Source organism: Burkholderia sp. BCC0398 (assembly GCF_902833245.1).
Taxonomy (GTDB): domain Bacteria; phylum Pseudomonadota; class Gammaproteobacteria; order Burkholderiales; family Burkholderiaceae; genus Burkholderia; species Burkholderia sola.
Genome location: NZ_CADFEM010000029.1, coordinates 1 through 41,806, shown reverse-complemented (window position 1 = coordinate 41,806; position 41,806 = coordinate 1). Strand labels below are relative to the sequence as shown.

At 61.3% G+C, this 41,806-nt stretch carries 31 protein-coding genes and 5 pseudogenes; 10 read left to right on the top strand and 26 right to left on the bottom strand.

Annotated elements, in window-relative coordinates:
- Window positions 1–121 precede the first annotated feature (121 nt).
- From HWX76_RS35405 to HWX76_RS35390, 4 genes and pseudogenes are all read left to right on the top strand, one after another.
- On the top strand, window positions 122–1,105 hold the full coding sequence (locus HWX76_RS35405; protein WP_012337285.1) for a phytanoyl-CoA dioxygenase family protein: 984 nt from the start codon (window positions 122–124) through the stop codon (window positions 1,103–1,105).
- A 222-nt stretch (window positions 1,106–1,327) separates the two neighbouring features.
- A pseudogene (locus HWX76_RS35400) lies at window positions 1,328–2,245 on the top strand (NmrA/HSCARG family protein).
- A 40-nt stretch (window positions 2,246–2,285) separates the two neighbouring features.
- Window positions 2,286–3,134, top strand: coding sequence for an alpha/beta hydrolase (locus HWX76_RS35395; protein ID WP_012337283.1), 849 nt, complete (start codon window positions 2,286–2,288; stop codon window positions 3,132–3,134).
- A gap of 8 nt (window positions 3,135–3,142) precedes the next feature.
- Entirely contained in the window at window positions 3,143–4,711 is a 1,569-nt protein-coding gene (locus HWX76_RS35390) for an AMP-binding protein (RefSeq protein ID WP_226248652.1), read from the top strand.
- A 19-nt stretch (window positions 4,712–4,730) separates the two neighbouring features.
- On the opposite strand, the gene HWX76_RS35385 is transcribed toward HWX76_RS35390, so the two are convergent.
- From HWX76_RS35385 to HWX76_RS35370, 4 genes are all read right to left on the bottom strand, one after another.
- Entirely contained in the window at window positions 4,731–5,594 is an 864-nt protein-coding gene (locus HWX76_RS35385) for an enoyl-CoA hydratase-related protein (RefSeq protein ID WP_012337281.1), read from the bottom strand.
- Between the two features lie 9 nt (window positions 5,595–5,603).
- The gene (locus tag HWX76_RS35380; protein WP_012337280.1) at window positions 5,604–6,584 is read right to left on the bottom strand and encodes a spirocyclase AveC family protein; all 981 of its coding nucleotides are present in this window, start codon (window positions 6,582–6,584) and stop codon (window positions 5,604–5,606) included.
- A gap of 474 nt (window positions 6,585–7,058) precedes the next feature.
- The gene (locus HWX76_RS35375) at window positions 7,059–8,597 is read right to left on the bottom strand and encodes an IS3 family transposase (RefSeq protein ID WP_124605594.1); all 1,539 of its coding nucleotides are present in this window, start codon (window positions 8,595–8,597) and stop codon (window positions 7,059–7,061) included.
- Window positions 8,598–8,799: 202 nt separating this feature from the next.
- Window positions 8,800–9,753 (bottom strand): aromatic alcohol reductase, encoded by a 954-nt coding sequence (locus HWX76_RS35370; protein WP_176017066.1) that lies wholly within the window; start codon window positions 9,751–9,753, stop codon window positions 8,800–8,802.
- A gap of 93 nt (window positions 9,754–9,846) precedes the next feature.
- Here HWX76_RS35370 and HWX76_RS35365 point away from each other — a divergent pair, with 93 nt between their 5' ends.
- Entirely contained in the window at window positions 9,847–10,260 is a 414-nt protein-coding gene (locus HWX76_RS35365) for a helix-turn-helix domain-containing protein (protein ID WP_012337277.1), read from the top strand.
- Between the two features lie 105 nt (window positions 10,261–10,365).
- Here HWX76_RS35365 and HWX76_RS35360 read toward each other — a convergent pair whose 3' ends face one another.
- Window positions 10,366–10,764, bottom strand: a complete 399-nt coding sequence (locus tag HWX76_RS35360; RefSeq protein ID WP_012337276.1) for a nuclear transport factor 2 family protein — start codon at window positions 10,762–10,764, stop codon at window positions 10,366–10,368.
- Between the two features lie 81 nt (window positions 10,765–10,845).
- On the opposite strand from HWX76_RS35360, the gene HWX76_RS35355 reads away from it, so the two are divergent.
- Both HWX76_RS35355 and HWX76_RS35350 read left to right on the top strand, forming a co-directional pair.
- The gene (locus tag HWX76_RS35355; RefSeq protein ID WP_012337275.1) at window positions 10,846–11,787 is read left to right on the top strand and encodes a LysR substrate-binding domain-containing protein; all 942 of its coding nucleotides are present in this window, start codon (window positions 10,846–10,848) and stop codon (window positions 11,785–11,787) included.
- 535 nt (window positions 11,788–12,322) lie between these two features.
- Window positions 12,323–12,592, top strand: a pseudogene (locus HWX76_RS35350) (fumarylacetoacetate hydrolase); the annotation flags it as partial.
- Window positions 12,593–12,732: 140 nt separating this feature from the next.
- Here HWX76_RS35350 and HWX76_RS35345 read toward each other — a convergent pair.
- The 19 genes and pseudogenes from HWX76_RS35345 to HWX76_RS35255 form a co-directional block, all read right to left on the bottom strand.
- Entirely contained in the window at window positions 12,733–13,170 is a 438-nt protein-coding gene (locus HWX76_RS35345) for an Lrp/AsnC family transcriptional regulator (RefSeq protein ID WP_012337274.1), read from the bottom strand.
- Window positions 13,167–14,108, bottom strand: coding sequence for a homocysteine S-methyltransferase family protein (locus HWX76_RS35340; protein WP_012337273.1), 942 nt, complete (start codon window positions 14,106–14,108; stop codon window positions 13,167–13,169). Before HWX76_RS35340 ends, HWX76_RS35345 begins: the two co-directional genes overlap by 4 nt.
- Before the next feature lie 104 nt (window positions 14,109–14,212).
- Window positions 14,213–15,382 carry an aminotransferase class I/II-fold pyridoxal phosphate-dependent enzyme gene (locus HWX76_RS35335; protein ID WP_176017065.1) on the bottom strand — a complete coding sequence of 390 codons (1,170 nt, stop codon included), beginning with the start codon at window positions 15,380–15,382 and terminating at the stop codon, window positions 14,213–14,215.
- A 44-nt stretch (window positions 15,383–15,426) separates the two neighbouring features.
- Window positions 15,427–16,122, bottom strand: coding sequence for an ABC transporter permease subunit (locus HWX76_RS35330; protein ID WP_012337271.1), 696 nt, complete (start codon window positions 16,120–16,122; stop codon window positions 15,427–15,429).
- Window positions 16,123–16,135: 13 nt separating this feature from the next.
- Window positions 16,136–16,813, bottom strand: a complete 678-nt coding sequence (locus HWX76_RS35325; RefSeq protein ID WP_176017064.1) for an ABC transporter permease subunit — start codon at window positions 16,811–16,813, stop codon at window positions 16,136–16,138.
- 72 nt (window positions 16,814–16,885) lie between these two features.
- Window positions 16,886–17,665, bottom strand: a complete 780-nt coding sequence (locus tag HWX76_RS35320; RefSeq protein WP_012337269.1) for a transporter substrate-binding domain-containing protein — start codon at window positions 17,663–17,665, stop codon at window positions 16,886–16,888.
- Window positions 17,666–17,696: 31 nt separating this feature from the next.
- A complete protein-coding gene (locus HWX76_RS35315; RefSeq protein WP_012337268.1) occupies window positions 17,697–18,494 on the bottom strand; it encodes an ATP-binding cassette domain-containing protein in 798 nt (265 codons plus the stop codon).
- A gap of 78 nt (window positions 18,495–18,572) precedes the next feature.
- A complete protein-coding gene (locus tag HWX76_RS35310) occupies window positions 18,573–20,003 on the bottom strand; it encodes an aldehyde dehydrogenase family protein (protein ID WP_012337267.1) in 1,431 nt (476 codons plus the stop codon).
- A complete protein-coding gene (locus tag HWX76_RS35305) occupies window positions 20,000–21,079 on the bottom strand; it encodes a homoserine dehydrogenase (RefSeq protein WP_012337266.1) in 1,080 nt (359 codons plus the stop codon). The genes HWX76_RS35310 and HWX76_RS35305 overlap by 4 nt, the downstream gene beginning before the upstream one ends.
- A 151-nt stretch (window positions 21,080–21,230) precedes the next feature.
- Window positions 21,231–21,728 (bottom strand): Lrp/AsnC family transcriptional regulator, encoded by a 498-nt coding sequence (locus HWX76_RS35300; protein ID WP_012337265.1) that lies wholly within the window; start codon window positions 21,726–21,728, stop codon window positions 21,231–21,233.
- Window positions 21,729–21,759: 31 nt separating this feature from the next.
- A complete protein-coding gene (locus HWX76_RS35295; protein ID WP_124671004.1) occupies window positions 21,760–22,440 on the bottom strand; it encodes a hypothetical protein in 681 nt (226 codons plus the stop codon).
- A 506-nt stretch (window positions 22,441–22,946) separates the two neighbouring features.
- Complete coding sequence (locus HWX76_RS35290; protein WP_012366583.1) at window positions 22,947–23,291, bottom strand: multidrug efflux SMR transporter; 345 nt, start codon at window positions 23,289–23,291, stop codon at window positions 22,947–22,949.
- Window positions 23,292–23,338: 47 nt separating this feature from the next.
- On the bottom strand, window positions 23,339–26,146 hold the full coding sequence (locus tag HWX76_RS35285) for an EAL domain-containing protein (RefSeq protein WP_050017727.1): 2,808 nt from the start codon (window positions 26,144–26,146) through the stop codon (window positions 23,339–23,341).
- Between the two features lie 391 nt (window positions 26,147–26,537).
- Window positions 26,538–27,101, bottom strand: a pseudogene (locus HWX76_RS35280) (cache domain-containing protein); the annotation flags it as partial.
- Between the two features lie 512 nt (window positions 27,102–27,613).
- Window positions 27,614–28,318 carry a response regulator transcription factor gene (locus HWX76_RS35275; RefSeq protein ID WP_050017729.1) on the bottom strand — a complete coding sequence of 235 codons (705 nt, stop codon included), beginning with the start codon at window positions 28,316–28,318 and terminating at the stop codon, window positions 27,614–27,616.
- A 100-nt stretch (window positions 28,319–28,418) separates the two neighbouring features.
- Entirely contained in the window at window positions 28,419–28,742 is a 324-nt protein-coding gene (locus HWX76_RS35270) for an H-NS histone family protein (RefSeq protein WP_160300533.1), read from the bottom strand.
- A 466-nt stretch (window positions 28,743–29,208) separates the two neighbouring features.
- Complete coding sequence (locus HWX76_RS35265) at window positions 29,209–29,895, bottom strand: OmpA family protein (RefSeq protein ID WP_050017731.1); 687 nt, start codon at window positions 29,893–29,895, stop codon at window positions 29,209–29,211.
- A gap of 124 nt (window positions 29,896–30,019) precedes the next feature.
- On the bottom strand, window positions 30,020–36,775 hold the full coding sequence (locus tag HWX76_RS35260; protein ID WP_176017067.1) for a YadA-like family protein: 6,756 nt from the start codon (window positions 36,773–36,775) through the stop codon (window positions 30,020–30,022).
- 190 nt (window positions 36,776–36,965) lie between these two features.
- Window positions 36,966–37,979 (bottom strand): EAL domain-containing protein, encoded by a 1,014-nt coding sequence (locus tag HWX76_RS35255; protein ID WP_176017063.1) that lies wholly within the window; start codon window positions 37,977–37,979, stop codon window positions 36,966–36,968.
- 464 nt (window positions 37,980–38,443) lie between these two features.
- On the opposite strand from HWX76_RS35255, the gene HWX76_RS35250 reads away from it, so the two are divergent.
- Complete coding sequence (locus tag HWX76_RS35250; RefSeq protein WP_176017062.1) at window positions 38,444–39,031, top strand: recombinase family protein; 588 nt, start codon at window positions 38,444–38,446, stop codon at window positions 39,029–39,031.
- Window positions 39,032–39,201: 170 nt separating this feature from the next.
- Here the strand turns inward: HWX76_RS35250 and HWX76_RS35245 are convergent.
- Window positions 39,202–39,521, bottom strand: a pseudogene (locus HWX76_RS35245) (transposase); the annotation flags it as partial.
- Between the two features lie 573 nt (window positions 39,522–40,094).
- On the opposite strand from HWX76_RS35245, the gene HWX76_RS35240 reads away from it, so the two are divergent.
- Window positions 40,095–40,649 carry a recombinase family protein gene (locus HWX76_RS35240; RefSeq protein WP_176017061.1) on the top strand — a complete coding sequence of 185 codons (555 nt, stop codon included), beginning with the start codon at window positions 40,095–40,097 and terminating at the stop codon, window positions 40,647–40,649.
- Between the two features lie 373 nt (window positions 40,650–41,022).
- A pseudogene (locus HWX76_RS35235) lies at window positions 41,023–41,286 on the top strand (IS3 family transposase); the annotation flags it as partial.
- Between the two features lie 256 nt (window positions 41,287–41,542).
- Here HWX76_RS35235 and HWX76_RS36555 read toward each other — a convergent pair.
- Window positions 41,543–41,806 (bottom strand): hypothetical protein (locus HWX76_RS36555; protein WP_208458938.1); only part of this gene is annotated, 264 nt, incomplete at its 5' end.

The window sequence follows — 41,806 nt, the reverse complement described above, 5'->3', positions numbered from 1 at the left end:
GGCGACGTTGCGACGTCCTGTTCGCCATGCTGCGCGACGGCACCATTTACCAACCCAAGTCAGCCCCTAACGCTTGACGAAACACATAGGGGCACCCCCCTTATAACAGAGGAGAAAATTTGTGAGCACACCAGTCGTGGATATCGTGGCGACGATGCACGAGTTCAACGTTTCGAACGACCTGCTCGGCAATCATGCGGCGCTGCAAAAACGGTGGGACGACGACGGCTATCTGTTCTTTCGTGACATGCTGGACCACGCGCCGCTGGAGCGCATGCGCGGTCTGTTGGTCGACCACCTCGACCGCCACGGTTTCGTGGACCGTAACGATCGGGCTGTACGATGGACCGGCAAGGAACGCGAAAATTTCAGCTTCTTTCCCGTGAAGGAGATGAATGAGCAGCGCGCCGCGCGAACCGTGATGGACGACCCCGCGATTCGTGCATTCTTTCAGCGGCTCTTCGACGTCCCCCTTTACTGGGTGCCGTTCACCGAATACCGCACATCGCCGCCCGCCATCGACAAAAGCCGCACACGCTTCGACTTCATTCACGAAGATGCGATCTACAGCGACCGCCTCGATTTCATCATTTGCTGGATCCCGCTCAGCGATATTGACGCGCAAGTCGGCGGGCTGGCCGTAGCAGAGGGGCTGCACAAACTTCCGTGCCTGCATCGCAAGGACGGCGACAAGATCATTCCCATCGAGCTCGCGAGCGTGCCCGAAAATGCATGGCGCCGCACGAACTATCGCCTCGGCGACGTCCTGTTGATGAGCCGACGCACGCCGCACTCGGGACTCAGCAATCATTCGGATCGGTTTCGCCTGTCGCTCGACACGCGCATCCTGCCGCATGGCGGTAGTTTCCCCTTCACGCCGCGGCTACCCTTTGTGGGCACGCTGACGTCTATCGCGCCAGATCAGATCGTTGTGCGCGACGCGGATGGCGAACATGTTTTGCGGCTCGATGAAACGAGCTATCTGCGCGGCTTCCAGGGCAATCGCGTGCGCGGCGACGAAATCGCCAGCGTCTATCAACCGGGCTGCGAGGTAATCGTCGCGCATGAAGGCGGCCTCGTTCAAACGCTCAGACCGCAACATTGATCATGCTGCCGGGCGGAAAGGCGAAGTCTCGTCTTTCCGTTTCGTGCTCCTTGACGCGCCGAATTCAGCCCACATATAATTGTGAACATCGTTCCCATATGAGAACAGCATGATTCCATGCGCTTCAACGGCGAGCTGCCACCTTGCCAGTGATTCGGTGCGCGATGGCGCCGAGCCACGATACCACTGATCTACCTCTACGGCTCAACCTCCGGGATACTCATGAGCGATTCATCCGACGCGATACTCGTCATTGGCGCTACTGGCGCGCAAGGCGGGACTACGGCTCGACACCTCCTTGAAGCCGGACGAACGGTACGCTTTCTGACCCGAAATCCGGACTCGCCGGCTGCGCGCGCTCTGGTTGAAATGAATGGCGAGGCCTTCGCAGGCGACCTGAACGATCACGCGTCGCTCGAAAAAGCGCTGGCGGGCGTCCGCGCCGTCTTTTCCGTTCTCCTGCCCGATTTCGATCAGAGCGATAGGGAGCGCCGCCAGGGTTTCGCGCTCGTCAACGCTGCGCGCAAGGCGGGTGTCCCGCAATTCGTTCATACCTCCGTCGCTCAGGCGGGCAACCATTTGACGTTTCCAGGCTGGCACGAAAAGCGCTGGCATCAATAATACTGGGCGGATAAATTCGAAGTCGAAGAAGCAGTTCGCTCCGCGGGTTTCGAATCGTGGACAGTCTTGCAACCGGCATTCATGATGGACAATCTCGCGGAACCAAAAGCGCGCGCAATGTTCCCGCACTTGCGCGACGGCCTGCTGCTCAGTGCGTTGCTACCCGACACACGGCTCGACTGGGTCGCCGCCGACGACGTCGGTACGCTCGCAGCCAATGCGCTCAACGATGCGCAACGCTGGCATGGCGAAACCGTGCCGCTGGCTTCGGAGAAGCTCACGATGTCCGAAGTGGGAGATCGCCTCGGCCAGGTCCTTGGCACGACGATTCGCGTATCGCATGTCTCTCCGGACGAAGCGCGAGCAAAGGGACTCGCGGCGGGCTGGGTGAATGTACAGGAATGGATCAACGAGGTCGGGTATCGCGTCGATATCGATTCGGTGCGCGCAAGAGGGATCCAGCTGACCTCGATGGTGGACTGGATCGATGCAAATCGGGAGCACATTCCACGTGCTTGACGGTTGTGCGACGCAAACATCGAGCAATGGAACAAGCGCAATGAATGCCCGTGCCCTTTCCTGGTTCGATCTCGCAACGAGCCAGCCTCGCCGCTCCCACTTCGCCGAAAGCGACGGGGTTGCGGTGCACTATGTGTCGTGGAACGACGCGGATACCAACAAGCCTCCGCTCCTCTTCGCGCACGGCTTTCTGGGACACGCGCATTGGTGGGACTTCATTGCACCGTTCTTCACCGACCGCTTTCGTGTGTTCGCTCTGGATTTCAGCGGCATGGGTGACAGCGGCCACCGGCGTGAATACAGCGCGGGCGTTTTTGCGCGCGACCTCGTGGCAGTCATGGATTCAATCGGCTCCGGCCCGTGCATCGCGGTCGGCCACAGCTTCGGCGGATCGCGTCTGCTGCACGCATGCGCGACTTTTCCCGATCGTCTGTCGCGTGCCATCGTGCTCGATTCGTTTTTCATGCTGCGTGGCGACAGCTTGCCTGCGGTGGAGCGACGCCCGCCACCGCGCCCCTATCCGGACGCGCATACCGCGGTCAGTCGCTTCCGGCTCATTCCTGAACAGGAATGCGAACCGTGGCTACTCGAACATCTCGCGCGGACATCGCTTCGTCAAACCACCGAAGGCTGGGTGTGGCGCTTCGACCCGAAGCTAAGGGATCTCCAGCCGGTTGAAGGCGAGGAGGACCTGCTGAGCCGCATCGCGGTTCCGGTCTGCTACGTTCACGCCGAGCGCAGCAGCGTGGTCAGCGCGGAGCGCGCGCGCCGCATCGCAGCGGCGATTCCCGGCGCGAAAGGGCCCATCACGATGCCACGCGCGGGCCATCATATGATGCTCGATCAGCCGCTTGAGCTGGTGAGCGTCTTAGGCACATTGCTGGCATGAGACGCAACATGCGCGAATCGACAACTGCGCCGCGCTTGAGCGATTCGCCTCTCTCGGCGCTGATCGCGCGCGGTGTCGCACGGCACGGCGCCACACCGCTTCATTTTCATACCCAGGGCGGCACCTATACGTGCACCACGCAGTCGCTGCTACGCGACGCGCGAGAAGTATGCAAGGCGCTGCGCGCGATCGGCCTGCGTCGAAGCGACGTAATCGCAGTACAGCTGCCCACGCAGCGCGAAACAGTGCTTCTGTATCTGGCCGCGCTTGAAATCGGCGCCGTGCTTGTGCCGATCGTCCACATCTACGGTCCGGCCGAAGTCGGCTTTATCCTTCGACAATCGCGCGCCCGGTTTCTTTGCGTCCCCGATTTCTGGTGCGGCACGGACTACCTCGAGCGCGTAGCCGCACTCGGCGCCCCGCCGGATCTGGAGCGCGTCATCGTCGTCGGCGAGCGTGCGCCATCGAATGGCGTCACGTTCGATACGCTGCAACGACTCGCGGCAACAACGCACGATCGGCTTCCTGCTAAAGAGCCCGTGCCGGATGATGTTTGCCTGCTGCTGTACACCTCGGGGACAACGGCTTCACCCAAAGGTGTTCAGCACACTCATCGCAGCGTCGGCGCGGAGTGGCAGATTCCATTCATCGACGGGCCAGGACCTTACCTCACGCCCTTCCCCGCCGGCCATATCGCGGGCTTCAATTTTCTGCTGCGCCCTTTCGTCACGGGCACCGAGATGGTCTTCATGGACCGATGGGACGCCCCGCTCGCCGCGCAACTGATCGAAGAATATCGCGTGCGCCTATCGGGCGGCACCCCGTTCCATCTTCATGGTCTTCTGGACGCCGCCCGCCGCGACGGCCGCAGCCTGGCGTCGCTCGTTTCTTACAGTTTGGGCGGCACGGGCGTCACGCCCGAGCACGTCGCGCTGGCCGATCGCACCGGGTTTGCGGGAACACGCGCGTATGGGTTGACCGAACACTCGACGGTGAGCGTCGGTTGGGCTGATTCCCCTTTCGACGTCCGGGCCAGTACGGACGGGCATGTTCAGCCCGGCTCCCAGGTGCGCATCGTCGACGAGCTGGATCGCGACGTACCCGCCGGACACGACGGCGAGATTCTCATCAAGGGGCCGGAATTGTTCGTTGGTTACACCGACGCGGCGCTCAATGCAGCGGCATTCACTCGCGACGGATGGTTTCGGACCGGCGACATTGGCCGTCTTGACGACGCCGGTTGCCTGACCCTCACGGACCGAAAAAAGGACATCGTGATTCGCGGCGGAGAGAACATTTCCTCACTCGAAGTCGAGCGCGTACTTGCCACCCATCCCGCAGTGCGTGATGTGGCCGTCGTGGCGCGACCCGACGCTCGATACGGCGAAAGAGTCTGTGCAGTAGTCGTGCTGCACGAACACGCGGCACTCGACCTGAGCGCGGTTCAGTCCCACTTTGCCGCCGCCGGCATGGCAAAACAAAAGACGCCCGAGCACCTCTGCATCGTCGAGGAATTGCCGCGTACGCCATCGGGGAAAGTGCGAAAAGGTGATCTGCGCAAGCAGTTTTCCACGTAGCGACTGTTCCCCCAAACGCTTATCGCGCGCCGCTGTCGTGGCGCGACTCGAAAAAGCAATCTCGTCGCCTCGAAACCTCGTCGGACGAGGCGAGTCGATCGTAAATCGCTCGCGCCGTGGCCAGGCCGGCCTCGAAATCGACCGACTCGGCGGCGGCGGCGATGGCATCCAGGCACTTGCCCCGTACGCCATCGTCACTGGCGAGGCGTGCGCGCGCCTCAGCGATCAAGGAAAGTGGATCGTGATCCGGAAGTGGCAGCCGGCGTATCAATGGCAATGCAGAGTTACCGATGTTCTCCCGGGCCAGTTCAATCGCGAGGCGCAACACTTGCTGCTCATCGCCGTCGACGATTCGATCGAATAGCGCGGTTCCGGCAAACTCGCTGGCGGATACGATTTGCGCGCCGAGAATGAATTCGATCGACTGTGCCAGGCCCAACACTCTGGGCAAACGCTGCGTGCCGGACAAAGGAATCACACCAAGCTTGCACTCGGGCAAACCTATCTGCGCATTGCCCGCTACAAGCCGGTAGTGGCAGACCAGCGCGGTTTCCAGCCCGCCACCAATGGCGAATCCGTGGATCGCCGCGACAACCGGTTTCTCGCTCGCCTCGATAACCGGATGAACATCCAGAGACAGTGCTGGCAACGCGGCAGCAGCGGGCGTGCCGAATTCGCGGATGTCACCGCCCGCACAGAATCCGCGACCGCTGCCATTGAGCACGATTGCGCGAGCCCGCACATCGCGCCGCGCTGCTTCGAACGCGGCGACCAGTCCGCGTCGGACACCGAGGCACAATCCGTTGACCGGCGGATGGCTCATCGTGACGATGGCCACCTCGTCTTCTACGCGATACTCGACGTTGTCGAACCGTCTGCGCATCCCGTTTTGTCACTTATTGACCAGCCAACTCGGCATATCGGCAGGCCACGGATCGGCATACAGCGCGTGCACACCCATCGCTGTCGTGTAGACAAGATTCAATACATTGCAAAACGCAACGAAGGCTAGTACGCGCAACGCGGTGCGAAGCGCTGCATGACCATCCAGGCGATCAACGCCTCGTTCAATCGCCGTGTATCCGTTATTGTCGGCGCTCATCAGAAGAAACGCGGAAGCCACGAACACCGACGGGAACAGCAGGAATTCATAAACCGGAAATTGGTAGTAGTGACCGCCCCAGAAGGAAGCACGCTGAAACGCGCCCGGCCACGCGTCGAATCCCATGAAACGGCTAGCCGCGATATCAAGCATGCCCATCGTCATCCAGATGGCGGCGAAGCCCGCGAGCGTGAGTCGAACGTTGCCGGCGCGATGCCAACGCTTGCGGACTACACGCATTGCCCACAGCGCGACCACTGCCGTACCAGTGAACGTATAGAAATAACTTGGCGCGTCTATCAGAAGGGGCTCGGCAATGCGCGTATGCGACGATTGCCAGAACGGAATGAAACGGCACCAACAGCCAAAATTCAGCGCATAGGCGTTATACGTGAACATCGGCCTGAGGAAGTTCAGCCACGGATCGAGCCAGTATGCCGAGAGCCAACCGATCATCATGAGGCGCACCGCGTCGATGTTGCGGCTCTTGGCGATACCGAAGATGAACCAGATTGCGACCGGAATCAGTATCAGCACGCTGGCCCATTCGTAATGGTCGATCATGGATTTCACGGAATCCGGAACCGGATCCGCACCTAAATCGACGGGGCGGAAGTCCGCGGAACGAATCCATGCCACGTACGCGTAGCCTTGCGCAATTGCGAAAAGCGCACCGAGTGCAGCCCATGCGTACACCCTCTGCCAGGTCGTGCTTTGTCGAACGACAATCTCCGACATGCTTGCCTCCTCCAGATAATTGCCGTCGTTCATATATTAGAATCTCACTCACAAAACTGTACTACGAGGAGAGGACAGGGTCAAGCGCGGCTCGGAATACGCGACGTCAATCGCAGGTTCGGCGCACTGAACCAGCACAAAGGAAGGAGTCCCAGCAGCCGAGCTTTACCCCGATACCGACGAGTCGAAGAACGGCGGCAACGCGTACCGGGAGCAGTGCAAGCCGGAATTCAGGAAGTATGTGAAGTAGGCGGGACGGGGCCGCTTCGACCACGCAGCGGCCGCATTCCATCCGGCCATCGCAAGTCGAATACACCGGCAGAAATGACAATGTTCAAATGCGGTAGGCATCGAAATATCGGTTGACCGCTTTCAGCGCTGCATCGCGGTCCTGAGCAATCAATGCGCGTGCTATGGCAGCATGAGCGCGGCGAACGTAGTTCACCGTGTCCGATCGCTCCTTTTTTGTCGCGCGGTAGGGGGGTGCGGCTAGAATCTTGGACTGGTTTATGCCGCGAGCCCGAGGCGCTCCCGGTATTCGAGCGGACTCAGTGAGCCAAGCGAGATCTTAATCCGCTTGGCGTTGTACCAGCGGATGTAAGAATCGACCGCCTCGATGAACTGCTCGATGCTTGTAGCCTGCCAGGTCCGAGGATAGAACAGTTCCGTTTTCAATCGGCCGAAGAAACCTTCGCATGCCGCATTGTCGGGCGAGCAACCTTTGCGCGACATCGAGCGAATCAGCTTCGCATCGCGCATCCGTGAGAGCCACCCCGGCCAGCGATAGTGCGCACCGCGATCGGAGTGGACCATTGGCTGGTGTTGGCTGTTGGCCACTGTCTCGATCGCTGCGTCGAGCATGGTATTCACAAGCTCGGCGTCCGGACGCGTGCTGATCGACCAACTGACAACGAGCCCATCAAAGCAGTCGATCACGGGCGATAGATACACCTTGCCGGCTGGAATCTGGAATTCCGTAATGTCGGTGAGCCACTTTTTATTCGGCGCCGCCGCCCGGAAATCGCGATTGACGAGGTTTTCTGGCGCGGGACCTATTTCGCCTTGATAGGAGCCGTAGCGACGCCGGCGGGCACTGCCAGCGGTCAAGCCTTCTTGCCTCATCAAGCGTCGCACGACTTTCTCCGATATGAAGACCTGCTGCTTACCAAGTGCCGCGCGTATCCGGCGATAGCCGTAGCAACGGTAATTGAGTTCGAAGATGTCTGTGATGACGTGACGCACGCGAGCATACTTGTCAGCAACAAGCAGTCGTGCACGATGGTAAAAGTAGGAACTGCGGGCAAGACCCAATACGGCGAGCAGTTCTGGCAGTGCATAGATTTGCCTCAGGGCATCAACCAGCGTCGTCTTCTCCCGATTGCTCAGGAGCCGCGGGTCGATGCCCAGGCCTTTTTTTAACAGTTCATTGGCCTTCTTCAGGATGTCGTGTTCGAGTTGCAGCTGCCGTATGTCGCGTCGAAGCGATTCCAGCTGCTGCTCCAGTTCTGCCCGCTCAGGAGCCGATGCCGGATTCTTATGGCGTTTCATGGATGCCGGAGCCTCTCGACCGAGTAGCTTATTTTTCCAGTTGTATAGCGTCGGCCTGCTCACGCCTATCTTTTCCGCGATCACACGTGCACCTTCGTCTCTGGTGCACAGCTCAATGACCGCTGCCTGCCTCAACACTGGCGACGACGGCACATTCCGAGCATTGCTGACAAGACGTTTCCGAATATCGGGGCATAGCTCGTAGACCCACGCGGCCAGCACTGCGCGACACGGATACCCCAGTGCTCTCGTGGTCCCGGCAAAATTGCAGCCATGACTCAAATAATGCTCGACAGCGATTTGCTTCTGTTCGGTGGAGTAACGTGGCCTGGAGCGGCGATAGCCCGCCGGCAAATCGCCAACCTCAACGAACGCACGGTACCACCGTGCCAAGTTCTTGCGCGAAGGATATCCCAGCTCGCGAATAGTTGCCGCTGCGCTCCTGCCGTACTTGATGTAGAGCTGAACCGCTCGAACGCGGTCTTCGTATGAATACATGAACTACCTCCAAGGTAGTCCAAGATTTTGTCCGCACCCCCCTTCCGCCAGCTGCCACATTGCTTTCACACACCGACTTCGCCGACCAGAATTCGGCAGAAGTCAGTACGGAATACCGAGGCCCTCACCCATCGGCCGAGGTCGGCTTAGTGTTCGGGGGAACGGTCCTCGATACGGTTTGCCCGGATGGCCGGATTCGCGCTTACTCGCCGCGGCCCGAAACGAGGTTTGCATTGATCCACGATGCCACGTCGGTGACCGGAATGGCGTGGCGTTGGTTGAACGTCCCACGCTTGTCCCATGCGACACCCCGCCCTTGAGCAAAAGCCGCACGATACTTGCGCATCATATTGTTCGGGTCGCGCGCCAGCTCATCCAGCAAATACTGCTCGCTCCATACCGAACTGCTGAACGGCCGGCCGAGGCCCGCTTGCAGCTTGTCGGCAACCTCCCCGTAAGTCACGGTGTCGCCGGCCAGATACACGATCTCGTTCCGGATACGGGGCTGCGCGAACACGATCGCGGCGGTCAGCGCACCGATATCATCGGGCGTCGTCAGCGTCACTGCGGTGTCGAGGCTACCCAGCGCGTGGACGGCGTCGTTTTGCAAGTCGACGACACCGAAGTCCGGCTCGAACAGGTAGCTCATGAACATGCCGGTCGAGATGATGACCCACTCGGTCTCGTGCTGACTGCGCAGCAACTCGCGCACGTCCAGCTGTGCGTCGAAGATGTCCTGCGGACTGCCGCGGCCGATCACGTCGAAATCGACCCCGAACTGCCATGGAAAGTACCGCGGGATGCGCGCCTGCAACGCAGCCCGCGCCAACTTCATCGGCGTGTCGATTCCGGCTGCATAGCCCGCGCAACCGATTACCGTGTCATATCGCGCGAATACGACGGCGAGCTCATCGATGGAGCTCTTCACGAGATCGCCTACGACGATCTCGATCCCGAGATCTCGAATCTCCGCGATATCATGCCGCTTGGCTGGGGCGCTGGACTCGACGGCGCTGGCGCGCAGCAGCACGCTGATCTTCGCGCCTGTGATGTCCTTCGCTCGACGCGCAAGATTGCGCAGCACCGGTAGGCCGAGTTCGCCGGCACCGAGCACGAGAATGTTTTGAGACATAGCGTTAAGATCTGTCTGGTTCATCGTCTAGCCTGCTGAGGAATGTGTTGCACGCAGTCTAGCGGGACATGGACGTGGATGAAAGAAGGTACATGCGTGATACTGGGAGCCAGATAGTTGGATCGAGACGAACTTCTCCAATATTCGCAGACCGTGTGCGACGGCCTGCGAGACGATGATGACGGGCTGCGGCGGGAGGTGCTCGCACACGCCGGCAGTCGTTGGTCGCTCGGTGTCGTCCACACGCTCGGCGTGTACGGCAGGCTGCGCCATGCCGAAATCGGCGAGCGCATGCACGGGGTGACTCAGCGCATGTTGACGCGTACGTTACGACAACTCGAACGTGACGGCCTGGTGCTCCGTCACGATTTCGAAGAAGTGCCCCCTAGAGTCGAATACGAATTATCCGATACGGGCATGGACCTACTCGTTCGCATGGTCCCGCTGTGGACCTGGATCGTCGAGAATGCGGACCGCTTCCGGGAAGCGAGGCGGAGTTTCGACAGCCAGCACCGCGACGCGAACTCGTAGCTTGCCGATTGTTGATTTGCATTCCCTACGTCCCTGACGGGGAGAAGGATTGGTGCCTCCGAGTGAGCGGCTTGTCGCGGCCGCGCAGGAAATGCCGCGCTTCGATTACGCGTATTTGTCACCCACCGTACTGCGAATCGGATGGGTGTCGTAGACGATGATCATCCGCTCGATGCGCCCGTCGTCGTCGAATTCGAAAACATCGACACACTCGAAACGCACCACGAATCCATCTTTCAGCCCCCAGTCATAGACGAAGTAACCGGTCGCACGTCGAGCCCCCGTCGTGCTGACGCAGATGTCGATGGGCGTTATCTTGCTTGCTCCGGACGCGGCATTGACCTTCGCAAAGAATGGTGCGGCGTTCATCCAGCCGAGAAACGGCGAGAAGACCTGGGCGTCCGGCGTGAACAACGCACAGATCGCCGCGACATCGCCGCGCTCCAGCTCCGCGAGATAGTTGCGAACCTGCCGGGTGTATAGTGCTTCCGACGATGAGACCATCTTTTTTCTCCGATCATTCGTTGACAACGCCGCGCGTTCGGACGGACGCGCATCCGGTATAGGCAAGATAGCGATGCCCCGATGACCGAACAATCGAAAAATCCGCAACCCGGGTATGCAACCTATGCATACCCATTGGTCGACCTGACGCGGCCGCTGCCGCCGCTGACAGCGTTCCAGTCGTTCGTCGCCGCGGCGCAACTCGGGAGCATCAGCAGGGCCGCCGACCATCTGTGTCGAACGCAGGGTGCGGTGAGCCGTCAGGTCCAGCAACTGGAATCGCACTACCGGTGTGCACTTTTCGTGCGCCATGCGTCAGGGTTGACGCTGACGGCGGAAGGAAGCGAACTGTTGACCGTGGCCGTCAGCATACTCACGCAACTCGTTCAGCACGCAGACATTCACGCCAAGGCAGCGCCTGTCGTCACGCTGCGGTTGCCATCCACGTTTGCGCTTCGCTGGTTGCTTCCACGGCTGGCGGACATCAATCACGCGTTGCCCGGAACAGAATTTCGCATCTCCACCTCGGCGAACGACACGCCGGATTTCACGACACCCGACGTCGACGCCATCGTTGTGCGTGGAACCGGGCAGTGGCCGGGTATGGACGCGGTGCCGTTGTTTGCCGAGCGACTCACGCCGATGTGTACCAGCGAAATGGCCGCATCGCTTGGCTCGGCAGCCGACCTTGCTCATGTCACATTGCTCCATCCCGGACACGGCCACGAGGAATGGCGATGCTGGCTGGAAAGCGTTGGGGCACGGCAGATCGACGCGAGCCGTGGGCTCGTTTTCGATACCCTCGAACTGACGCTCTCCGCTGCGGCGGAAGGGCATGGAGTGGCAATCGGCGATCCCCGGATGGCGAGAGACCGCCTGCAGGCGGGGACACTGACGACGCCCTTTGCCGACGTGGCGCAAAAAGGCTTGTCGTACTTTATCGTCTACCCTTCCCAACGAGCCGCACAATCCAAGATTCGTGCCCTCGCTGACGTCTTGTTTCGGCTGGCGCAGGAAGACTGATCGTTATCGGGGAAAACGGTTCTGTACTGCGACTTCGCAGTTGCCAGGTGACGCGATCGCGAACACCGCCAATGCCAGCGTTCAAATCTTTGATGATCACGTTACGCGTCGCCAATCGGGCCGCCGAAGCAGGTCGACATGTTTCGACAGGGCAGAGTCTCATAGCTGAGCGGAACTGACGTTCGGAAGTCTGCCCGAGTGCGAGGTCGAACAATCGCAGGTGTCCGAGAGCAGCCGGACGCAGTCGGCCCCGGACGTCCCGCAACACTGCTTTCCCAGCATAGGTTACTGAGCTTGAGGCAGAGAGCGTCCCGCCTGAACTCAGCGCTTCGACCGGACGAGCGGTGCGTCGACAATCGGTCTAGAAATCAGGACGTTACCGCTGGAACGCTTGGTCCACAACGCGAGTTGACAAATTTAATGCGGGCGTTGGCGAATTGAAAACATTATTTTGGTGAGACCGTCAACAAAGTCGTCAACTCAGGCTCCAGATGCCTTGAAGCATATGGATTCTAGAGTGACAAAATTAATCTGCGCGGACCTCGTCGCACAAACCTGTGGCGCGCATCATCAGTATCCAGACGGTTTCATGCTGTTCCTGGGCACGATGTTCTCACCGATCCAGGATCGCGACGCGCCCGGCGGCGGATTCACGCATCACCTGGGCGATCGCGTCGCCATCTAGACGCCCATGCTCGGCGCACTCGTCAATACCGTGCGGCTTTGCACGGAAATTGCGCCCTGGACCTTCGGCGTGCGCGCCCTGTACGCCGAGCAGGCCACATGCGGCGTGCTCGGCGCCTGAAGCGGCGAGACTCGACGGGCAGCGGGCCGACGGCAAGGCCACGGCCCCGCAGCATCTGTGCGCGGTGGCGAGTCGTGATCGACGCAAGCCGTATCGATGCCAGGGGGCACCGGCCGGCGTTCATCCACGGCGCCGGGCCGTCACCGCTTATGAACGACCGAGTCGAGCACGAAGCTGGTCGTCATGTTCTGCACGCCGTCCAATGCGCTGATGGTCGCCCAGATGTCGCTGATGCGCTCATGCGTAGCCGCCTCTACCTGCACCAGCAAATCGACCTCGCCGCTGAGAACCGCGCAGTCGCGCACCTCGGCGATCCGCTCGAGTGCGGCAAGCACGTCCGCGCCGCGCATCCGGTCCTTGCGATAGACGAGCATCACGGCACGCACGGGTGCGACATCGTCGGGCAACGCGAGCCGCACCGTATAGCCTGCAATGATCTTCAGCGCTTCGAGCCGGTCGATCCGGTGCCGGACCGCCTGCCTGGACAAACCGATCCTGTCGGCCAGCACCGCGAGCGGAATCCGCGCATCGGCACACAATGCGTCGATGATCTTCTGGTCCAGGCCATCGATCTTCATTGGCCGGACCCGGTGTGCCCGGCATTGCGCGCATCGACCGCGTCGCGCAATGCCGCGATGTGGCCGGGGCCGATTCCGCAACACCCTCCGACGATCTGCGCACCGAGCGCAAGCCACTGCTCCGCCCATTTCGCATAGCCGGGCGGATCGATATCGCCGCGCAATACGTCGAGTTCCTCGTTCGCACGCGCATCGGCGCGCTGCGGTGGAAAGGCGTTCGCATACGCGCCGATCATCAACGCCGCTCCCGCTCCCATTCCCGCGAGCGTACGCTGCACTGTCTCGATCGCCGCACCCATCGCCTCCGGCTGGCTGCAGTTGAACAGCAGCGCCCTCGCACGCGCGGACACGGCGGCGTCGATGGCTTCGTCGAGTGCCTGTCCCGATCGCAGTACCGGCCCGGCGCCCGTGTCGGCGCCGACATCGTCGCGCAGCGTGAACGACACCCAGAGCGGCTTCCGATTCGCACCGAGCGCGCGACGGACGGCGTCGATCTCGCCGGTCAGGCTCTGCGTCTCGGCCAGCCACAGGTCGACGTACGGATCGAGTCCATCGACGAGCGTCGCCAGAATCGCATCGGCACGCGCCGCGTCGAACAGGTCGGGCCGATACGAACCGCCGGTCGGCGGAAGCGATCCCGCGACGCGTACCGGCCGCACTGCGCGATCCGCGGCTTGCCGCGCGAGTTGCCCGGCAAGTGCCGCAAGCGCGACACCATCGCGACGGAACCGCTGCTCGCCAATATGGAACGGCACGACCGCATAGCTGTTCGCGGTGATCACGTCGGCGCCCGCCGCGATGAACGCGTCGTGCGCGAGGCCGACGTAATGCGGCGCTTCCATCAGCGCGAGCGCCGACCATTCCGGCTGCCTGAACGGCGCCCCCATCCGCGCCAGCTCGCGCCCCATGCCGCCGTCGAGTACCGTGATGCCATGCATATTCCGTGCTCCGTCGTTGCAACCCGGGCCGCTCGCGCCCGGATCGATTCAAAGGCCGGCGCGGCCCGTCCGATGCGTCGAACGGCCCCGCGCGCCGGTCCGTGTCAGATCTGCTCGAGCGCCTGCGCGATATCGGCTTTCAGGTCGTCGACATGCTCGATGCCGACCGAATAGCGGATGAAGTTGAGCGGGATGTCGGCCGCGCGCATTTGCTCCGCCGACATCGTGCCCGCCCACATGGATGCCGTATGGATCGCGAGCGAATCGACGCCGCCGAGATTGCCGGCATTCAGCGGCAAGCGCAGCGCCTCGACGACGCGCTGCGCTTCGCCATAGCCGCCCCGCACGCCGAACGCGACCACGCCGCCGAAGCCACGCATCTGCCGGCATGCGAGTTCATGTTGCGGATGGCTGCGCAGGCCCGGATAGAACACACGCTCGATCTTCGCGTGCGCCTCGAGGAATTCGGCGAGCGCCTGGGCGTTCGCATTGATCCGCTCGACGCGCATCGGCAGCGTGCGCAGCCCACGCAGCAACAGCCACGCGTCCATCGGCGACAGCACCGAGCCGAGCGTGATGTGCGTATGCCAGATCTGCTCGGCGAGCACGCGGCTCGTGCAAATCACGCCGCCGGTCAGGTCGTGATGGCCGCCGAGATACTTGGTCGCGCTGTGCACGACGATGTCGACACCGAGCCGATGCGGCTGCTGGTTGACCGGCGACGCGAACGTGTTGTCCGCGAGTGTCAGGATGCCGCGCGCCCTCGCGACCTCGGTCACCGCGGCGATGTCGGTCACCAGCAGCAGCGGATTGACCGGCGACTCCAGCACGATCAGCCGCGTGTTCGGCCGGATCGCACGATCGAACGCGGCCGCGTCGGTCTGGTCGACGAATGTCACCTCGACGCCGAACCGGCGCAGCATATCGTCGAGCATTTTCGTCGTGCTCATGTAATGGCGCGTCTGGCCGATCACGTGATCGCCGGCCTTCACGACACTGAGGATCGCGGTCGCGATCGCGCCCATGCCGGACGCGGTGACGAGCGCGGTCTCGGTGCCCTCGAGCTCCGCCATGATCGCCTTCACGCGCTCGTGAACCGGATTGCCGTAGCGCGTGTAGTTGCGCGGATGCTGCGGCACGCTCGACATCTCCGCGAATTCCTCGCTGCCGGCCGCCTTGAACACGGCCGAATAGTGGATCGCCGGCGCGACCGACTTCTCGTCGGTCACGTCGCGGTCCGCAGCCAGAGCCAGCGTTTCAAGCTTGTATCCCATTTCGTCCTCGGATCGTTCGTTGTGTCGCGCTCATGCAGTGCCCGTCAAGCACGCACGCTACCCAGATGGCGATTCAGCCGCCCTTCGACGCGTTTGAGCACGGTCGACAGCACTGCCGTGATACCGACGTACACGATGCCGGCCAGCATCAGCGCGTCGGTCGTATAGGTTTCGATGGAGATGCGCCGCGCGACACCGGTCAGGTCGAGCACGGTGATCGTGCTGGCGAGCGCGGTCGACTTGAGCTGCAGCACGATCTCGTTGCCGAGCGTCGGCGCGACGATGCCGATCGCGCGCGGGACGACCACGAACCAGGTCAGCATGAAGCGGCTCATCCCGAACGCGAGCGCGGCTTCCTTCTCGCCGGCGGGCACGCCGGCTATGCCGCCACGGATGTCCTCCGCCATATAGGCCGCGAGGTTGAGCGTCAGCGCGCACAATGCGCACGAGAACGATCCGCCGACCAGCAGCCACAGCGGCGACGCGCGCACGATCGAGAACTGCGCGAGCCCGTAATACAGCACGAAAATCTGCACCAGCAGCGGCGTGCCGCGAAACACCGACATGAACAGGCGGCTCGGTACCGACAGCCACCGGCGCTCCGACGTACGCGCGACGGCAAGCGGCACCGCGAGTGCGAACGCGAACGTGCAAGACAGCACCAGCAGTTGCAGCGTGATCCATACACCGCGCGCGACGTCCGGGCCGGACTGCGCGATGAGGGAAAGGAAGTCGTTCATCGCATGGCCCTCGTCAGGTGCGTTGTGCGTAACCACGGCCCGCGATGCGCTCGAGCCACGCGAATACGGGGTTTGAAGCGGCGAGAAAGCCGAAGTAGACGATACCGACCGTCACGTAGAAGACGAATGGCTGCTTGGTGAATTGCGCGGCGATGTTGGCCTTGCGCAGCATGTCCTCGAGCCCGACGATCGACACCAGCGAGGTGTCCTTCAGCAGGTTCTGCCACATGTTGTTCAGGCTCGGCAGGCAGAGGCGCCACGCCTGCGGCAGGCGCACATGCCACAGTGTCTGCAGGCGTGACATTCCATACGCGCGCGCCGCCTCGATCTGTCCGGCCGGCACCGCGATGAACGCGCCGCGGAACATCTCCGACGCGTAGGCGCCGAACACCACGGCGAGCGCGATCACGCCGGCGGAAAACGGGCTGATGACGATGGCGCCATCGAATTGCGCGTTGAGCAGATGCGACAGCCCGAAGTAGCAGATCAGCAGGATCAGGAACTCGGGAATGCCGCGCAGGAAATTGGTCAGCGCATAGGTCGCATGCGTAAGCCAGCCCACGCCCGACAGTTTTGCCGATGCACCGGCGATGCCGAGCAGCATGCCGACGCACAGCGCGGCGAGCGCGAGTTCCAGCGTGACGAGCGCACCCGCCGCGATCTGCGCGCCGTAGTTCACCAGAATGTCCATCGTGATATCGCTCCTTGTGAGGCCCGGATCGCGCAGGCCGCCGTGCTGCGGCCGCGCGGTCCCGATGCGCGGCTATTGCGGCGCGATGCTGAACGGGAAATAGCGCTTGTTGGCGGCGGCGAACGTGCCATCCGCCTGCACCTGCGCGATCCCCTTGTCGAACAGCGCCTTCAGCGGCGCGTCGCCCTTGCGTACCGCGATCGCCGTACCGTCGCCGAAGATCTCCGCATCGGCGATCGGCTTGCCGACGAAGTCGAAACCTTCCTTCCTGCCGGCCTTCGTCAGCCAGTCGTACGCGACCGTGTTGTCGGCAAGCACGGCATCGACACGTCCGGCCTCCAGGTCGAGCCAGGCCTCGTCGAGCGTTTGATAGACCTTCACGTTGATCCCCGACTTGCCCGCCGGCAGGCGGCGGCGCAGATAGGATTCGTGGGTCGACGCGGTCTGAACGCCGATCGTCTTGCCGCGCAGCGTGGCCGCGCCATCCGTGATACCCGAGCCCTGCTTCGCGACGAACTGCACCGGTGCCGTCGTGAAGATGCGCGTGAAATCGACCGACTGCTCGCGCTCGGGCGTCTTCGACATCTGCGCGAGCACCGCATCGATCTGCTTCGCCTTGAGCGCCGGAATCAGCGCGTCGAAATCCATCGTCACCCACTGGCACTTGACCTTCATCGTGTCGCACATCTTCTTGCCGATGTCGATCTCCATGCCCTGTAGCTTGCCCGATGCATCCTTGTATTCGAACGGCGCGTAATCGGCGAGCGTGCCGACGCGCACGACCTGCTCGGCATGCGCGACCGATCCGAGCAGTGCCGCGCCCACGCACAGCGACTGAAGCAGCTTCTTCATGGTTTCCCCTCCGGTTGGCATTGAATCCGCATCAGATGATGCTGGACAGAAACTTCTGGAAACGCGGCGATTTCTGGCTCGCGAATACCTCATCGGGACTGCCGTCTTCCTCGATTCGTCCCTGGTGAACGAAGACGACGCGGTTCGCGACTTCGCGTGCAAACCCCATTTCGTGCGTGACGACGAGCATCGTGCGTCCCTCGTCGGCCAGCGAGCGCATCACTTTCAATACTTCGCCGACGAGCTCGGGATCGAGCGCCGACGTCGGTTCGTCGAACAGCATCACGTCGGGATCGGTCGCGAGTGCGCGCGCGATCGCCACGCGCTGCTGCTGGCCGCCCGACAGCTGGTTCGGATAGTGCTCGCACTTGCCGGCGAGCCCGACCCGATCCAGCATCGCGATCGCCTTGTCGCGCGCATCGCGCTTCGACACGCCCAGCACGCGCACCGGCACGAACATCACGTTCTGCAGCACGGTCATGTGCGCCCAGAGATTGAACTGCTGGAACACCATCGCGAGCTTGCGGCGCACGCGCATCACCTGCTGCGCGTCGGCGGCGACCAGCGCGCCGTCGCGGCCCGCCGGCTTCAGCGCGAGCGTTTCGCCGTTCACGCAGATCCGGCCACGGTCGGGCATTTCCAGCAAGTTGATGCACCTGAGGAACGTACTCTTGCCCGACCCGCTGCTGCCGAGGATCGACACGACCTCGTGATTCCGCGCGGTCAGCGAGATGCCCTTCAGCACCTCGACACCGCCGAACGACTTGTGAATATCCTCGACCACCAGCGCGTCCGCCGCCGGTTTGCATGCAGGAATTGCTGCTGGCATCCTCGACTCCTTCTTCGATACGTTGCTCACCACACCGCTCCGGTTCGCGCCGGCCCGCCAGGCGCCGGCGCTTGCGCATCAGCTCGACAGCCGCCGGTTGCGCCTGAAGCACACCACCTTCGGCTGTGTCATTTCCGTCATCGCGAACCGAACGCCTTCGCGGCCCAGCGACCCATGCTTGAATCCGCCGAACGGCATGCCGTCGAAGCGGTAATCGGACGAATCGTTGATCATCACGCCGCCCGCCTGGAGTCGCTCGGCCGCGCCGAGCGCCACCTCCAGCCGGCTGGTGAACACGCCAGCATGCAGGGCGCTCTCCGACGCGTTGGCCGCGTCGAGCGCCTGCTGCAGGTCGGTGAATTTCTCGATCGTCACGACCGGGGCGAACACCTCGTCGGTCCATACGCGCGCGTCGTGCGGCACATCCGCCAACACCGTCGGTTCGTACAGCGCCCCGCGCCGCCGATGGCCGGTCAGCACCGTCGCACCGCGCGACACCGCTTCGTCGACCCAGCGTTCGACGCGGATCGCCTGTTCCTCGCCGATCATCGGCCCCATGTCGGTCGCATCGTCCAGTGGATCGCCCACGACCATCTTGCCGGTCAGCTCGACGAAGTAGCGGACGAACGGCTCGTACGCGGCGTCGGCGACGAAGATCCGCTGCGTGCCGATGCAGTTCTGTCCCGCCGCCCAGAACGCGCCCGACACGCATGCTTCGGCGGCATCCTTCAGGTCGGAGTCGGCCATCACGATCACCGGCGCATTTCCGCCGAGGTCCATCGCGATCTTCTTGAGTCCCGCCTGGCGCGTGATGGCCTCGCCAGTCTCCGGACCGCCGGTAAAGGTCACCATCCGGATCCGCCGGTCGCGCACCAGCGCAGACGCGATCTCCGCGCCGCCGTGCACGATCTGCAGCGCGTCGCGCGGCGCACCGGCTTCCCACAGAACCTCGACGAGCGCCTGCGCGGACAGCGGCGCAAGCAACGAGGGCTTCAGGATCAGCGCATTACCGGTCGCAATCGCCGGCCCGAGCTTGTGTGCAACGAGGTTCAGCGGGTCGTTGAACGGCGTGATCGCGAGAATCACGCCGAGCGGCTCCAGCGTGTAGTAGCCGCTGCGATCCTCGGAGCCGGGATAGCCGTCGAACGGGATCGTCTCGCCGGTCAGCCGTTTCGCTTCCTCGCCCGACAGGCGCAGCGTGTTCACGCAGCGCGCGACCTCCTTGCGGGCCTGCCGCAACGGCTTGCCCGCTTCGAGCGCGATCGTGCGTGCGAACGTCTCCGTGCGCGCCTCGACGATCGCTGCTGCGCGAAACAGGATGTCAGCCCGCCGGTTGCGCGGCATGGTCGCGGCCGCATGCGCCCCTTCGAGCGCGCGCTCGACGAGGCCCGGTGCCGCATCGAGGGGCAACAGCCGAACCTGGCCGACGATCGCGCCGTCATACGGCGACCGGACATCTGCCACGCCGGCCCCCGTGCAGCCGGTCATCACCGCATCGCGCGCGCTCATGCGGCCACCTCGTGCGACACGGCGCCGATCCTGTCGGCGAGTTCGATCAGGTCGGACAGGATCGCGAACGCCGTTTCCTCGCGCCCCGCACCGGGCCCGCTGATCGTCACGCCGCCGAGCACGTCGGTGTCGAACGTGATCGCATTCGTCACGCCGCTCGCGGCACGCAACGGATGGCCGGCCGGCAGCTTGCGCGGCTCGACACTCGCGGTCACGGTGCCGTCCGGATGGCGGACGGCCGAGCCGATCAACCGCCAGGACATGCCCTCCGCCGCCGCCGCGCGCACGTCGTGCTCGGTCAGCTCCACGATGCCGCGGCACGTCACGTCGCCACGCGTGAGGCCAGCGTTCCACAGCGCGTTCGCCAGAATCACGACCTTCAGCTGCACGTCCGACCCGTTGACGTCGGCCGCGGGGTTCGCCTCCGCATAGCCGCGCTGCTGCGCATCCCGGATCGCCGCATCGAAGCTCGCGCCGGCCTCGACCTCGCCGAGCACGTAGTTCGACGTACCGTTCAGGATGCCGGCGAAGCCGTTGATGTCGCAACCGCGCAGCGAGGTCGCAAGCTGCCGCAGCACCGGCGTGCCGCTCATCACCGTGCCCTCGTACATCACGCAAGCACCCGATTGCGCGGCGATCCGCGCCAGTGCCGGCTGCGCGAGCGCGATCGGCCCCTTGTTCGTCGTGATCACGTGCTTGCCGCATTCGAGTGCGGTACGGCAATGCGACAGCGCGGGCTCGCCGGTGTTCGGATCGGTGAAGGTCGCCTCGATGACGACATCCACGTGGTCCGACGCAATGGCCTTCAGCACGGCGCCGAGGCCGACGTCCGACGACACCAGCGTGCCGGGATCGCGGCGCAGCGCTTCGGCATCGACGCCCCGCCGAGCGGTTTCGTCGAGGACGTCCAACGAGATACCGCGAGGATTCGTCGCGATCCCGAGTCGCAGATCGGCGACCATCGTCACCGATACGTCGAGTTCCGCCGCACCCAGCATCGCGCGCTTCTTTTTGAGCAGTTCGACCAGTCCCTGATTGACTCCGCCGAAACCGACCAGTGCCAGTTTGAGTTCCATCTTGATCATCTCCTGTTCATTGACTACAGGAAACATGTTAGTTATGCGAATTGATCGACAAATTATGCGTTTCGACGGATTCGGGCAGTCACGCGTTGCGGTTTGTCACGCGGGACGGACGGATCGGCCGTCGCCGCGCGAACCGCGCTCGTCAGGCAGTGGACGGTGCGTCGTCGCCGTCCTTGTCGACCGGCACGAACAGCCCGACCTTGACCGCGCTCAGCACGACATTCGTATTGATCCGGCGAATCATCGGGTTGCTTTGCATGATCCGCGCGGACAGCCGGTCGTACGCCTCGACGTCGCGTGCAGTGATGATCGCGATCAGGTCGACGGAGCCGGTCACGTAGTAGATCTGCTGGATTTCGTCATGCGCCTTCGACCACTCGCGGAACCGGGCGACCGTCTCGTAGTTTTCGCGTTCGATCTCGATCGCCGCAATGAACGTCATCGGCCGGCCGACGGCCGCGCGATCGACCACCGCGATTTCCGCCGAGATGATCTTTTCGGTGCGCATGCGCTTCAGCCGCTTCTGCACGGCGGACGTGGACAGGCCGATCCGTTCGGCGATGGCGTCCGCAGTGGCGGTGCAATCGCGCTGGACGATATTCAGGATCTTGCGGTCGAAGGTGTCGAGTGGATCGGTCATGGCGTGGCTTGCCGGAGAACGGGGGCTTGCGTCAAAGATAGAAAGGGCGAGTCGACCTGAGCCCGACCAGATGCCGGACACGGTCGAACGCGGTGACGAGCGTTTCGCGCCACTGCGCCGCAGGGCCGCGGACGCATACGGGGGCGAAATGGATCGTGTCCACGCCCGCAGGAATACGGAACGGACGCTCGATGCCGTCGTCCGATTCGGTCACGAGTGCAGTGCCGTCGACTTCGGTCAGGCTCATCAACAAATGGACGGTGGCACTCGCACCAAACAGGTCGTGCAGGGGCGAATCGTTCGCGGACAACTGCTCGAGCAACGGCAGTTCGTACGCGCCGGGCCACCAGGCATCGTGCTCGTCGAGCCACGGGCCGACTGCCGGCATGCCTACCATCTCGAGGATCCGGTCCGCGCAGAGATGCGCATACGCGCGACATCGGCCGGCCCCATCGGTCGAAGAGCGCACCAGCGAGCCACCGTCGCTCGGGGCGGCGTCCGTCAACACGACGCTCGCAGGTTTTAGTCGGCCGAGCATTTCAGCCGTGCGTGCCATCGACCGGTGCCCTTCGCGGGAACTCTGTGCGTGATCCGGGACGATCCTGCATACCCACTTCGGACCATCCCGCATGGCGGTGGGAACGTCGCCGGCTCGGACTTGAGCGGTTCGCCTGCGGGCGTGTTCAACGATGACGATTGGCGTGTCCGGCATACAACTCTCTCGTGCTTGAGGGGCCGCGTCGTAGGGATGCTGGCGCACTTCGTGGATTGGCTGAGATGTTCGGGGCTGAGAAAATAATATCGCGGAGAAGCGACCGAAAAAATCTCAACAGCCGTAAATTTCGACGTAAAGCGTCAAAAAATCCGCACATCCGGCCGTTTGGCATCCAGTTCGGTCTCGACAGCTCCGGTCAGGGTACGGGCTGGAAGACGACGACCTCCTGGACGCAGGCCAACACGCTCGGCGGCCGCCCGATCGCGCGGGGCGAATCGGCTATCGGGCTCGGGTGACTCAAACCATGAAGCCCCCCCAACGAGTACGGTGATTGCCTGAGCATCGGGTCGCCGAGGCAGCCCACAATCATGGAGGGAACGCGCCGCTTGCACCACCACGCTCAGTCGGGGATCGGATGATCGAGGGCTCACAGCAGGCCATCCATCGAGCATGCGTGTCGGCAATGAGTTGATACCCTATTCCGCTTACATCGATACGCTGAGCTAGATGCCTTCCTGCAGTTGCAAACCCACGATGCCCACGACAACGAGGGCAATGCAGAACAGCCGCCCGAGCAGGACGGGCTCATGGAACCAGACGATGCCGACCAACGCCGTTCCCGCTGCACCAATTCCTGCCCATACGGCGTAAGCGTCTCCCAGTGGGAGAATTTTTAATGTGAGACTCATTAGCCACACGCTCAGTACGGCCGCCACGATCGATATCCCGCCAGGCAGTGCTTTTGAGTAGCTGTCAGAAAGCTTCATCGTCACGGAGAAGACAACTTCCAATAAACCGGAAGCGACAACGATCGACCAGGCGGCAAGCGGACTAGAGACGACAAACATGGGGTCTACCTTCAGATTGGATGTTGTCAACAGGGCCACCTCCACCCTCATATGCGTCCAGACAAAGTCACATTGATCCAGACTGGCAGTTCGGCCGCCTCAATAGGCGGCGAAAAGAGATACCCTTGAGCGACTTGGTAGCCCCGTGCCTGAAGTATCTGTCGCTGAACGTCAGTTTCCACGCCTTCGGCAACGATCGTCAAATGTAGCTTGGCACAGATGTCGGCGACCGAGTTGACAAGCGATCTCGCATTCTCGCTGTTTTCAACGTTGCTGATAAAGCTCTTGTCCAGCTTCACCTCGTTCACAGGCAACCGCCGCAAATAGCTGAGGCTCGAGTACCCCGTACCGAAATCGTCGATCGCCATATTGACGCCGAGGGAATGAACGTCTTGAATAGTTGTCATTACGCTATCCGTCGCGTCGAGCAACACGGCCTCGGTGACCTCAAGCGTCAACTGAGAAGGCGCAAGTTTGTACGTCCCCAGCAGACTGCTTACCAGGGAAGCGAACGCAGGATCGCGAAACGCCGTGGGCGAAATGTTGACCGATATCCGGGGAACATCTAGACCGGCTTCGCACCATTGCGCCAATTGCCGGCACGCCTCGGTCAATACCCATCGATTGAACTCCGCAACCAGTCCGCACTCCTCGACAAGCGGGATGAAATGGTCCGGCGCCACGTTGCCAAAATCACGATGAAACCAGCGCGCAAGCGCTTCGACTCCGTACAAACTATCATCATCCAGACGCACCTGAGGCTGATAGTGAAGTTGCAACTCCCCCGCGACGAGGCTGTCGCGCAGTGCCAGCCCGAGCTTCCGGCGCGCCTCCCTCGCACGCATCAGTTCTGGCTCAAAGACTCGATACTCGTGGTGTCCGGCGAACTTCGCCTCATACATGGCCATGTCGGCATGCTGCATCAACGCACCAATGCTCTCGCCGTGCTGCGGAAAGATCGCGATGCCCATGCTCGCCGCGGGCGTCAGGTTCGTGTCACTAATCTGGACGGGCTGGCGCAACCTGTTCATCGTTCGTTCCGCAAAGTCGAGCGTCAGTTCAATGTCGGCCGGTGACAGAACGATCACGAACTCATCGCCCGACAGCCGACCGACAATATCCGTATCGCGCAGGTCAATCTTGAGGCGCTGTGCAACTTCGCTCAGCAAACCGTCTCCCGCCGCGTGCCCCAGCGTGTCGTTCACCTGCTTGAAGCTGTTGAGATCGACAAACATCACCGCGAACGAATGCTGACTCGCGACGGCGGCGGCAAGCACCGACTCCGCTTGACTCATCAGCAGCTGTCGATTAGGTAATCCGGTCAGGCCGTCATAGAAGGCGAGACGGCGAATGCGCTCCTTGCTTCCTTCTCGCTCCAATGCCAACGCGCACAAATTCAGACTGGCGTCCACAAGCTCCTGATGAAGCGCACTGGGTTGGTGTGACTCGCGATAGTAGAACGAGAGCGTGCCGAGCGTGCGCCCATCGGTAGACCGGATTGGATGCCACCAGCACGAAGTGAACCCAAACGAGATTGCGAGCGCGCTGTGCGATGCGTAGGCTTCGTCCGGCGATGTGGTGGGAAATACAATGTGTCTGCCGAACGGGCCCGCAGCGATCCGCTCTACGAAGTCGGGGGCGATACGCAACCCATCAATCGCCCTCGCATATTCCATCGGCAAGCTTGGTGCCGCGAGCGTCCATAGCTTACCGTCGTCATCGATTCGTCTGATCGATGCCGTCACGGCCGGCGCGATCCGCTCTGCTTCGTGGCACACAAGTGTCGTAACATTGGCCAAAGGCTCTTCCCGTGCCATCGCGCCCAGCACCTTGCGCTGAAGCTCCTCGTGTATTTTCGTACTGGTAATGTCAGTCCAGATTCCGACGACGTTCTTGCATACGCCCCTTGCGTCGAACACCGGATTGACTGTGGCCAGGATCCATAACGGGTGGCCGCTCTTGCTATAGACGAGAATCTTGGTCTTAAAGCTCAGGTGAGCGCCCACCTTCGCACGAATATCACTGACCGTGCCGAAGTCCGAATAAGGCCCGACCACGAAGTCGGTCGGACGTTTGCCGAGTATCTCCGACATCTTGTACCCCAACATCTGCGTGAATCCCTCGTTCGCGTATACGACCCGGCCGTCCGGTGTGGTCACGACTGCGGCGCTATCGGTGTGATTCAATGCAAGCGACAGCAGGTTCAGTTTCTCCCTTCGTCTGGCGACGACGAACGCAATCGCGGTCGCGGCGAGCAGGATCGCCATGACACTTGAGGCGATTCCAAGAAGGCGGAAACGCTCGTGCATTGCATACACCGAAACCGCGCCGACAACCCTGCCGTATTGCAGGAATTGACGCTCTTCATTAAGGAACGCAGCCTGCACATCCTGTGTCGGCTGCTCGAGGAATCCATGCAGGTCGCCCGACTGAATGTATTCAACGAGCTGGGTCAACGCTCTACTGTATCGGTAGTATGCGTCTATCAGTGACCGGCTCCGTACACGGCCCTCCACGCTGTCATTTGAGCCGTGTTTGCGCAATGCATTTAGGAAAATCAAGAAAGAGCGGTCGGCTGCATCGATTTCGTTACGCGCGTGCTGCACGAAGGAAGACGGCACAGTGCCGGATAACGCCCACCGGGTAGCCGCTCGTGAAAGCGTAATGCGTGCGTCCGACAGGTGCTCGGTCGTTTGCATGATCGCGTCAACCTCGGTAATCGTCACATTCGACATAAATTCCACGTTTTCCCAGGTACGCGACAGAATCCAGCAACTGGCTCCGAGCGTAAGCAGTTGCAGAACAAAAATCGAAATCAAAACTAACCGGCGTGACAATCTGATACGGTTAAACATCAGAGGATTCCTTATGATTCGAAATATTTTTCAACTGCTTCCTCGATCGCATTTCATAACCCATTTCCCGATCTGAGACAGGTTTGATCAGTTGAATCAACCCACACATGCGAACCTCCTCTGACTACGCGTATTTCTCGTCCAGCGTACTTCGAATCGGATAAGTATCGTAAGAGGTCAGTTCAATCGCCGATATGACCTTGTCGCACAGGGTCAGCGCCAATTCGCACCAAAGTCGGCAGAACACGCGCGCAGCGGGACGACCAACACTAGAACCCTCGACCGTGCCGCCTGTTTATCCAGTGATGAAGCAGTTGCGGCAGCCGGTTCGACGAGCGCGGCTGTCTGCAGAACACCTGCGTTCATTTGTGCCACGACTTGCTACCGGTGTTGCGGCTATGGCTAGCGCAATTGCGCCCGGTAACAACGCGAGCTGAGAAAAAGCCGCATTCATGTCGTCGTAAAGAAATCCTGTACCGACCCACCATGCCCAGCCTGGAATGGCGACAGCATCCTGGAGTTTCGGCTCCACATCCGCGTCCGGACTGCGCATAATCACTACATCGACGAGCACGACATGCGCCCTTGCCATCCCGGCGCGGTAAACCTCCCTATCGGTCAGGCCGTCGGTGGTGCGGCCTCCCTTGGCACGGGTTCCAATGAACCTGACGCTCGAACGCATGAAATTGATGCCGTCGGAAGTGGCAACCCAGTAGTAGCCTCTCATATCCGCGTCGAGCGCTGACAATGCAGCTTTTGCCTGTTGCTGCGCCTGATCCTGAGTGAGCACACCAATCGTCTGCAACGCGCGGCACGAATAAGGAAGCTGTTCGCCCTCCATCAGAAGATCAATAGTCTCTTCGCGACAACTGTCGATCATCGCGTCGTACAGTATGTGCAGCGACATGCCACCAGCGACAGCGACAAGCGCCAGCAGTTTCGCGGACAAATCCACGCGGGGCCTCACGCCGTTAACCGTTTAGTTCGTATATCGACTGAGGTGGTCTAAACTTGAGCCGCATCTCATCAATAGTTAGCGTTTATGCGGACACTGCCGTTCCGCCGTCGATCGACCAGCGGCGTCAAATCGCACTAGACTCCCCTCTATCGCACTTGATCATTTGCTCCGGCGCCCCTCCGGTCGTAACCTCCAGTCCGGAATGCGAGCTCGCGATACCGTCTCCGCTTCGGTTGCACCGGTGTCGCGATTGCGCGAGCGTGATCGATGAGGACACCCGCGAGTGTGTGTCGATCGAAGCGGCCGTCGGCCTCTGCTCTGAGGACGTGATCCTACCGCCGTCGCGACTCATGTGAGCGATTCATAGACATCGGTTCAACTAAAATGAAACGATGTCTGTGAATCGCACAGGTCATCCCACGAGACCGTCATCTTCCGACGCGCCATCTTCACACGACTACCCTTCCAATTTCCGCATCATGACCTCGTAAACAACGCGGCCGCGCCTTTCACGTCGACGTCCTAATCGCGATCCGCTCCAGTCGATAACCGTATCCGTAGATCGATGAGAGGCGGTAACCACTTTCCGGCCGCAAGCCCAGTTTCGTGCGCAGCGTCGAAATATGTGTGTCGATCGTTCGAGAAGAGACATCGGTCACCTGGTTCCACACGGTATCGATAATGTGTGCCCTCGACAGCGGGCTATCGACGCACTGGAACAACAGCAGTGCAAGATCGAACTCCTTCGGCGTGAGATTCGCTGCCCTACCGTCGACATACGCCTGCTTTTGCTTCATATCGAAACGGAAATGGTCGAATTCACGCGTGATGATCTCAACGCCGACCGAATACGCGCGTCGCAACAGCGAACCGACGCGAGCGCACAGGATTGTGCTCGACGCCGGCTTGACAACATAATCGTCCCCGCCGGCGTTCAGGATATGCGCAATCTCCGATTCCTCCCCCCGGCAAGTCATGAAGATGATCGGCAATCTGACACTGGACTGATTTGTGCGGACCCACCTCAGCACGTCCTCCCCAGACATGTCGGGCACGTTCCAGTCGAGTACCAGTAAATCAAACGTCTCTCTCTGCAAGCACCGCATTAATGCCTTTCCACGTGTAAATACATAGCACGTATGACCGGCCTCCCTAAGTGCTTGGCTTACGAATTCCGCGTGAATCAACTCGTCATCGAGAATGGCAATTCTCATAGCATCTTTACAGTTTATTTTTTATCATATTTTTCAAAATAGAAACTGAATTGAAAATGGCAAATCCAACTCCAAAACGTATCCGGCCTTTTTAGTGACATCAGTCGTCAGCATGTTTGGCGCCATTCACCGGAACCCGATACCGTTCCCGGTCCTTACCAGCCATCCAGAGCGGCGTACGGCCTCGCCCGCACCATGTTTGCCCTGTTTCAGGATTCCAATACTTTGGCGTCAGCTTTTTTCTCTTTTGCGGTTCCTGCACTGCGCGCGGAGCAACGTCGATATCGAGGTGAAACTCCGCGAAGACTTGCCGGACGCGTTCAATCACGAGATTCACGAGACGTTCAGTTTCCACCGCTCTCTCCCGCTCGATCTCCTGGGTCAACTGCTCGTATTGTTCGAGCAACTTCTGATAGCGGCTCATGGTACCTCCCATTCTTCCACGATAGCGGATTCCTAACTATTCGACGCTTCGATATTCCATGACAATCCGCCGCGTTGTGAGGCGACCGGATCGTCGCTCGCCGTACGGCGTATCCTGCTTCGCCTACGATCCAGTCAAGTCGACTCCCATTGCCCAATATTCGATTTTCCGGGGATGACGGGAAAGCCCCCGCGCACTGGACGTCTTGCCTCTTCTCCATCAAGAACTTTCACCCCGTCCGTCCATCGTGACCCGCGAACACTGCATTAGCGCACTGCTGAGCGCGGAGAAACCGACCGCCACCGTAGTCTCTCGTCCAGCTTCGCAATTGAGCCGGTGTCGTTGACACGGTGGTGTTGCATAAAAAGGAGGATCGCACCTACGGCAGGATCCTCAACCTCAGACTCTCGCCGGAACGCACGAGGAATACATCCGGCGGTGGGTGTGGTCCGAGGACGGCCAGAAGTTACATCTCGGGCAGGACAATCTCGACGCGACGATTCTGTGCACGGCCTAGCGCCGTGTTGTTCAACGCGACGGGGCGTTCCGCCCCGTATCCGTGGATCTCAAATCGCCTCGCATTCAGTCCGTGTGCTTGCAGATAGCTCGCCACGGCCTGCGCACGCTGCTCTGATAACCGACGGTTGTAAGTGTCCGTGCCGAGCCCATCGGTATAGCCGCTGATGCCGACGGTTCCGAAAGTCATGCCCTTCCCGTTCGCGATCACCTTGTCGAGCTGCTGCATCGCCGCCGGCGTCAGTATCGCCTGGTTGAAGTCGAAGTTCGCGTCGCCTGACAGCGTCACTCGTTTCGGTATCGGCGCACCAACGGCGGCCGGAGGCGGCGCACCCGTGTCCACGGTAGATGCCTGTGCATTCCCGTCGCCGCACTGGAACACGAGCGTCGCGGGATCGGATTTGTCGCGCAGTGCGCGGGCCGAGTCGACGGCGCGCACGGGCTCTTCGCCGCAAATCTTGCGGGCGGCCTTCATGCAGGTTTGCGGGCCCGACAGCAGGCCGTGGCAGTCCACCTGGAAGGTGCGCACGCCGTCGCGCGGCTGCAGTTCGGAAGCGCTGAAGGTCGGGCCGGATGCGGTCGAGCACGCGGCGAGGGCCGTTGCGGAGAGTGCGAGCGCAAGAGCGAGTTTGTTCAAGGTTACATCCTCAATGCTTGGGTTGACTGAAGCCCGCCACGAGTGGCGCGGCGGGCTCGTCCGGCCGTCGGGGCCGCCGCGGGCCGTCCGGCTGGCGAGCCGGGCGGCCTGGCGGCGCGACGCGTTACTTCCACTGGTACAGCATGCCGGCGCCGATCACCTTCTGACCGCCGCTGAAACCGCCGTTGATCGACGCCTTCAGGTTTTCCGTGATGCGGGCCTGCATGTTGACCGCCATTGCCTTCTGGCCGAGGAAGGTCGACGTACCCACGCCCATCCCGAAGTTGGCGTCGCGATCGAGCTGCGGGATCGACGCCATCGCGCCGACGGCCGCGATACCCTGCTTCGCCATCTGGTCGGTCTGCTGCAGTTGCGAACCCAGCGAGTTGATCTGCGCCTGCTGGCCCGACAGTGCCGTCGACAGCGTCGTCTGCACCTGCGTCAGCTGGTTCACGTTCACCGCGTCGGTGCCTTGCGTACCCGGCGCGACGTTCGTGATCTGGCGCTGCTGCGTGTCGTTGCCGACCGACACCACGTTCGAGCGGCCGCCGTCGTTGGAGCCTGCGCCGATCGCCACCGAGTTCGAACCCGTGGTGACGGTTGGGACGTCGGTGCCCTTGCCGTTCATGTCGGCCGCGATGCCGTTGTTGTTGGCGGCGCGCGTCGTGTTGTTGTTGATCGTCGTCGACAGCGAGTTCAACGTGTTGTTGATGTTGTTCACGCCGGTCGACAGCGAGGCCACGTTGCTGTTCGTCGTGCTCAGGCCGGTGGACAGCGAGCCGATGCCGGTCGAAGTCGACGTCGACAGCGAGTTGACGTTGCTGTTCGTCGTGCTCAGGCCCGTCGACAGCGAGTTGATCGCGGTCGAGGTCGACGTGGACAGCGACGACACCGAGCTGTTCGTGCTGCTCAGGCCGGTGGACAGCGAGTTGATGCCCGTCGACAGCGACGCGACGTTCGACGCGGTGGACGTCGACAGCGTGTTGATCGCATTGTTCGTCGCGTTGAGCTGGCTGCCGTTGATCGCGTCCGTGCTGCTGGCCGAGATCCGGCCTGCGGCGACGTTCGTGATCTGGCGTTCCTGGCCCGGTGCGCCGACGCTCACCACGCCGACCGGCGAGCCGCCTGCGAAGGGGTACGTGACGCCGCCGATCGTGGCGCTCGACGTCGGGTTCGCGGCACTCGTGACCGAGTTCGCGCCGAGTGCGATCGAGTTGGCGACGTTGGCCTGCGCGTTCGTGCCGAAGGCGAGTGCGTCGGCAGCGGTTGCCTGCGCTGCCGATCCGTACGCTTGCGCGCCGGTGGCGCTTGCCGTGGCCTGGTTGCCGAGCGCGATCGTGTTGTCCGCGGTGGCCTGGTTCGAGCTGCCGAGTGCGAGCGCGCTCGCGCCGTTGGCAGTGTTCGCGTTGCCGAGCGCCACTGCGCCGTTGCCGGTCGCCGTGTCGTTCGCGCCCATCGCCACCGCGCCGGTACCCGTTGCGATGCTCGGGTCGCCGATTGCGACCGCGCCGTCGCCGGTTGCCGTGTTGCCGGAGCCGATCGACACGGCCTTGCCGCCCGTTGCCGATGCGCTCTGGCCGATGGCGACCGCGCCTGCCGACTGCGCGTTCGAACCGTCGCCGACCGCGACGCTGCTGGCGCCTGCCGCGCTGGCGTTCACGCCGGCTGCCAGGGCGTTGGTGCCCGTTGCACCCGTGTTGTCGTAGTTGGCTTGCTGCACGCCGTTGTCGTTGACGCTGTAGTAGTGCGTCTTCGCGGCGTTGATCGCGGTCGAGGTCGAGGTCGACAGCGACGTCACCGAACTATTCGTCGAGCTGAGGCCGGTGGACAGCGAACCGATCGAGCTGTTAGCCGACGAGAGGCCGGTCGAGGTGGAAGTCGACAGCGACGTCACCGAACTATCCGTCGAGCTGAGGCCGGTGGACAGCGAACCGATCGAGCTGTTGGCCGACGAGAGGCCGCTCGAGGTCGAGGTCGACAGCGACGTCACTGAACTATCCGTCGAGCTGAGGCCCGTGGACAGCGAACCGATCGAGCTGTTGGCCGACGAGAGACCGGTCGAGGTCGAGGTCGACAGCGACGTCACCGAGCTATCCGTCGAGCTGAGGCCCGTGGACAGCGAACCGATGGAGCTGTTTGCCGACGACAGACCGGTCGACGTGGAAGTCGACAGCGAAGTGATCGAGCTGTTTGCGGAAGACAGGCCCGTCGAGGTCGAAGTCGACAGCGACGTGATCGAGCTGTTTGTCGAAGACAGGCCCGTCGAGGTCGAAGTCGAGAGCGACGTGATCGAGCTGTTGGCCGACGAGAGGCCCGTCGAGGTCGAAGTCGACAGCGACGTGATCGAACTGTTGGCCGACGAGAGACCCGTCGAGGTCGAAGTCGACAGCGAGCTGATCGAGCTGTTCGCCGACGACAGGCCGGTCGAGGTCGAAGTCGACAGCGACGTGATCGAGCTGTTCGCCGACGAGAGGCCGGTCGACGTCGACGTGGACAGCGACGTGATCGAGCTGTTCGCCGACGAGAGGCCGGTCGACGTCGACGTGGACAGCGACGTGATCGAGCTGTTCGCCGAGGACAGGCCGGTCGACGTCGACGTGGACAGCGACGTGATCGAGCTGTTCGCCGACGAGAGGCCCGTCGAGGTCGAAGTCGACAACGACGTGATCGAACTGTTGGCCGACGAGAGACCCGTCGAGGTCGAAGTCGACAGCGAGATGATCGAGCTGTTGGCCGACGAGAGGCCCGTCGAGGTCGAAGTCGACAGCGACGTGATCGAGCTGTTGGCCGACGAGAGGCCCGTCGAGGTCGAGGTCGACAGCGAATCGATCGAGCTGTTAGCGGTGGACAGACCGGTCGAGGTCGAGGTGGACAACGACGTGATCGAGCTGTTCGCCGAGGACAGACCCGTCGACGTCGAAGTCGAGAGCGACGTGATCGAGCTGTCAGCCGAGGACAGGCCGGTCGAGGTCGAAGTCGACAGCGAGGTGATCGAGCTGTTAGCCGAGGAGAGGCCGGTCGAAGTCGAAGTCGACAGCGAGGTGATCGAGCTGTCAGCCGACGACAGACCCGTCGAGGTCGATGTGGACAGCGAGGTGATCGAGCTGTTGGCCGACGAGAGACCCGTCGAAGTCGAGGTCGACAGCGAATCGATCGAGCTGTTAGCGGTGGACAGACCGGTCGAGGTCGAGGTGGACAACGACGTGATCGAGCTGTTCGCCGAGGACAGACCCGTCGACGTCGAAGTCGAGAGCGACGTGATCGAGCTGTCAGCCGAGGACAGGCCGGTCGAGGTCGAAGTCGACAGCGAGGTGATCGAGCTGTTAGCCGAGGAGAGGCCGGTCGAAGTCGAAGTCGACAGCGAGGTGATCGAGCTGTCAGCCGACGACAGACCCGTCGAGGTCGATGTGGACAGCGAGGTGATCGAGCTGTTGGCCGACGAGAGACCCGTCGAAGTCGAGGTCGACAACGACGAGATCGAGCTATCAGCCGACGACAGACCCGTCGACGTCGAAGTCGACAGCGAAGTGATCGAGCTGTTAGCCGACGACAGGCCCGTCGACGTCGAAGTCGACAGCGAAGTAATCGAGCTGTTAGCCGACGACAGGCCCGTCGACGTCGAAGTCGACAGCGACGAGATCGAGCTGTTAGCCGACGACAGACCGGTCGAGGTCGAGGTCGACAGCGAGGTGATCGAGCTGTTAGCCGACGACAGGCCCGTCGACGTGGAGGTCGACAGCGACGAGATCGAGCTGTTGGCCGACGAAAGCCCCGTCGACGTCGAAGTCGACAGCGACGAAATGGCGCTGGTCGCGGTACCAACCTGTTGGGCGACCGAATACAGCTGGCTGCCGTTGACCGCGTCGGTACTGGTCGACGTCACCTGGCCGGCGGCGACGTTGGTGACCTGTCGTTCCTTGCCGGCGCTGCCGACGCTAACGGTACCGTCCGGCGAGGCACCCGCAAATCCGCCAAACGTGACGCCGCCGACGGTCGCGCTGCTCGTGCCAACGGCCGGGCCGGTCTGCGAATTGGCGCCGAGCGCCACGGAATTGTTGGTGCCGGCGACTGCCCCGGTGCCGATGGCAACGGCGTCGGCACCGGTCGCGGTGCTGTCGGCGCCGGTCGAGTTCGCGTGGAAGTACTTGATGCCCTGGCTGTTGATGTTGTTGATCGCCGCGCCGACGCTGTTGGCGGTCGACGTCGTGCCGTTCGCGTTGTAGGTCGTGTATGCCGGCGCGGAGACCGTCCCGGTCGTCGGGTCGTACGTGGAACCGCCGCCGAGCGCCGATGCCGTGCTGGTGCCAAGGTTGTCCGTCTTGACCGTGACCGTGCTCAAGCCAGTGGACAGCGAACCGATCGAGCTCGTGGCCGTCGACAGACCCGTCGAGGTCGACGTGGACAGCGACGAGATCGAGCTGTTAGCCGACGACAGGCCGGTCGACGTGGAAGTCGACAACGACGTGATCGAGCTATTCGCCGAGGACAGACCCGTCGACGTGGAAGTCGACAGCGAGGTGACCGAGCTATTGGCCGAGCTGATACCGGTGGACAGCGAGTTGATGCCGGTCGAAGTCGAAGTGGACAGCGACGAGATCGAGCTGTTAGCCGACGACAGGCCGGTCGACGTGGAAGTCGACAACGACGTGACCGAGCTGTTTGCCGAGCTGATACCGGTGGACAACGAGTTGATGCCGGTCGAGGTCGACGTGGACAACGACGTGATCGAGCTATTTGCCGAGGACAGACCCGTCGACGTCGAAGTCGACAGCGAGGTGACCAAGCTATTGGCCGAGCTGATACCGGTGGACAGCGAGTTGATGCCGGTCGAGGTCGACGTGGACAGCGACGAGATCGAGCTGTTGGCCGACGACAGGCCGGTCGACGTCGAAGTCGACAACGACGTGATCGAGCTGTTTGCCGAGCTGATACCGGTGGACAGCGAGTTGATACCGGTCGAAATCGAAGTGGACAGCGACGTGATCGAGCTGTTAGCCGACGACAGACCCGTCGACGTGGAAGTCGACAGCGAGGTGACCGAGCTGTTGGCCGACGACAGGCCGGTCGACGTGGAGGTCGACAGCGAGGTGACCGAGCTGTTTGCCGAGCTGATGCCGGTGGACAACGAGTTGATGCCGGTCGAGGTCGACGTGGACAGCGACGTGATCGAGCTATTGGCCGACGACAGGCCAGTCGAGGTCGAGGTCGACAGCGAGGTGATCGAGCTGTTCGCCGAGGACAGACCGGTCGACGTGGAGGTCGACAACGAATCGATCGAGCTGGTGGCCGACGAGAGGCCCGTCGACGTCGACGTGGACAGCGACGCAATCGAACTCGTTGCACTCGACAGCCCGGTCGACGTCGACGTCGACAAACGATTGACTGCGGTGTTAGTTGCGAACAATTGTGAACCGTTGACCGCGTCCGTACTTGTTGCCGAAACCCGGCCGGCCGCCACATTCGTTACTTGACGCTCCGCGCCCGGCGCTCCGACGCTCACCACGCTCGAGGGCAACGTCCCCGCATAACTGTATGCCACTCCGCCGATCACCCCCGCCGCAGTGGGATTCGACACTGCCGAAACCGAACCGGAACCCAGAGCCACGTCGCCTGCATCGTTCGCCACCGCACTCGGACCGATTGCGACCGAATCGGTGCCCAGCGCCTGGCTGTCAGGTGCTGTCGAGGTCGTGTGGAAATACTTGATGCCCTGGCTGTTGATGCTGTCAATCGCTGCGCCAACGTTGTTGACCGTGCTCGTTGTGCCGTTTGCGTTGTATGTCGTGTAGGACGGCGCCGAAATCGTACCGGTTGACGGGTTGTATGCCGCACCGCCCCCCAATGCTGTCGCCGTGCTTGTTCCAAGGTTGTTGGTCGTGGTCGACAGCGACACGATGCTGGTCGACGTGGCAGTAGACAGCGATGTCACCGCACTGTTCGTTGTCGACAGACCAGTCGACAACGACCCGACACCGCTCAGCGCCGTGCTGATGCCCGTCGACGTCGACGTCGACAAGCTCTCAATGCTCGATGTCGTCGTACTGGCAACCGCGTAGAGCTGACTGCCGTTGATCGCGTCCGTGCTGGTCGCGCTCACCAAACCCGCGGCAACGTTCTGAATGCGCCGCTCCGACCCTGGAGCACCAACGCTGACCACTCCAGCAGCCGAACTTGCACCGGCATAAGTGCCGAAAGTCTGACTTCCGACCGTCGTGCTGCTGACGGTACCCGTACCGCCCGTTACAGTATTCGCCGCACCGGTCGTTATCGCATTCTGACCCAGTGCGACTGAACCCGTCACAGTCGCTTGAGCCCCGGTACCAACTGCAATGCTTGATACGGCCGACGCTGTGGCCGCTCCAACTCCGCCATTTTGATTGGTTCCGCCAATCGCAATCGAACCGGTACCAGAAGCAGTGGATCCATAGCCGAACGCGCTTGCTCCGATGCCGCTTGCCGTCGCATCCAGCCCAAGGGCCGATCCCCATTGTCCGGCCTGTGCGCTCGTCCCGAGCGCAACCGCCCCGTTTCCGGTTGCCGTCGTGAACGAACCGAAGAGAGTCACACCGAGATAGAGCGCCCCTCCTCCGTTTGCACCGCATCCCGCAACCGACGACCAGGTGCCATTCCCATTGATTGGTGCCCCCCCGGCGGGGAGTGCCCGCGCACCATCAGGACTGGTAGCGGCCGGGCTGGTACACGTATCACTCCCCGTATATGTTCCGGCATAGCTAAACTGCACCACTCCAAGCAGCAGAAGGCTAGCGAGAATTCTGACAGAAGCCGAACGATTGCCCTTGCCACGCGCGGAATCGAGCTCCGATGCAGCTACCCAGGCCCCGAGGGATTCGTTCCAAACAGTACGGTATGTGCGATTCATAGCGACTCAATGATCCAAACGACGTTGGCCGAAGGGCGCGTCAATTTTCCAAGATCGCTATTGCTTTAGAACTGAGGGATTCCAGGTCACCACGGAATTTCCCACTCCATTTCTTCTATAAACAATAGCAGTCCAAACTAATATTCGTTGATTAAGATATTGTGAGAAAATTTTCTACTTCACATACTCATCAGCACTGCACCCACCTGACTCCGACATCCCGTACAAGCTGCAGATCAACATCACCTTCTGCGCCAATCACCACGACGTCCCTTGCAATGTTCGCAGCCAGTTCCACTAAACGCCGAAGTCTCCCCAACGCACGGTCATTGCGACGTGCCGCGGAGATGAATGTTGGTGCGATCTTCACGATATCGGGGTCCGGAATTTCCATGCCCGCGGCATTTCCGTAAGTCAACCCGTATTGATCAATCGCAATAAGACATCCGGCTGCCTTGAGCCTCGCAAGAAAAACCCGAGCACACCCAGCACACTCAACTTCGATTTCAGCACTCTCGGCAATCACTACCACGAGCCGCGCAGCCAAGTCAGGCGATGCAGAAAGCTGATCGAATAAATCTTCCCAGTGCAATCCAACCACGAGACTCTGACCTGTCAGATTCACACCGATACGCAGTTCCGGTGAACGTTTCAACAGGTCGAGAACGCGCCTGAGCACGTAGCGGTCCAAATGGCACATCAGCCCAACGCGGGTGGAGCTCGGCAGATAGGCGTGCGGCGGTGACATGCGGCCGCCGAGCGCACGGCACCACGGCGAACATTCGAAATACAACACGTCGCACCCGTCGTCGACCGAGTAAACAGGCGACATCACGAGCGTGCACGCATCAGTAGCGATCGCGCGCAGTACATGCCCGGCAATCGCGAAATCGGTGCGCGTCGGCGCATCAACACCCGGCCGCATGAGCCGAATGGCAACCGACGGGGCGAATCCCTGCTCACCCAATTCGCACTCAGCTCGGCGAGCCAAGTCGCGCGCTAACCCGCATCCCCTCGCCCCCCTGGTCACCAGCTCGGAATTCAGCAGATTACCGCCGCAAATCGCCTGCACCCTGCCGCATACACCGAAGAACTGCCTTGTACGCTCGGCCAGATCTACATCGACCGCATCGCCAAACATGTGCCCAAAACACCGCTCCAGCGCGAAGCTATTCGCGACTTCGACGAGCAACTTGGATTTCATCCCCAAGATCTCCATTCACGCCACTTCGCTGCGGGTGCCAGTAACCCTTGGGGGACAAAAAGGAAGGTTTGCAGCAAAGTTACAAAAAACGAAATGATCTATGTAACTCCTTGATTCGTAAGAGTGGCAAAGTTGCAACCCTTATCAGACACAAACGTTCCTTTGTGTCCAGTAAACTTTCAACATCAACCGAAGATTTGACGATGGTTTGCATTATTACGGCCGTCGGCGTGTCACGACGGCGCTGATGCACTCGTCTCTTTGTCTACTGGAAGCGCCGCTTGAGAAGCAAAAAACACCGTGCAATCAAATACTAGTGAGCGTCACCGATGTCCTTCATCGCGTCGAGCCGTCGTCTGGCAATGCCGTCACCGTCGTCAGGCGTCAAGCGTCATGGCGGTGAAGTTATGTGTGTCTGCTCGCATACACCAACACATACCTGACACTTCTTGCGGAGCGCGCTCATGAGGATCGGGTACGCGCGCGTGTCTACCGACGAGCAAAGCCTGGGCCTCCAGATCGATGCCCTCACACGGGCGGGCTGCGACGTCGTTTTTTCAGACCAGGGAATTTCGGGGGGCGACTTTCACCGCCCGGGCCTCGATGCGGCCCTCGCGAGAATCGAAAAAGGAGACGCGCTTGTCGTCTGGCGTCTCGACCGGCTGGGCCGGTCGCTGAGTAAGTTGATAGATCTGGTCAATCACCTAGCTCGACGCGGCATCGACTTCACGTCGCTCACCGAATCGATTAATACGGCCTCTCCCGGCGGGCGGCTCGTCTTCCATATGATGGGTGCACTTGCCGAATTCGAGCGCAGCCTCATCAGCGAACGCACGCGCGCGGGATTGGCCGCCGCGCGAGCACGGGGCAAGAAGATAGGACGACGGCGACAAATGACGCCCGACCAATGTGCACATGCCCGCGTCCTGCTCAAAACCAGCACGATCACCGAAGTCGCCGCCCATTTCAACGTTCATCCCCGAACGGTCAAGCGCGCACTCGCTGCATTGGCCGATACCGACGCCTCGGAGTCAACTGTAGTGGTCAACTAATCCCGGACACTGCGTTAAGTTTTTCTTCCGCAACGGCCGGGGCCGGTCCGTTGTTGAACTGATGCGGCCGTATCCAGTTGTACCGGTGCATCAGGTAGTGGCTGATGTCCCGATGTGCTTCCTGCGCCGACATGTACCGTGCAAATCAGTTCGACCGATTCGCTTGCGCCAATCGGATCAATTACTTCGTACGTTCGATGCCTTCCGACATCAAGAGCGCGGTAGCCTTTTTTAAAATGGCTTTCTCACGCTCGAGGCGTTCGATACGCGCCTCGAGTTCCTGAATACGCTGTTGATCCGCCGTGATTGCCTTGCCCTGCGGCGTGACGCCCTGGCGTTCCATTTGAAGCTGGCGCCCCCACCGACGCAGTACCGTCTCGCCGACGCCGACTGAGCGACTCGCCTCCATATGGCTATAGCCCTGGTCGAGCACCAGGCAGGCGACTTGCTGTTTGAACTCCGGGGAAAACGTACGTCGTCGCTTGCTCATCAGACACCTCTTCATGGCGAACATTCTCGCCTAAATCAGTGTCCGGATTCATTAGACCACTACATGGTCCGTCTCCCAAAGAGACCGCCATAACGCCGGCGGATTGAGCCATTCGCAGCACCGCCAACCGAAACGACTGTTCACCTTCCTCCGAAAACCCTGTTCGACTTCATCCGAAATCGCTGTTCGGCTTCGCCGAAATACGCAGCCGGGGTCGCTGCTTACATTTGCGCAATCTATGGACACGATTAGCAGTTTTTAAGGGCTTCAACCCCCTTCTGTCCAGTAAACTTTCAACATCAACCGATTTGACGATGGTTTGCATTGTTACGGTGTCGGCGTGTCACGACGGCGCTGACGCACTCGTCCTTTTGTCTACTGGAAGCGCCGCTCGAGAAGCAAAAACACCGTGCAATCAAATACTAGTGAGCGTCACCGATGTCCTTCATCGCGTCGAGCCGTCGTCTGGCAATGCCGTCACCGTCGTCAGGCGTCAAGCGTCATGGCGGTGAAGTTATGTGTGTCTGCTCGCATACACCAACACATACCTGACACTTCTTGCGGAGCGCGCTCATGAGGATCGGGTACGCGCGCGTGTCTACCGACGAGCAAAGCCTGGGCCTCCAGATCGATGCCCTCACACGGGCGGGCTGCGACGTCGTTTTTTCAGACCAGGGAATTTCGGGGGGCGACTTTCACCGCCCGGGCCTCGATGCGGCCCTCGCGAGAATCGAAAAAGGAGACGCGCTTGTCGTCTGGCGTCTCGACCGGCTGGGCCGGTCGCTGAGTAAGTTGATAGATCTGGTCAATCACCTAGCTCGACGCGGCATCGACTTCACGTCGCTCACCGAATCGATTAATACGGCCTCTCCCGGCGGGCGGCTCGTCTTCCACATGATGGGTGCACTCGCCGAATTCGAGCGCAGCCTCATCAGCGAACGCACACGCGCGGGATTGGCCGCCGCGCGAGCACGGGGCAAGAAGATAGGACGACAGCGACTAATGACGCCCGACCGATGCGCACATGCCCGCGTCCTGCTCAAAACCAGCACGATCACCGAAGTCGCCGCCCATTTCAACGTTCATCCCCGAACGGTCAAGCGCGCACTCGCTGCATCGACCGGTTGAATCCACCACGCCTCGGAGCCAACCGCATTGGCAACATCGCGGAAGGTTTCCAACGGCCGCATGCCACAGGCGACCTGATTCCTCCCGATCAACTCTACGTGAGGTGCTCTATAAGCGTCCGGTAAAGCCATCTTGAGCTGTCCTGAATGGCCTGGGAATATCGTGTCCCCTTAAAAAGGTTCTTCGCAGGAAGCCGTGGAGGGTTTGAGGGCGATTGCGTAACCTGACGCCTGACTTTAGGAGGTCAGAAGGAAGAATTGCTCGATCGCACGACACTTCAAGCGCTGGGTTGCTGGTCTGGCTATCGGTTAGCAGGTCGTTGAATTACTGTCGGGCCGGACGCATTTTCCCTTTGGCCGTTCGCGGCGATCATTGGCTGTCCCGGATTGCGAACGCCAGCCTCATTCGATCCATGTCGCGAAAAGCCTGCTCACCAGACAATGCTGCCTGCGAAGGCTTCTTCGGAAGGCTGAAGACCGAAATGTTTTACCCTGGCAATTGGCGTTCGACGACCATCGCGGAATTCGTTGAGGCACTGGATGCCTATATCCGCTGGTATAACGAAAAGCGGATCAAGGGCTCCCTCGGCTATCTCAGCCCCATCGAGTACCGTGAAAGCCTTGGGTTAACAACGTAAATCAGTCCAAGAAAATGGCCGCATCCCCCGATGGCGATTTTTTCTTGCGCCGTGCGCCCACGGCGCTTCGGTGCGGTCAAAATTTCGATGCTTTCCACGTAATGACTAGGCTTACTAATAGGCGCAAGACTATCCCCTATTTTATGAGAGTCCTCGTGTCCTCAGATATGTGGGGCCGCTCCACTTTTTGTGGTGGGAGTGTATCCGTACGAACACTTCGCCCCAGAGTTTCCGACCCTTTTTGAGTTGATCCACTTTACATCCGAGAAGCATCGATACAGTCGTCCCGATCGCACAAATTCTCAGCTCCGGCACGAGATATCGACGATTTCGGTGCTCCCACATAAATTGCAATGCGGCTTAAATCTTCAACGCTAGGAACGTCGGGCGGGCCATCGATAGCGAAGACTGTTGGCCCTAGACTAGGACCTAGCAGGCTGTTGAAATTCGGAACGGTGTAAACGGGCGTTGCGAGCGGTGCGTTAGAGATATCGTGTTCATGACCTTGGGCAGATAAGAG

Coding starts and splice junctions, on each gene's coding strand:
- HWX76_RS35395 (WP_012337283.1), top strand. CDS start 2,286: ATGAATGCCCGTGCCCTTTCCTGGTTCGATCTCGCAACGAGCCAGCCT.
- HWX76_RS35390 (WP_226248652.1), top strand. CDS start 3,143: ATGCGCGAATCGACAACTGCGCCGCGCTTGAGCGATTCGCCTCTCTCG.
- HWX76_RS35385 (WP_012337281.1), bottom strand. CDS start 5,594: ATGCGCAGACGGTTCGACAACGTCGAGTATCGCGTAGAAGACGAGGTG.
- HWX76_RS35380 (WP_012337280.1), bottom strand. CDS start 6,584: ATGAACGACGGCAATTATCTGGAGGAGGCAAGCATGTCGGAGATTGTC.
- HWX76_RS35375 (WP_124605594.1), bottom strand. CDS start 8,597: ATGTATTCATACGAAGACCGCGTTCGAGCGGTTCAGCTCTACATCAAG.
- HWX76_RS35370 (WP_176017066.1), bottom strand. CDS start 9,753: ATGAACCAGACAGATCTTAACGCTATGTCTCAAAACATTCTCGTGCTC.
- HWX76_RS35360 (WP_012337276.1), bottom strand. CDS start 10,764: ATGGTCTCATCGTCGGAAGCACTATACACCCGGCAGGTTCGCAACTAT.
- HWX76_RS35355 (WP_012337275.1), top strand. CDS start 10,846: ATGACCGAACAATCGAAAAATCCGCAACCCGGGTATGCAACCTATGCA.
- HWX76_RS35345 (WP_012337274.1), bottom strand. CDS start 13,170: ATGAAGATCGATGGCCTGGACCAGAAGATCATCGACGCATTGTGTGCC.
- HWX76_RS35340 (WP_012337273.1), bottom strand. CDS start 14,108: ATGCATGGCATCACGGTACTCGACGGCGGCATGGGGCGCGAGCTGGCG.
- HWX76_RS35335 (WP_176017065.1), bottom strand. CDS start 15,382: ATGGGATACAAGCTTGAAACGCTGGCTCTGGCTGCGGACCGCGACGTG.
- HWX76_RS35330 (WP_012337271.1), bottom strand. CDS start 16,122: ATGAACGACTTCCTTTCCCTCATCGCGCAGTCCGGCCCGGACGTCGCG.
- HWX76_RS35325 (WP_176017064.1), bottom strand. CDS start 16,813: ATGGACATTCTGGTGAACTACGGCGCGCAGATCGCGGCGGGTGCGCTC.
- HWX76_RS35320 (WP_012337269.1), bottom strand. CDS start 17,665: ATGAAGAAGCTGCTTCAGTCGCTGTGCGTGGGCGCGGCACTGCTCGGA.
- HWX76_RS35315 (WP_012337268.1), bottom strand. CDS start 18,494: ATGCCAGCAGCAATTCCTGCATGCAAACCGGCGGCGGACGCGCTGGTG.
- HWX76_RS35310 (WP_012337267.1), bottom strand. CDS start 20,003: ATGAGCGCGCGCGATGCGGTGATGACCGGCTGCACGGGGGCCGGCGTG.
- HWX76_RS35305 (WP_012337266.1), bottom strand. CDS start 21,079: ATGGAACTCAAACTGGCACTGGTCGGTTTCGGCGGAGTCAATCAGGGA.
- HWX76_RS35300 (WP_012337265.1), bottom strand. CDS start 21,728: ATGACCGATCCACTCGACACCTTCGACCGCAAGATCCTGAATATCGTC.
- HWX76_RS35295 (WP_124671004.1), bottom strand. CDS start 22,440: ATGCCGGACACGCCAATCGTCATCGTTGAACACGCCCGCAGGCGAACC.
- HWX76_RS35290 (WP_012366583.1), bottom strand. CDS start 23,291: ATGTTTGTCGTCTCTAGTCCGCTTGCCGCCTGGTCGATCGTTGTCGCT.
- HWX76_RS35285 (WP_050017727.1), bottom strand. CDS start 26,146: ATGTTTAACCGTATCAGATTGTCACGCCGGTTAGTTTTGATTTCGATT.
- HWX76_RS35275 (WP_050017729.1), bottom strand. CDS start 28,318: ATGAGAATTGCCATTCTCGATGACGAGTTGATTCACGCGGAATTCGTA.
- HWX76_RS35270 (WP_160300533.1), bottom strand. CDS start 28,742: ATGAGCCGCTATCAGAAGTTGCTCGAACAATACGAGCAGTTGACCCAG.
- HWX76_RS35260 (WP_176017067.1), bottom strand. CDS start 36,775: ATGAATCGCACATACCGTACTGTTTGGAACGAATCCCTCGGGGCCTGG.
- HWX76_RS35255 (WP_176017063.1), bottom strand. CDS start 37,979: ATGAAATCCAAGTTGCTCGTCGAAGTCGCGAATAGCTTCGCGCTGGAG.
- HWX76_RS35250 (WP_176017062.1), top strand. CDS start 38,444: ATGAGGATCGGGTACGCGCGCGTGTCTACCGACGAGCAAAGCCTGGGC.
- HWX76_RS35240 (WP_176017061.1), top strand. CDS start 40,095: ATGAGGATCGGGTACGCGCGCGTGTCTACCGACGAGCAAAGCCTGGGC.